The following is a 50272-nucleotide window of genomic DNA, read 5'->3' on the forward strand; positions in this document are numbered from 1 at the left end:
CGCCGATGATGTCCACGATCTTGCGCGACGAGGCATTGATCGAGCCCATGGTGTCGACCACCTGGCTCACCACGCTGCCACCCTTGACGGCGACTTCGGAAGCCGAGACGGCGAGTTGATTGGCCTGGCGTGCGTTGTCGGCGTTCTGCTTCACCGTCGAAGTCAGTTCCTCCATCGACGCGGCCGTTTCCTCCAGCGAGCTCGCCTGCTCTTCAGTGCGCGACGACAGGTCCTGGTTGCCCGTGGCGATCTGGCCCGAGGCCGTCGCGATCGTATCGGTTCCCTCGTGCACCTCGCCGACGATCTTCACCAGGCTGTCGTTCATCTCCTTGAGCGCCTGCAGCAACTGTCCGGTCTCGTCGCGCGTGCCCGCCTCGATACGGCTGGTCAGGTCGCCGCCGGCCACCGTTTGCGCCACCTGCACCGCGCGGCCCAGCGGTCGGGTGATGCCGACGGCGAGCCGCCATGCGCACAGTCCGCCCAGGCCGAGCACCGCCGCGCCGAGGGCGAGCAACAGGTTGCGGCTGGCCCGGTAGCTGTCGCCGATCCGGACCACCGTGCCGTCGATCGCGCGCCGCTGCATCTCGAGCAGGTGCTGGACGTTGTCGAGATAGACCTTGGCCGCCGGCATGAACTGGCGGTCGAGCGCCCGGTTGGCTTCCTCCATCGTGCCCTGGGCCTTGGCCTTGACCACGGCGTCGCGCCCTTCGAGGTAGCTGGTCCGGACTTGCTGGAATCCCGCCCAGAGCGATTTCTCTTCGTCGCTGACCAGCAGCGGTTCGATCTGCTTCTGCAGTTCCTGCGCCTCCTTGGTCGAGTTCGCGCTCTCCTCGGCGAAGAAGGGGCCGAGCGACGGGTCGGCGCTCTTGGCGATGGCGGTGGTGCGGCGTACGCCGACCGCCACCAGCCGATACCAGTCGCTGATCAGCCGCTCCTTGGCCAGCGGTTGGGCGGTGATGGCTTCGGCGGCCGCCGTCACTGCCTGAAGGCGCCAGATGCCAAGTGCCGTCATCAGCGCCATCAATGCCAGCACCAGGCCGAATCCAAGGCCCAGGCGGGTGCCGATCTTCCAGTGTTTCACGTGCGTTCCTCGTTGCCGGCCACGCTGGCCGTTCGAGGAATATCGGCAGACGGGCGCGAAACTGAAGGCCCGGCCCTCCGTTCAGCCCGTGAAGCCGCCTTCGTCCAGGAAGCGCTGCTCCTCGGCCGTGGTGATGCGCCCGAGCGCCGCGTTGCGGTGCGGGAAGCGACCGAAGCGCGCCACGATGTCGCGGTGCAGCACGGCGAAGCGCTGCGTGTTGGCGTCGAGCGAGCGGTTCAGCGCGACCGAGCGTTCCTGGTCGGCCAAGGCCTCGGAGTGCATGAAGGGCAGGTAGAAAAACGGGCGCAGCGCCGGCTCGACCTGCTGGTCGAAGCCTGCCCGGACCGCCGCCCGCGCGATCGCCAGCGCCTTGCCGTCGGTCGCAAACATGTGTCCGCTGCCGCGCCAGGCGTTGCGCGGCAGCTGGTCCAGCAGCACCAGCAGCGCCAGCGCGCCTTCGGCGTCGGCCGCCCAGTGATCGAGGCCACCGGTGGCGGCGAGGTGGTGCGCGGCCTCGAAGCGGGTCTTGAAATCGGCATCGAAGGCGTCGTCCTTGGCGAACCAGCGGCGCGGGCCGGCCGCGCGCCAGAAGGCCGTGACGGCACCGGGGGAGGGAAGCTCGGTCATGGGGCGGATGATGCCATCGAGGCGGGCCAAAGTCGGGGTGGTGGCCGACAGCGCGCAGCCCCGTTGCTGCCTAAGCTGCGTGGATCACAACCAGATGGAGATCAGCATGACCCGATACCGACAACTCTTGCGCCTGGCACTCGTCGCGGGCGTCACGACCGCGGCCTTGGCCGGCTGCGGCATGATGTCGAAGTCCAGCACCGCGAGCTTCAGCGGTGCCATGAACGCGGCCAGCGAAGTGCCGCCCAACATGACGCGCGGCAGCGGCATGGCCGAAGCCTGGCTCAACAAGGACACCAACGTCCTCAAGTACAAGATCACCTACGAAGGCTTGAGCGGCCCGGCGACGGCGGCCCATTTCCATGGGCCGGCCACCGCGGGCGCGAATGCCGCCGTGGTCCTGCCCTTCGCGTCGCCGGCCAGCCCGATCGAAGGCCAGGCCACGTTGACGCCGGCCCAGGCGGCCGACCTGATGGCCGGCAAGTGGTATGCCAATGTCCACACGGCGGCCAATCCGGGTGGCGAGATCCGCGGCCAGATGCTGCCGAAGATGTGAGCCTGCACGCCTCATGGAAACCGACGACGACACCAAGCCTCCGGCCGCGCCGGAACTGCGCAGTTCGTACCTGGAGGAAAAGGCCTTCAAGTCGCGCACGCTGCTGATCTTCGGATCGATCACCGATGCCGTGGCGGCCGACGTGACGCGACGGCTGATCGCGCTCGACGCCGACAGCCAGGCGCCGATCGACATCCTCGTGAGCTCGCCGGGCGGCCACCTCGAATCGGGCGACGCGATCCATGACATCGTGCGCTTCATCAGTGCGCCGGTCCACATGATCGGCACCGGATGGGTCGGCAGCGCCGCCACGCACCTGTTCCTGGCGGCGCCGCGAGAGCGCCGCGTCTGCCTGCCCAACACCCGTTTCCTAATCCACCAGCCGAGCGGCGGCGCCGGCGGGCAGGCCACCGACATCGCGATCCAGGCGCAGGAGATCGTCAAAGCGCGCGAGCGAATCGCCCACGAGATCGCGCGCGAAACCGGCAAGCCGCTGGAGGAGGTGCTGGTGGACATCGAGCGCGACCGCTGGCTGTCGGCCCAGGAAGCGGTGGCCTACGGGCTGGTGTCGCGGATCATCGAGCGGAAGACCGAGTTGCGCACTTAGTCGTCCGCGGGCGGGACGCTGCGAGGGCTGGCGCTTGGTGTCAAATGGCGCCATGACCGCCACCAAGAAGCCTCGCACCGCCGCTCCTCCCGCTCGTCCCCGCGTCGACATCACGACCGCTCAAAAGGCCCTTGTGCTGCAGGGCGGGGGCGCCCTGGGCGCCTACCAGGCCGGCGTCTATGCGGGCGTGTTCGAGAAGCACAAGAGGCTCGACTGGGTGGCCGGTGTCTCGATCGGTGCGGTCAACGCAGCCTTGATCGCCGGCAACCCGCCCGAGCGGCGGGTCGATCGGCTGCGCGAGTTCTGGGACCTGGTGTCGTCGGGGCCGACACAGCGCCTGCCGGCTTGGTGGGGCGGCGACCGCGCGGCACTGAACCAGTGGAGCGCCGCCGCGGTCGCGATGTTCGGCGTGCCGGGCTTCTTCGAGCCGCGCCGCACGCCGGCGCTGCTGCTGGGCGGCTCGGCGCCGCTCCTGAGCTACTACGACACCTCGCCATTGAAGTCGACGCTCGAACGGCTGGTCGACTTCGACCGCATCAACCACTGCGAGACCCGCTTCAGCGTCGGTGCAGTCAACGTGCGCACCGGCAACTCGCTGTACTTCGACAACACGCTGCAGCGCATCGGCCCCGAGCACATCATGGCGAGCGGCGCGCTGCCGCCCGGCTTCGCGCCGGTGCACATCGACGGCGAGGACTACTGGGACGGCGGCATCGTGTCGAACACCCCGCTGCAGTACGTGCTGGACATGCACCCGCGCAGCGAGTCGCTGATGGTGCTGCAGGTCGACTTGTTCAGCGCCCGCGGCGCGATGCCTCGCACCCTGGCCGAGACCATGGAGCGCCAGAAGGACATCACCTATTCGAGCCGCACGCGCATGAACACCGATGCCCTGGCCTCCAACATGAACCTGCAGCAGGCCATCGCCGACCTGATCGGCAAGCTGCCCGCGGCGCTCCAGAAGGACCCCAGCGTGCAGGCCGTCTGCGGCCAGCTGAACCACGAGCCGATCGAGATCGTGCACCTGATCTATCGCGACAAGCCCTACGAGCTCGACTCGAAGGACTACGAATTCTCGCGCGCCTCGGTGGACGAGCACTGGGACGCTGGCCTGCGCGACATCCGCAACACGCTGGACCACCCCGAATGGCTGCAGAGCGCCTCGCTGCCGAATGGCGTCACCACTTTCGACCTGACCGAGCCGAATGCGCGCCGGGTGCGCCATCCGATGGCGCTGCCGCAGGTGCCCGCTGCGCGATGAACGCGATCAGGCTGCCTTAAGCCTGGCCGCGCAGGCTTGGCGCACGGGCACGCAGATTGCACGCAGATCCATCAACCTCTTCACTCCAAGGAAATCCCATGCAGCTCAAGGACAAAGTCGCTTTCATCACCGGCTCGGCCAGCGGTATCGGCAAGGAGATCGCCATCGTCTTCGCCCAGGAGGGCGCGAAGATCGTGATCGCCGACCTCAACAAGCAGGCGGCGGACGCCACCGCCGCGGAACTCAAGGCCAGCGGCGCCGAGGCCATCGGGGTCGGCGTCGACGTCACCAGCGAGGAGCAAGTCGATGCGGCGGTCGAAGAAGCGGCCAAGGCTTTCGGCGGGATCGACATCCTGATCAGCAACGCGGGCATCCAGATCGTCCATCCGGTCGAGGAGTTCAGCTTCGCCGACTGGAAGAAGATGCTGGCGATCCACCTCGACGGCGCCTTCCTGACCACCAAGGCCTGCCTCAAGCACATGTACGCCCAGGGCCGCGGCGGCAGCGTGATCTACATGGGCTCGGTGCATTCGAAGGAAGCCTCGCTGCTGAAGGCGCCCTATGTCACGGCCAAGCACGGCCTGATCGGGCTGGCCAAGACCGTGGCCAAGGAAGGCGCCAAGCACAACGTGCGCGCCAACGTGATCTGCCCGGGTTTCGTGCGCACGCCGCTGGTCGAGAAGCAGATCCCCGAGCAGGCGAAGACCCTCGGCATCACCGAGGAGCAGGTGATCAAGAACGTGATGCTCAAGGAGACGGTGGACGGCGAGTTCACCACCACCGACGACGTCGCGCGCGTGGCGCTGATGTTCGCCGCCTTCCCGACCAATGCGCTGACCGGCCAGTCGCTGGTGGTGAGCCACGGCTGGTTCATGCAGTGAGCGTGAGCCCTTCATGGAGCTGAGGCAGCTGCGCTACTTCGTGAAGATCTGCGAGCTGCGCAGCATGGGGCGCGCGGCGCTCGAACTCGATCTTGCGACCTCGGCCCTGAGTCAGCAGATCAGCCGCCTCGAGAGCGAGCTGTCGACCCGCCTGCTGCAGCGCAGCTCGACCGGCGTGACGCCGACCGACGCGGGGCTTGCCTTCTTGCAGCAGGCGCAGCTCACGCTGCGGCATGCCGATGAAGCGGTGCGGGCCGCGCAGCAGGCGCGGCTGTCGGGCCACGTCAGCATCGGGCTGCCGCCGACCACCGCCTCGGTGCTCGGCGTGCCCTTGATGCAAGCCATGCGGGAGCGCTATCCGGAGGTCAGGCTGCACCTGGTGGAGTCCTTGTCGGGGCACCTCGGGGCGATGCTCAATGCGCGCCAGCTCGATCTGGCCGTGCTGTTCCAGACCGACGTGGCGCGGCGCTGGAGCGTGCTGCCACTGCTCGACGAAAAGCTGTTCGTCATCGGCCGCGCCGACCTGCCCGGCCTGCCGACCGGGCGCCAGGTGCGCCTGGCGCGCCTGGGCGAACTGCCGCTGATCATGCCGAGCGCCTCGCACGGGCTGCGCGCCACGCTGGAGGCGGCCTTCGCGCGGGCGCGGGTCGCGCCGCGCGTGGTGGCCGAGATCGACGGCCTGGCGATGCTGATGGACGCGGTGCGGGCCGGGCAGGGCGCCACCATCCAGCCGGGCGCGGCGACCGCGCGGCTGGCCGACGAGCGCCTGGTGCAGGTGCGCATCGCCGATGCGCAGGTCGGCCGCCGCAACCTGCTGGCGAGCCTGTCGGACGACGAACTCTCGCCCGCGGCGCTGGCCGCCCGCGTGGTGCTGGCCGATGTCGCGCGCAGGCTGGTGCGCGAAGGGCGCTGGGCCGGCGCCACCCTTCACGAAAACTGAAGACCCCTTGCGCAGGGCGCGCTTTCGCGCGGCGCCATGGTTGCCTAGAGTCGAGCTCCTCACGAGGAGACTACTGAAATGATCGATGTCCTGGTCGTCGGCGGCGGCAATGCCGCGCTGTGCGCCGCGCTGATGGCGGTCGAGGCCGGCGCCAGCGTGCTGCTGGTCGAGGCCTCGCCGCGCGAATGGCGCGGCGGCAACTCCCAGCACACCCGCAACCTGCGCTGCATGCACGACGCGCCGCAGGACGTGCTGGTCGAGGCCTATCCCGAGGAAGAGTACTGGCAGGACCTGCTCAAGGTGACCGGCGGCCAGACCGACGAGCACCTGGCCCGCATCGCGATCCGCGCTTCGTCGTCGTGCCGCGACTGGATGCGGCGGCATGGCGTGCACTTCCAGCCGCCGCTGTCCGGCGCGCTGCACGTGGCGCGCACCAACGCCTTCTTCATGGGCGGCGGCAAGGCCCTCGTCAACGCCTACTTCCGCAGCGCCGAGCGGCTGGGCGTGCAGGTCCGCTACGAGACGCCGATCGTCGCGATCGAACTCGACGGCGATCGCTTCGTGGCCGCACGCACCGCAAGCGGCGAGCGCATCGAGGCCCGAAGCTGCGTCCTCGCGGCGGGCGGCTTCGAGTCCAACCGCGAGTGGCTCATCGAGGCCTGGGGCGTGAATGCGCGCGGCGAGCGGCCGGCCGAGAATTTCCTGATCCGCGGCACCCGCTTCAACGAGGGCGTGCTGCTCAAGGCCATGATCGACGCCGGTGCTGATTCGATCGGCGATCCGACGCAGGCCCACATGGTGGCGATCGATGCCAGGGCACCGCTCTATGACGGCGGCATCTGCACGCGCATCGATTGCGTGTCGCTCGGCGTCGTCGTCAACCGCGATGCGCAGCGCTTCTACGACGAGGGCGAGGACTTCTGGCCCAAGCGCTATGCGATCTGGGGCCGGCTGGTGGCGCAGCAGCCGGGCCAGATCGGCTGGTCGATCATCGACCGCAAGGCGATCGGCCGTTTCATGCCACCGGTTTTCCCGGGCACGGTGGCCGACAGCCTGCCCGAGCTCGCGCGCAAGCTGGGCCTGCCGGAGGCAGCCTTCGTCGACACCATCGCCGCCTACAACGCGGCCTGCCGGGTCGGCACCTTCGACCACACGGCGCTCGATGACTGCCACACCGAAGGCCTCGCGCCCGCCAAGACCCACTGGGCGCGTCCGATCGACGCGCCGCCGTTCTACGGCTATGCGCTGCGGCCCGGCGTCACCTTCACCTACCTGGGCCTGAGGGTGAACGACCAGGCCGCCGTGCACTTCGGCGGCCGGCCGAGCCCGAACCTGTTCGTGGCCGGCGAGATGATGGCCGGCAACGTGCTCGGCAAGGGCTACACGGCCGGCGTCGGGATGGCGATCGGCACCGCATTCGGCCGCATCGCCGGCACCCAGGCGGCCAAGGCCGCCATGAAGGAGACGACCCATGCAGCAGCTTGATGCGCTGACCCGGGAGGCCGTGGCGCTGGCGGGCGGCGGGGCGCGGGTGATCCCGATCCTGAGCGTGCCCGAGGCCGAGGTGGGCCGCCAGATGCAGATCTGCAATGCCTGCCGCTACTGCGAGGGCTTCTGCGCCGTGTTCCCGGCGATGACGCGACGGCTCGAATTCGGCCAGGCCGACATCCACTACCTCGCGAACCTGTGCCACAACTGCGGCGCCTGCCTGCATGCCTGCCAGTACGCGCCGCCGCACGAATTCGCGGTCAACGTGCCGCGCGCGATGGCCGAGGTGCGCCGGCAGACCTATGCGGACTATGCGTGGCCGCCGGCTTTGGGGCGGCTCTACCAGCGCAATGGCCTCACGCTGTCGGTGGCGCTCGCGGCGGGGCTGGCGCTGTTCCTGATGCTGGCGGTGGCGCTCAACGGCACGCTGTGGGGCGGCCGGCTGGAGGGCAACTTCTACCGCCTGTTCCCGCACAATTTGCTGGTCGGCCTGTTCGCGCCGGTGTTCCTGTTCGTGGTGTTCGCGCTGGGCAAGGGTGTCACGCGCTTCTGGCGCGAGCTGACGCCGGCCACCAGCGGCGCGCCGTTGAGCGCGCCTGCCGCGGCCGAAGCCACCCAGGCCGTGCTGCGCCTGAAGTACCTCGACGGCGGCCACGGCGAAGGCTGCCACGACGAGGACGATGCGTACACGCTGTCGCGCCGGCGCTTCCATCATTTCACCTTCTACGGCTTCCTGTTGTGCTTCGCCGCCACCAGCGTCGCGACGCTCTACCACTACCTGTTCGGCTGGCATGCGCCGTACGACCTGCCGAGCCTGCCGAAGCTGCTCGGCGTCGTCGGCGGCGTCAGCCTGATGATCGGCACGGCGGGGCTCTGGCGGCTCAATCGCCGGCGCCATCCGCTGCAGGGCGATGCGGCGCAGAAGCCGATGGACCTGGGCTTCATCGCCTTGCTGTTCCTCACCAGCGCGAGCGGACTGGGGCTGTGGCTCGGGCGCGGAACGCCGGCGCTGGCGCTGCTGCTGTGCCTGCATCTGGGCGCGGTGATGGCGCTTTTCGCCACGCTGCCCTACGGCAAGTTCGCGCACGGCATCTTCCGCACTGCGGCGCTGCTGCGCCATGCGGTCGAGAAGCGGCTGCCGAATCCGGTCGGCCTCGGTGCCGACTGAAAAACAACTCGAATCGACAACTGGCAAGGGAACCACGATGAACAAACGACACCTGCTGCGCGCCACCACTTCGGTCGCTGCTTCGCTGCTGCTGGCCGGCCTCGGCCAGGCGCAGGACTTTCCGCCGAACAAGCCGGTGACCCTGGTGGTGGGGTTCGCCCCGGGCGGCGCGGCCGATGCGGCGGCGCGCCTGATTGCCAGGAAGCTGGGCGAGAGCATCGGCCAGAACGTCGTGGTCGACAACAAGGCCGGTGCCGGCGGCAACATCGCCCATCAGTTGGTGGCGGCCGGGCCGGCCGATGGCTCGATGCTGCTGTTCGGATCGATCGGCCCGCTGACCATCGCGCCGCATGTGATGAAAGTCCGCTACGACCCGTTCAAGGACCTGGCCGCCGTGTCTGGCGGCGTCAACTTTCCTAACGTGCTGGTGGTGAACAAGGGTGTGGGCGTGAAGACGCTGGCCGAGTTCGTGGCGCTGGCGAGGAAGAAGCCCGGCAGCATCGATTTCGCATCCACGGGCGCCGGCTCGGCCTCGCACCTGGCGGGCGAGCTGTTCAACCAGCGCGCGGGCATCGACATGGTCCACGTGCCGTACAAGGGCGGCGCGCCGGCGCTGCAGGACCTGCTGGGCGAGCGCGTCGCCTCGTATTTCTCGGCGCCGCCGACGGCGCTGCCGCAGGTCGAGGCCGGCAACCTGATCCCGCTCGCCACCACCGGGTCGACCCGGCCGGCCTACATGCCGAACATCCCCACGGTGGCCGAGTCGGGCTACCCGGGTTTCGAGGCCTTGAACTGGTATGCCTTCGTGGCACCGGGCAAGACGCCGGCGGCCATGCTCGACCGCTGGAACCTGGAGATCGTGAAGGTGCTGAACGATCCGGGCGTCAAGGAATCGCTCGACAAGCATGGCCTGACGCCGCAGCCGACCACGCGGGCCGAGCTCACGGCCTTCATGCGCAAGGAGGACGCCAAGTGGGGCGGGATCGTGCGCGAACGCAAGATCACGGCCGATTGAGGATGACAACGAGCTTTTCGATTCGATGCGGCTTGTGGGCTTGGGTGAGCTGGGGCGGGCTCACGCCGACGGCGTGCTCTGCTCCGCGAATGTCCCCCGGCCTCCGGCCTCCTCCTTTATTTCGCTGCGCAGAACACACCATCGGCGTGAGCCGTCAAGTCGGTGGTTGATCCTCGGCACGCGCCCCGGCCGCCCGCCTCGAATTTCAACAACTTCAATTCGTTGGCGCGGCGAGCTTGAGCTCCCAGGTCTCGCCCACCAGCTGCTGCCCGAAGCCCTCATAGGGCTCCGACTTGACGAGCTTGAAGCCACGCGCCGCATAGATGCCGCGTGCCGCAGTGAGGCAGCTGTTGGTCCACAGCACCAACTTCCTGTAGCCCTTGTTGCGGGCGAAGGCGATGCACTCATCGGTCAGGCGGGCGCCCAGACCAAGCCCGCGGGCCTTCGGGCTCAGGATCAGCATGCGCAACTGCGCGGTCGTGGGCGACTTGCGCACCACGAAGACCGCGCCGACCCGCTCGCCGTTCAGTTCGGCGATCCAGCAACGCTCCCAGCCGGGCTGGAACTTGCGCAGGAACTGGCCGGCGATGTCGGCCACCAGCGCCTCGAACTCGCTGTTCCAGCCGTATTCGCGGGCGTAGATCTCGCCGTGCTGCTGCACGACCCAGCCGATGTCGCCCGGCGCCGGATCGCGCAGCACGGCGGCCTGGGTCCGGGCGGGCGGCTGAGCAGCCGGCTCGAGCAGCGCCTGCAGCGTGCCCATCGCGTCGATCAGCTGGCGCCGCTCGGCAGGGGGCAGCGGGGCAAGCAGGGCGCGGGCCTCGTCGCGCGACTTCTGCTGCAGCGGCGCGAAAACCGCGTGGCCGGCTTCGGTCAGGGCCAGCAGGCTTTGGCGCGCATCGCGCGGGTGGGGCCGGCGCTGCAGCCAGCCCTGCGATTCGAAGCGGCGCAGGATCCGGCTCAGGTAGCCGCCGTCGAGGTGCAGATCGCGGCCGATCTCGCTGGCGACCGGCTCCGCCCGGTGCGCCAATTCGTAGAGCACGCGGACGTCGGTCAGGGACATCTCGCTGCCGAGGTAAGGGTCGAGGATCCCGATCGTGCGGGTATAGAAGCGGTTGAAGCGGCGGATCGCCTTGACCTGGGCGACCTCCGGATCGGGGAGGGTGGCGGCTGACATGGTTGCCATTGTCATTTAATTGATTGACAAAAGCAATCACTTGAAAGGCCTCGGCCTGGGTTGCCTTTGCCCTTTAGGGCGACAGATCCAATGGAAAACCCTAAAATCGCGGGTTGCCCACCACGGGCCCACCCGGCCCGCAGGCCTGCGCGGCAAACCTTGTCGCATACCCTCGATGAACGCCCCCGTTGACGTCTCCTTTTTCGCGCGTGCCGCCAAGCCGCTGACCAGCTACCGCAAGTACTGGGCGGCCCGCTTCGGCACGGCGAAGTTCCTGCCGACCACACGCGCCGAGATGGACGCTCTCGGCTGGGACAGCTGCGACATCATCGTGGTCACGGGCGACGCCTATGTCGACCATCCGAGCTTCGGCATGGCCGTGATCGGCCGCATGCTCGAGGCGCAGGGCTTCCGGGTCGGCATCATCGCCCAGCCCGACTGGCAGAGCGCCGACCCGTTCAAGGTGCTCGGCCGCCCGAACCTGTTCTTCGGCGTCACCGCCGGCAACATGGATTCGATGATCAACCGCTACACGGCCGACCGCAAGGTGCGCAGCGATGACGCCTACACGCCCGGCGACGTCGGCGGCCGGCGGCCCGACCGCGCGGCCATCGTCTATTCGCAGCGCTGCAAGGAAGCCTGGAGCGATGTGCCGATCGTGCTCGGCGGCATCGAAGGCTCGCTGCGACGCATCGCGCACTACGACTACTGGCAGGACAAGGTGCGGCGCTCGATCGTGGTCGATTCGAAGTGCGACCTGCTGCTGTACGGCAACGCCGAGCGCGCGATCGTCGAGATCGCGCACCGCCTCGCCGCGCGCGAGCCGGTGCACCAGATCACCGACGTGCGGGGCACCGCCTTCGTGCGCCGGGAGACGCCCGAGAGCTGGTTCGAGATCAACTCGACCAGCGTCGACGAGCCCGGCCGCGTCGAGGCCCACGTCAACCCGTACCTGATGGTGTCGGAACAGGCCAAGGCCAACGGCGCGACCTGCGCCAAGGAAGACGAGGCGCAGGCCGTCGCCGCCGCCGCCGAATCCGCCGGATCGGTCAACCCGGCCATCAAGCCGCTCAAGTTCGTTCCCAATCCGGCCTTGCAAAGCCGCGAGCGAATCAAGGTGCCGCCGCGCGACCGTTCGGTGATCCGGCTGCCCTCCTACGAGCAGGTGCGTGCCGACCCGGTGCTCTATGCCCACGCCAACCGGGTGCTGCACCTCGAGACCAATCCCGGCAATGCGCGTGCATTGGTGCAGGCGCACGGCGAAGGCACGACCGCGCGCGATGTCTGGATCAACCCGCCGCCGATCCCGCTCACCACGGCCGAGATGGACCACGTGTTCGACCTGCCGTATGCGCGCAGCCCGCATCCGCGCTATGCCGACGAAAACGGCAGCCACGACGGCGCGACGAAGATCCCGGCCTGGGAGATGATCCGCTTCAGCGTCAACATCATGCGCGGCTGCTTCGGCGGCTGCACCTTCTGCTCGATCACCGAGCACGAGGGCCGCATCATCCAGAGCCGCTCCGAAGAATCGATCATCAAGGAGGTCGAGGCGATCCGCGACAGCGTGAAGGGCTTCACCGGCACCATCTCCGACCTCGGCGGGCCGACCGCCAACATGTACCGCATCGGCTGCAAGTCGCCCGAGATCGAATCGGCGTGCCGCAAGCCCAGTTGCGTGTATCCGGGCATCTGCCCGAACCTCAACACCAATCACGACCCGCTGATCAAGATCTACCGCCGGGCGCGCGCGCTCAAGGGCATCAAGAAGATCCTGATCGGTTCCGGCCTGCGCTACGACCTGGCCGTGCAGTCGCCCGAGTACGTCAAGGAACTGGTGCAGCACCACGTCGGCGGCTACCTCAAGATCGCGCCCGAGCACACCGAGCAGGGGCCGCTCACGAAGATGATGAAGCCCGGCATCGGCAGCTACGACAAGTTCAAGCAGATGTTCGAGAAGTACTCGGCCGAGGCGGGCAAGAAGCAGTACCTGATCCCGTACTTCATCGCCGCGCATCCCGGCACCAGCGACGAGGACATGATGAACCTCGCGATCTGGCTCAAGAAGAACGGCTTCCGCGCCGACCAGGTACAGACCTTCTATCCGTCGCCGATGGCCACCGCGACCACGATGTACCACACCAACAAGAACCCGCTGCGCAAGATCACGCGCGAGAGCGAGACGGTGGACATCGTGCGCGGCGACAAGCGCCGCCGCCTGCACAAGGCCTTCCTGCGCTACCACGACGCCAACAATTGGCCGCTGCTGCGCGAGGCATTGAAGTCGATGGGCCGCGCCGACCTGATCGGCAACGGCAAGCACCACCTGATCCCGACCTGGCAGCCACTGACCGACGGCAGCTACCAGAGCGCCCGGCGCAAGAATTCGACGGTGGTCGCGGCCAAGCCCGCGGCCCCGGTCAAGGGCCGCATCCTGACCCAGCACACCGGCCTGCCGCCGCGTGACACCGGCGCCGGCCGCGCCCGGCCCGCCGCGGCCAAGCCGATCCGCAAGGGCCGCTGAGCGGCCGCTGGCGCGGTCGCTGTATCGTGTCGGCATGAACACACCGCCGGCCGCTCCGTCCCCGTGGTTTCGCATCGGCATCGGCCTCGGGCTGGTGCTCTGGCTGCTGGCCTTCGCCGCCCAGGCCGCGCCGCTGGAGGCCGGTTCGGCGCAGGCCCTGCGCGAGCGGCACCAGAAGCTGGGCGAGGCCCTGGCCCACAGCCCCCTGAAGCGGCCCATCGTGCTGGACTCGCAAGAAACCGAGGGCGGCCTCCAGGGCGACGTCTACGCGGTGGTCAACCATTCGCTGGAAGACGTGCGGCGGTCGCTCGATCAATCGGCGCAGTGGTGCGAGATGCTGCTGCTGCATGTCAACAACCGCCGCTGCCGGGTCGCGCCGGGGGCCGCCGGCGAGACGCTCACCTTGAGCGTGGTGCCGCGCTACGACAAACCGATCGACCAGGCCTTCGAACTGTCCTTTGTGCGCCGCACCGCGCAGGCCGCGCGCGACTACCTGCTGATCGACCTGACGGCCGATTCGGGGCCGATGGGCACCAGCGGCTATCGCGTGATGGTCGAGGGCATACCGCTCGGCGAGCATCAGTCCTTTCTGCACTTCGCCTATTCCTATGACCACAACATGGTGGCCCGGCTCGCCACCATGGCCTACCTCGCGACCTTCGGCAGCGAGAAGGTCGGCTTCACCGTGGTCGGCAAGAAGCCGAATGGCGACCCCGACTACATTCGCGGCCTGCGCGGCCTGGTGGAGCGCAACGCGATGCGCTACTTCCTGGCGCTGGAGGCCTACCTCGACGGCCTGTCGATGCCGGCGGCGGAGCGCGCCGAGAAGCGCCAGATCCGGTGGTTCGAGGCGGTCGAGCGCTACCCTGTGCAGTTGCACGAGATCGACCTGGCCACCTACCTGGCCGCCAAGCGCGAAGACCGTCAGCGCGACGGTCCCCCGGGCCGCTGAGGCCGGCCCTTCGACCCTCAGCGCAGCACCAGCACCGGCGTGTGCGAATGCGTGAGCACGTGCAGCGTCTCGCTGCCCATCAGCAGGCGCTTGATGCCGCGCCGGCCGTGCGAGGCCATCACGATCAGGTCGCAGTGGTGGACCCGGGCCGCTTCGATGATCGCCTCCGACACCCCTTCGGCGCGCATGACGATGCCGGTGGTGCGCTTCACTCCCCGGGAGTCGGCCTTGCCCTTGACCGCATCGACCACCCGCTGGGACTCGGCGTCGGCCTCGTCGCGAAGGCGCGAGACCTCCATCTGGCTGAGCAGCAGCGAGCCCTCGAAGTAGCTGGCGGAATGGTGCTGGGAGACCTTGACGGCGAACAGTTCGGACTGCGTGAGCAAGGCGAGGTCGATGGCGGCGGTCACGGCCTGCTCCGACAACTCCGAGCCGTCGGTGGCGACGAGGATGCGTTCGTACATGGCTCGCTCCCGGGCGGGTGGGGCCCGCCCCGGTTTCAGATTAGTCCGGCCGGTGCATGGTTACAAGGCAAGGCTCATGTTCTAGGCGGGATCACCTAGGCCGGGGACCGCACACGCCAGGCAGGCCGCCCTGCGATTCATCGATGCGCTGGAACGTGCGTACGCGCACATCGGCCGGCATCCAGGCACCGGCTCCTCGCGCTACGCCCAAGAGTTGAATCTGCCGGGCGTTCGCTTCTGGCCTCTGACCCGACATCCCTATTTGGTGTTCCACGTCGAGCGCGACGACCACATCGACGTCTGGCGCGTGCTGCATGGTCGACGAGATGTCCCCGCCTGGATGGCGGACCCGGCCCAGGCCTGACGCCCCAAGGCCCGAGCCTCGCCGTCCGGCTCAGCGCTTCACCAGCGTGCACTTCGAATCGGCCAGCGGCGCGAAGGCCTTGTCGCCCGGGATGGTCTCGAGCACCTTGTAGAGGTCCCATTCACCCTTCGATTCGGCCGGCGTCTTGACCTGGACCAGCAGCATGTCGTGCACCATCTTGCCGTCGGCGCGCAACTGGCCGTTGCGGATCACGGCATCGTCGAGCCGGCTGGCGCGCAGCCTGGCGAGCACGGTATCGGCATCGTCGGTGCCGGTGGCCTCGATGGCCTTCAGGTAGCTCAGCACCGCCGAGTAGACCGCCGCCTGCATCATGGTCGGCATCTTGCGGTGGACGGCGTGGAAGCGCTGCGCGAAGGCGCGCGAGCGCTCGTCGTAGTCCCAGTAGAAGCCGTTGGTCAGGATCATTCCCTGGGCGTTGGCGAGTCCCATGCCGTGGATCTCGGTGATCAGCGACAGCAGAGGCGTGAAGGTCTGCTTGCCGCCGCGCACCATCGCGAACTGCGAGGCCTGCTTGACCGTGTTGAGCGTGTCGAGGCCCGAGTTGGCCAGCGCGATCACCTGGGCGCCCGAGTCCTGTGCCTTCAGCAGGTAGGACGACTGGTCGGACGAATTGAGCGGATGCCGCGACGAGCCCAGCACCTTGCCGCCCGACTTGTTGATGATCGCCGTGGCGTCTTTTTCGAGCGCGTTGCCGAAGGCGTAGTCGGCGGTGATGAAGTACCAGCTGTTCATGCCCTTTCTGATCATCGCGGGCACGGTGCTGTTGGCCAGCGAATAGGTGTCGTACATCCAGTGAACGCTGTGGGCGGTGCATTGGTCGTCGCTGATGGTGGAGGCGCCGGCGCCGGTGACCATCGCGAGCTTCTTCTTTTCGTCGGCGATGCGCGTGACGGCGAGGGCGACGTTGGAGTAGGTCAGGTCGGTGATCATGTCGACGCCGTTCTGGTCGTACCACTCGCGCGCCTTGGTGGCGCCGATGTCGGTCTTGCCCTGCGAGTCGGCCGAGATCAGTTCGATCGGCACGCCGAGCACCTTGCGGTCCTTCGAGAATTCGTCGATGGCGAGCTACGCCGCCACGATCGATCCCTTGCCCGCGTTGTCGCTCGACACGCCCGACAGGTCGGTCAGAACGCCGATCCTGACGACGTTGTCCGAGATGCGGGCCTGCGCCGCGGCGCCGGCAGCCAGTGCGACGAGGGCGGCGGCCACGGCGATACGCCGCAGCTTGGGGGTCATCCGATGCATGCATGTCTCCTTGTTGTTCGAGCGGGCAGTCTATGCGGGCCCGGGCTTTCACGCCGCCGTCACAAACATCCGCGCTAATGCCGGGGCTCGCGCGCGTTGCGCGGGCTTCACTCTGCAGGAACGACCAACAATGAACGAGCGATCGAGGATGACGTGGCTGGCGGCGGTGGGCGCCGGCCTCGTGGTGGCCGCATGCGGCGGCGGGAGCGGCGGCGGGTTCGCGCTGCCGGCGGGGGGCGCGAGCACTGGCGGCACAGGCGGCAGCACGGGCAGCGGCGGCAGCGTGGCGGCGGGCCAGGGCGTGAGCGGTGTCTTCCTCGATGCCGCGGTAGAGGGCCTGGACTACGTCGCGGGCACGGCCGCCAAGGCCGTCACCTCCGCCAAGGGGGAGTTCGCCTGCAAGGCGGGCGAGACCGTGAGCTTCAGCCTCGGCGCGCTCGCCATCGGCAGCGCCGCCTGCGGCACGTCGATCACGCCGCTGGCGCTCGCCGGCCAGCAGGCCACGGCCGACGGCCTGAAGGCCGACGCGGTGGTCAATCGCCTGGTGGCGCTGCAGAGCTTCGACGAGGACGGCGATCCGAGCAACGGCATCCGCATCACGGACGCACTGAAGAACGCATTGAAGGCCGGCGCGCTCGATTTCTCGGCAGCGGCCGCGAGCTTCGATACGGCGCTCAGCACGCTGCTGGCCACGCTGCCCGCGCCCTACGCCACCCGGGTGTCCGACGCCAGCCGACGCGCCCTGGCACGCGAGCATTTCGAGAACACGCTGGCTTCGCAGCTCGGCGCGCCGGTGACCGAGACCGCGACCCAGAGCAACGCGCTGGGCAGCATCGCGGTCAGCGTCACCCGCCTTCAAATGCAGGCCGACGCCAAGTTCAACGTGCCCTACGAAGGGGCCAACGACAAGATCCGGGCGGACTTCCCGCACGGCTTCCTGCCGGCCTACGGCTCCGGCCTGGCCTTCAAGGGCACGGCCGCCGACGGCGCGCTGGAGTTCTACGCGATCACCGATCGCGGCCCCAACGGCGACGGTCCGACCGCGCCGGTTCCCGGCGGCGCCGGCACCAACATCAGCAAGGTGTTCCCGGCCCCCTCGTTCGCGCCGAGCTTCGGACTGGTCACGATCGGCAAGACCGGTGCCCGGCTGCAGAACAGCGTCGCCCTCAAGGTGGACGCGACCCGCAAGGCCACCGGCCTTCCGCCGCAATCGGGCGTCGGCGCGACCGGGGAGACGCCGCTGACCGATGCCTACGTCTTCGACGCGGCCAAGGCCAACTTCGACGCCAACGGCCTCGATCCCGAGACCCTGGTGCTCGACAAGGCGCGCAAGGTGCTGTGGAGCAGCGACGAGTACGGCCCCTTCATCGTGCGCATCAACATCGACACCGGCGTGATCGAGAAGAAGTACGCGCCGGGTGCCGGTGCGACGGACCTGCCGGCGGTGCTGGCGCAGCGGCGCCCGAACCGCGGCATGGAAGGCCTGACGCTCGATGTCGCCAGCGGCCGGCTGCATGGCTTCCTGCAGAGTCCGATCGATCCGCGCGACGGCGCCGGCAAGTCGATCAAGGCCAAGCCGCCCGGCGGCAGCAACACCGACGTGCGGCACATCGCCAAGTTCACGCGCTGGCTCGAGTTCGATCCGGGCACCGAGCGCTCGAAGCTCTATGCCTATCCGATCGACGGCAGCCAGTACGACAAGGACCGCACCGGCAATGCCAAGCTCGGCGACGTCGTGAGCCTGGGCAACGGCCGCTTCATCGTGATCGAGCAAGGGGCGCGCAAGAGCGATGCGAAGGTGTTCAACAAGCTGATGCTGGTCGAGATCCCGGCCAATGCCACCGACATCGCGACGCTGGACCACAACCTCGAGATCAGCAGCATCACGCAGGCGGTGTCGAACGGCGCCGACTGGTCGGGCGTGGTCACGCTCAAGAAGACCGAACTGCTCGACCTCAACGCACTCGGCTGGGTGGCGGAGAAGGCCGAAGGCCTGACGCTGGTGGACGACCACACGCTGGCCCTGGTCAACGACAACGACTTCGGGCTGTCCACCATGCTGCTGGACGCCAATGGCCAGCGGGTGGCGGGCAGCATCGAGGACTGCACCGTCGACGCCGCCGGCGCGATCGTGAGCGGATGCCCGGCGGGCGTGGTGGGCGCGCGCCTCACGCGCGGCAGCGACATCGAACGGCCGACGCGCCTGTGGCTGCTGCGCTTCGACCGGCAACTGACCGCACTGACGCTGCCCGCCTCCTGAGGCGAGTGCCCGCGGTTGAAATTTAAGGTTCCGTGAGGGATTGCTTAAGCAATTCTTAGCGGCGGGCGCGGGCTTCGATTTCTAGACTTCTTTCCAGCAGGCGGGCGCATGGTGCGCCGGCCGCTGAACCCGGAAGGAAGGACCACCCCATGAACATCGATCAGCGCGAACTGCGCCTTGTCGCGGAGGCCGCAGCGCCCCGCGTCGACATGTATGCCGGCATCCACAAGGCGCTGCGTGCGCTGATGGCCGACACCCTGCTGGCCGTCGGCCGGATGGACAGCGAGGACGCGCTGGAGCGCGCGCAGGTGACGCAGCGCGTGCTCGAGCTGCTCGATTTCTGCCGCTCGCACCTGCAGCACGAGAACGACTTCATCCACCCGGCGCTGGAGGCCCGCGCACCCGGCGCCAGCGGCAAGATCGCGCACGAGCACGAGGAGCACGTGCATGCCATCGTCGCGCTGGCGGAGCAGACCACGGCGCTGCTGCAATGCGAACCGGCGGGTCGCCCGGCCGCCGCGTTGGCGCTGTACCGCGCGCTGTCGCTGTTCATCGCCCACAACTTCGAGCACATGCACGTCGAGGAGACGGCGCACAACGCGGTGCTGTGGGCGCGCTACACCGATGCCGAGCTGATCGCGATCCACGACGCGCTGGTGGCGTCGATCCCGCCCGACGAGATGATGTACGTGCTGCGCTGGATGGTGCCCTTCATGAACCCCATCGAGCGCGCCGCGATGCTGGGTGACATGCGCGCCCATGCACCCGCGCCGGCCTTCGCTGCCGCGCTGGAGGTGGTGCGCCCGCACCTGAGCGAGCGCGAATGGGCCAAGCTAGGCCAGAGCCTGGGGTTGGCGGCCTAGGGTGAACACGCCCTATGCAATCTCCTGCAGCGCGACCGGCCGCTCGACCCGCAGCAGGAAGCGCCCGCGGCCGGTCTTCTCGATCCGGATGTGCGGGCTGTTCTCCTGCAGCCGGCGCTGCAGCAGCACCAGCCGTGCCTCCAGGTTGTCCGACAGGTCGGGCAGGCGCAGCGCAGGGTCGAGCCGCAGCTCGCGGTTGCTGAATTCGCTGCGGCCCTGCTGCGTGTGTTCGCGCAGCAGCTTGCCGAGGATGGCGCCTGCGACGCCCTTGATGAGGTAGCTGTCGCCGATGAAGATGCTGCTGTTGGCGAGGTAGTGGCGCACCGCGATAGGCGCGCCGGAGGGCGGCGGCGCACGGGCAGGTGCTTCGGCCGCGGCCGCCGCGTCGTCGCCGGTGCGCAGCAGCTCCAGCGCGGCGCCGAGGTGGCCGGCAATGGCGACCAGCGCGTCCTCGTCCTCGAAGCCGAAGCGCATGTCGATCGGACTCTCGACGAACAGCGCGCCCAGCAGGCGGTCGCTGGAGACGATCGGCACCGCCAGCTGGCTGCGCGGCTCGGCCAGGCCCGGAAACGGGATCTCGGTGTCGAGCACCAGGCCGGGCTCGATCTCGCGCATGCTGCTGCGCACCGCGTGGCTGTAGTTCGCCGCGTTCGTCATGTGGCTGATGCGCACCGGTGTGCGCTCGCGCGCGGCGACCCCGATCACGCCATGGCCGATCTCGATCTCGGAGCCGACGCCCGAGGTGGCGTAGCCGCAGCTCGCCACGGTGTAGAGGCGCTCGGTCGCGCCGTCGCGCATGAGCACCATCGCATGGCGGATGTCGAGCTGGTCGTTGAGCACGGCCAGCACGCCCTGCAGCAGCTCGTCGGTGGCGCAGCAGGCGGCCAGCCGCTCGGCCGAGCGGCGCACGCCGGCCAGCAGGCCGTGGCGCGGCGGCGGCGGCGCGAGCCGTTCGCCTTCGACGGCCTCGACCGCCTCGACCTCGTAGATGTCGGCGCCGAGCAGCCGGAACACGGCCGCCATGCCGCTGTGGGAGGCGATGCCGGCCAGCTGCGCCTTCATGCCTTCGAAGCGCGGCCCTTCGGTCTCGGTGCGCAGGTAGCGCAGCTCGATGCGGTACATGGCGGCGACCGTCGGGTCCAGCACCAGCACGGTCGCGTACGGGTTGGCCAGGATGTTCTTGCGGGTCTTGTTGAAGAACTGGAAGGACAGCGCCACATGCCGCTCGTCGACGTAGTAGACCTGCGAGATGTAGGCGACGTTGGGCGTGCCGTCTTCCGAGCAGGTCGCCATCACCGCCGGGATGGCGCCCTCGAAGCAGGCCCGGATCGCGTGCAGCGACGGCGACGGCTGGCGTGTGTTCATGATGAAGGGTCAGGCCGCCGGCAGCGCGCTGCCGGCCTTGGGGCCGGGCGTCTGGTCGTAGGCTTCGCTCGGTCGGAAGCGGATCGCGACCACGTCGTCCAGCCGGCAGGCCAGCATCGCCTGCACGAAGTCAGCGCTCAAGCCGACGTTGCCGATCTCGTGCTCCATCGAGCGCAGGTAGCGCTTCAGCACGGGCGCGTCGCCGTCGACGGCGCTGCGCAGTTCGACTTCGCGCGCCTTGACCTGCACGGTGCGATGGCTCAGCGGTTCGCTGAAGACCACCGCGACCTGGCCGGTCGCCGCGACGTCCTGCAGCAACTGGCGCGACCGGCTGCGCGCGAGATAGACCGTGACCTCGCTGCCGTCGGGCGCGATGGCGGCGCCGACCGCCCGCATCAGGCTCGGCCGATGCGCGGCATTGCGCGAGGCGACGATGGTCGAGACGCCCTTGTCGATCATCGCGATGTGCTCGGGGTTCAGCAGCGGGTGGGGCAGGGCGGGCATGGGGACCGGGTGTGGGTCTGAACCCGGCATTTTGATTCAAAGTCCCGCCGCCGACCGTTTTCCGGACGGCCTACGCCAAGCGGCCGACGCGGCCTGCGACTCAGGCCGCGAGGCGGACTTCCGAAGGCGGCGCGCTGACGCGCAGGTGGCGGGTCGCGCTGGCCGTGCGCATCACGGCCGACAGCAGCGAGCGGAACCAGATGTGGCCCGGCGCATGCTGGTTGCGGCCATGCCAGAGCTGGTAGAAGCGCATCGGCGGGAAGTCGATCGGCGCCGGCACCACGGCCAGCGGCAGTATCGCGGCGAAGTGCAGCGCGAAATGCCGGCTGGTGGTGAAGATCAGGTCGGTGCCGGGCAGCAGGTGCGGCGCCATCGAGAAGAAGGGCACCGTGACGGTCGGCGTGCGCGTCAGCCGCTGGGCCGCCAGGTGGGTCTCGACCACGCCGCGCTGCAGCCCGCTGTAGAGCAGCGGCACCACGTGCGAGCCCTGGAGGTAGTCGGTGGCGCGCATGCCGCTGGCGCCGGGGTGGTCGCGGTCGACCAGGCAGACGATCTCGTCCTCCAGCAGCAAGGTGGTGCGCAGGTGCTCGGGCGGCTGCGGCCAGTTGCCGATCACGACGTCGATCTCGCCGTCGGCGAGGGCGCCGTCGTAGTCGTAGTCGGGCCCGAGCGGCTGCAGCAGCATCCGCGCCCCGGGCGCGGTGGTGCGCAGGTACTGCACGACGGCCGCCATCAGCGGCGGCGCCAGGTAGTCGGGCGTGCCGATGCGGAAGGTCTGGCGGGTGGTGGCCGGGTCGAAGACGTCGCCGGGCGAGAGCAGGGCGTCGATCTCTCCGAGCACCACGCGGACCGAGGCCTCGAGCTGCAGGGCGCGCTCGGTCGGCACCATGCGCTGCTTGTCCTTGATAAGGAGCGGGTCGTCGAAGATCTCGCGCAGCCGCTTCAGCGCGGTGCTGACCGCGGGCTGCGACTGGTTCAGGCGCGTCGCCGCGCGCGAGACGCTGCGTTCGTTCATCAGGATGCTGAAGACGCGCAGCAGGTAGGTGTCGAATGGGTCGTTGGCGCGTGACATGGCGTGTCTCCTGCACAGCTTTGGTGCCCCGGGGCACCAGCGCCAGTCGCCGGCGGGCTCCGGGGCGGCACTTTGCTATGCCGCTGATTGCTGCCTAGCGATTGGCGTGCCATGCCGGCGTTCCTACAGTCGGGCATCACTTTTGCTGCACCACCGCATGACTATCCCGACCTCCACCACACGCCGCGGCGCCCTCCAACTGCTGGCCGCCGGCGCCGCCTCCATGGCGCTGCCGGCCCTGGCGCAGTGGCCCGACAAGCCGATCAAGATCATCGTCACCTTCCCGCCCGGCGGGTCGAGCGACATCCTGGCGCGCGTGCTGGCCGAGCAGCTGGGCAAGAAGCTCGGCCAGGCGGTGGTGGTCGACAACAAGCCCGGCGCCGGCGGCACCATCGGCGGCGCCCAGGTGGCGGCCGCGGCGCCCGACGGCTACACCTTCATGCTGTCGAACTCGACCCCGCTCGCGCTCGGCCCGTTCACGCTCGAGAAGCAGCCCTACGACCCGGTGGCCGCATTCACCCACATCGTCTCCCTGGGCTCCGCCCCGCTGGTGGTCATGGCCAGCAAGCCCTCGGGCATCACCAGCTTCGCCGAGCTGGAGGCGCGGGCCCGCAAGGACGGCCGGCTGGACTTCGGCTCCGGCGGCCCGGGATCGATCGGCCACATCCACGGCGAGCTGATCCGCAAGACCACCGGCGCCAACCTCGTGCACGTGCCCTACCGCGGCGGCGCGCCGATGACCACCGACCTGCTCGCCAACGTGATCCCGGTCGGCATCGACGTCATCACCGCCTACGTGCCCTTCTTCAAGAACGGCCAGCTGGTGCCGCTGGCCGTGACCGGCAGCGCGCGATCGCCGCTGATGCCCGAGGTGCCGACCATCGTCGAGGTCGGCCAGCCGAAGCTGGTGCTGGAGAACTTCTTCGGCCTCAGCGGTCCGGCCAAGCTGCCGCCCGAGATGGTGGTGCGCCTGCACGACGCCTGCAACGAGGTGCTGGTGATGCCCGAGGTCCAGAAGAAGTTGATCGAGCTGGGGATCGTCGCCAAGCCCGAGAGCACGGCGCGCTTCGAAGCGATCGTGAAGGACCAGGTGGGGGTGCTCGGCCCGACGGTGAAGGCGGCCGGCATCAAGCTCTGACCCTGCCCGGGCGCGCCCGGGCGCCTTGCGCGGCCGTGCCGGGCGGCGGATGATGGCCCGGAACTGCAGGAGGTTTCGATGCCGCAACATCATCCCTTCGATCGCGCCCGGCGCGGCCTGCTCGCCGCGGGCGGCAGCTGGCTTGTGCTCGCGGCGCTCGGCCCGCAGGGCGCCCGGGCGCAGCCGGCGGCCGGCATGCGCATCGGCATCATCGGCGCCGGCCGCATCGGCGGCACCATCGGCGGACTGTGGGTCAAGGCCGGCCATCCGGTGATGCTGTCGTCGCGCCATCCGGAAGAGCTCAAGGACCTGGTGGCCAGCCTCGGGCCGCTCGCCAGTGCCGGCACCGTCGCCCAGGCGATCGCGTTCGGCGATGCGCTGTTCATCGCGGTGCCCTATGGCGCGCTGCCCCAGATCGGCCAGGACCACGGAGCCGCCCTCAAGGGCAAGGTCCTGCTCGATGCCTGCAACGCGGTGGCCTCGCGCGACGGCACCGTGGCAGACGAGGTCGAGCAGGAGGGCATCGGCGTCGTCTCGCAGAAATACCTTTCAGGCGCACGGCTGGTGCGGGCGTTCAACACGATGTCCTACACGATCTTCGCGCGGGAAGCCAACCGGCCCGCGCCCAGGCTGGCGATCCCGATCGCCGGCGACGATCCCGAGGCGGTCCGGGTCGCGGCCAGGCTGGTCGGCGATGCCGGCTTCGACCCCGTGGTGGTCGGCAAGCTGGCCGATGCCCGGCGCTTCCAGCGCGGCGGTCCCGGCTACGGGCAGGCGGTGAGCGCCGCCGAACTCAGGCAGAAGCTGTCGCTGGCGCCATGACGGCGCTGCGGCGCTGGCTGCGGCGGGCCGTTCCGGCGACGCCGCAGGAGTTGGCGGCGGCGTGGTGGTCCTTCGGCTATTTCTTCGCGCTCCTGGCGGGCTACTACGTGCTGCGGCCGCTGCGCGACCAGATGGGCATCGCCGGCGGGACGCGGGCGCTGCCGTGGCTGTTCACCGCGACCTTCGTCACGCTGCTGGCCGCGCAGCCGGTCTTCGGCGCGCTGGTGGCGAGGCTGCCGCGGGCCCGGTTCATCCCGGCGGTCTACCATTTCTTCGTCCTCAACCTGGCGCTGTTCTGGGTGCTGCTGGCGCTCGGCATCGCGCCGGTGATCGTGGCGCGGGTGTTCTTCGTCTGGGTCAGCGTCTTCAACCTGTTCGCGGTCGCGGTGTTCTGGTCGTTCATGGCCGATCTGTTCACCAGCGAGCAGGGCAAGCGGCTGTTCGGCTTCATCGGTGCCGGCGGCACGGCGGGCGCGCTGCTGGGGCCGGTGATCACCATTGCGTTGTCGGTCCCGCTCGGGCCGCACAACCTGCTGATCGCGGCCATCGTCTTCCTCGAAGCCGCTGTGTTCTGCGCCCATCGGCTCGAGCGCAGCGCGGGCGCGAACGGCGCCGGCCCTCGGCGCGGCATCGAGGGCCGGGTGGGGGGCGGCGCCTTCTCCGGACTGTCGGGGCTTCTGCGCTCGCCTTACCTGCTCGGCGTCGGCGCCTGGGTCAGCTTGCTGTCCTTCGGTGCGACGATGCTCTATTTCATGCAGGCGAACGTGGTGGCCGCGTCGGTTCAGGGCGCGGGCGCGCAGACGCGGATCTTCGCCAGCATCGACCTGGCGGTCGGGCTGCTGACGCTGGCGACGCAGGTCTTCGCCACCGGGCGCCTGCTCCAGCGTTTCGGTACCGGCATGGCGGCGGCGGCGCTGCCTGCGGTCTATGTCGTCGGCTTCCTCTGCCTGGCGATGGCGCCGACCCTCGCGGTGGTGCTGGTGTTCCAGGTGGTCCAGCGGTGGATGAACTTCGCGATCGCCAATCCGGCACGGCAGGTGTTCTTCACGGTCGTCGGGCGCGAGGAGAAATACAAGGCGAAAAACCTCATCGACGTCGTGATCTACCGGGGCTCCGATGCGCTCTACGGCTGGGTCTACGACATGCTGCACCTGATCGGACTCAAGATCGGCGCCATCGCGCTGTGCGCGCTGCCGGTGGCGCTTGCCTGGGTCGTCCTGTCGTCAACGCTGGGACGCACGCAGGAGCGCCGCGCGTCCTTGCCCGTCGACCGGGCGCTGGGGGATCCGCCATGACATCGATGACACGGCGAAGCTTTTCCGCGCTGGCGGCCGCGGTGGCGTGGCCGCCCGGCGTGTTCGCGCAAGACCGGGGAGGCGCCCTGATCCTGCGCGCCATTCCCGCCACGGGCGAGCGCCTGCCGGCGGTCGGCCTTGGCACCGCCAGCGTGTTCGACAGCGACGACGCCCGGACCCGCGAGGCCGCGGCGCAGGTCGTGCGGACCCTGCTCGAGGGCGGCGGCCGGCTGATCGACACCGCCTCGGTCTACGGCGACGCGGAACGCGTGCTGGGCCAGGCGATGCCGGCCGCCGGCGGCCGCGACCGGGTCTTCGTCGCGACCAAGCTCGAAGCGCCGGACGCCGCCGAACTCGAGCGCTCGCTGACCCGGCTCGGCACGCGCCGGGTCGACCTGCTCCAGCTTCACAACGTGCGCGACCCGCAGCAGTCGCTGGCCCGGTTCAAGGCCTGGAAGGCCGAGGGCCTGTGCCGCTACACCGGGATCACCTCGACCTCGCATCGCGACTACACGGCCATCGAGGCGGTGCTGGCGCGCGAGAAACCGGACTTCGTGCAGATCGGCTATTCGCTCGACGACCGCGAAGCCGAAGCGCGCATCCTGCCCCTTGCGGCCGACATGCGTGCCGGCGTGCTGACGGCCTTGCCCTTCGGCCGCGGCCGGCTGTTCCGGGCGGTGCGCGGCAAGCCGCTGCCCGAGTGGGCGACGGGCTTTGCCGACAGCTGGGCGCAGTTCTTCCTCAAGTACCTGCTGGGCGACGAGCGGGTCACGGCGGTGATTCCGGGCACCTCCGATCCGGGCCACATGGCGGACAACCTCGGCGCCATGCGCGGCCGGCTGCCGGATGCCGCGGAGCGCGGGCGGATGGTGGCGTTCGTGCAGACACTCTGACACGGGCGGCGCGCCTGAACTCCCGGCCTTCGGCCGAAGTCCAACACCGACTTCAGGCGGAGGTGCTCCATGAAGAGATTCGCACTGACCCTCGCGATGACGGCCGCCGTGGCTGGCGGCGCGACGACGAGCCTGGCCTTCAATGGCAACGGCATGCAAGGAGGCAGCCCCGGCGGCGTCCATCGCGCGTTCCGCACGGCGCCAGGGGTTGCGCGCGTCGCCGTCGTGCCGGGACGACCGGCGTTCCCGGTTCATCCCGTGTTTCCGGTCCGACCCGGCTTTCCGTTCCACCGTGTCGTGGTGGTCGGCGTTCCGGTGTTCTATGGGCCGCCGCCCGTGGTCGTGGTGAGCGGCGCTCCGGCGCTCTGGTACTGCCAGAACCCGATCGGCTATTTCCCGACCGTCCAGGCCTGCCCGGTGGGCTGGGTCCAGGTGGCTCAGTAGCCGCGGGGGCGCGGATCAGCCGGCCAGCGTGAGCAGAGGCAGGTCGCGCTCGCGGGCGATGGCGTCGAGTTCGGCCCGGCTGCGGCGGGCGAACCATTGCGCCAGCGCCTCGTGGATCGCCGGCGACAGCATGTCGCCCGCCGGCAGCCCTGCCGCTTCGCACAGCCTGATGGCGAAATGCGGTTCGAGCGCCGCGACCGCCGCCCGGCCATCGGCGCACGGATAGACCCGGTACCCCGCGTGGGCACCGCCGACCGCGCCCTGCGGTTGCGTCAGCCCCCAGGTGCGCGGCAGTGCGAGCCAGTCGGCGGCGGCGTTCAACGCCACTTCGCGGTAGATGCCGGCGGTGTGCGAAGCGCCGGTGCGCAGGGCCGCCTGCAGCACCGCTTCGCTGGCCAGCAAGGCGCCGCCCATGTCGGCGAAGAGCGTGGGCGGCAATGCGGTGCCGGTGACCAGCCCGCTTTCCGCCAGGTAGGTGAGGTCGTGGCCGGGCTCCTCGGCGCGCTCGCCGGGTGCGCCGACGATCGCGACCTGCGACAGCCTCGGGTGGCGGGCCTGCAGCGCCGCCCAGTCGAGCCCGAGCTTGGCCAGCGCCGAGGGCCGGAACGAGGTCAGCAGCACGTCGGTGGCGTCCAGCGCCTCGTGCAGCCTGTCACGGCCGGCGTCGGCCTTCAGGTCGACCACTTCCACCGTCACGCCCTCGTGCAGCGCGGCATAGGCCGGCCGGTTGTAGTGGCCCATCGGGTCGCCCGCCGGCGGTTCGAACTTGAGGCAGGCGGCGCCCATGGCGCGGCAGCGCATCAGCGCGGCGGGACCGGGCAGGTTGAGCGCCAGGCTCAGGATGCGCACGCCGGCCAGCGGCATGAAGGGGGCTTCGGCGGGGACAGAGGTCGGCATCGGCGGGCGTCCTTGAGAAAAGAAAAGTGGCGGCGAGATAGAGCTTACCGGCTCGGCGCAGGCGCTCTACGATGCGCCTTGCAACCGCCCGATTCACACAAGACAAGGAGACCTTCATGTTCCAGAACGATCTCATGGCCGGCCAGCGCATTCTCGTGACCGGCGGCGGCACCGGACTCGGCCGCGCGATGGCCGAGCGATTCCTCGCCCTCGGCGCCGACGTCGCGATCTGCGGCCGCCGGCAAAGCGTGTGCGAAGAGACGGCGGCCCAGTGGCGCAGCCGGTTTCCGGAGCGCCGCATCGACACCTTCGGCGTCGACATCCGCAATGCGCAGGCGGTGGACGAGATGGCCGACAGCCTGTGGCATTCGGGCGGGCTGACGGGGCTCGTCAACAACGCGGCCGGCAACTTCGTCTCGCCGACCGAGGCGCTGTCGCCGCGCGCTTTCGACGCGGTGGCCAACATCGTCTTCCACGGCAGCTTCTACGTCACGCAGTCCGTGGGCAAGCGGTGGGTGGCCGAGGCGAAGCAGGGCAAGTGGAAGGCCGGCGACCCGTACCGCAGCGTCATGAGCATCATCGTGACCTGGGTCGACAACGGCAGCCCCTACGTGGTGCCGTCGGCGATGAGCAAGGCCGGCATCGAGGTGATGACCAAGTCGCTGGCGATCGAGTGGGCGCGCTACGGCATCCGCCTCAATGCGGTCGGACCGGGCGAGATTCCGACCGAAGGCATGAGCAAGCGGCTCAACCCCGGCGAGGAGCCCGGCGCCCGCAGCAAGGCCAACAACCCGATGGCGCGCACCGGGATGATGAGCGAGCTGCAGAACCTCGCGGCCTTCCTGATGGCGCGGGGGCAGTGCGATTGGCTCACGGGGCAGAGCATCATGATGGACGGCGGCAATGCGCTGGCCACCGGCGGCAACTTCTACGAACTGCGGGAGTGGAGCGACGCCGACTGGCTGGCCGCGCGCGAACGCATCGAGGCCCAGAACCAGAAGGACAAGGCGCAACGCTAGACGCTGGCCGGCCGCCGCTTCCACCAGCCCCGCAGCCGCCCCGCCATGCCCTGGTTGATCACCAGCCCGGCCAGCACCGCGGCGGTACCGAGCCATTGCGCCGGGCTCGGGCGTTCGCCGAAGGCCAGCGCCGCGGCGGCGAGGCCGACCACCGGCACCAGCAGCGAGAACGGCACCACGCGGCCGGCCGGGTGGCGCTGCAGCAGGCGCGTCCAGAGCGTGTAGGCGAGCAGGGTCGCGAACCAGGCCAGGAACAGCACCGCCAGCAGCGCCCGCAAGTCGAGCCCGCCGAGCTGGCGAAGAACCTGCGCCGATCCGTCCATCGCCACCGCGAGCAGGAGAAATGGCAGCACCGGCACCACACTGCTCCAGACGATGAAGCCGAAGGGGTCGTAGCCCGGCGTCGTCCGTACCGCGAAGCGCACCACGACATTGGAGGCGGCCCACATGAACGCGGCCGACAGCGTGAGGATGAAGCCGATCAAGGTCATCTGGCCGGGACCGTTGCCGTGCGCGGTGGCAATCACCAGCAGGCCCGCGAGCGCCACGGCGAGGCCGAGCCACTGGTCGCGCCGCGCGCGTTCGCCGAGCAGCGGCCCGGCCAGCAGCAGCGTGAAGAAGGCCTGGGTCTGCATCACGACCGAGGCCATGCCCGCGGTCATCCCGAGCTGGAGGCCGAGGAACAGCAGGCCGAACTGGCCCACGCCCTGCGCCAGCCCATAGGCCGCGAAATAGCGCCAGGGCAGCGCTGGCCGGGCCACGAACAGCAGCAGCGGCAAAGATGCGGCGGCGAAGCGCAGCGCACCCAGCAGCATCGGACTCAGGTCCTGCAGCCCGAGCTTCATGGCGACGAAGTTCAGGCCCCAGATCAGCACCACGCACAGGGCGCGGGCGAGGTCGCCGCGGCTGAGGGCAGGCGTGCTGCTCATGGCGTGCTGGGGCCGCGCGCCGCACGCGCCGCCTTGAACGCCATGAAGGCCTCCAGGCTGGTCTTCTTCGGCACGTAGCCGAACTCGGTCTTGAGCCGCTTGTTGCACAGCACCGGGCGATAGCGCAGGAAATCGAGCTGCTCGGGGCCGTAGCGGCTGATGCCCAGCCGCGAGCCCACGGTCAGCGCGAGCTTGAGCAGCGAGGCCGGCAGCGACAGCAGCGGCTTGCGCAGCAGCGCGGCGATCTGCGGCAGGGTCAGCGCACCATCGCCCGCGACATTGAAGCAGCCGGTGCGCCCGGAGGTGATCGCGTGCACCACGCAGCCGGTCACGTCCTCGTCCCAGATGAAGACGAAGGGGCTGTCGCTGCCGCGGATCGCGAGGATGCGCGGCTTCTCGAACAGGGCCGTGATCTGGTTGTGCACCTGCGTGCCCAGGATGGTGCCGATGCGCAGCACCGTCTGCTGCAGCGCCGGATGGTCGACGCGCCAGGCGGCCAGCATTTCTTCGACCAGCCGCTTGTGGTCGGCGTAGGCGAAGGCGGCGTTGCCGCGCAGCGCGTCGTCCTCGTCGATCCAGGCCGGGTTGTCGGCGTGGTAGCCGTAGGCGGCGCCGCTCGACGAGACCACGATGTGGCGCACGCCCTGCGCGACGCAGGCCTCGAGCACGTTGCGGGTGCCGAGCACGTCGACCGAATACTCGAACTCGCGCGTGCTGCCCGGGCCGGGCGTGACGATCGACGCCAGGTGCACCACGGCGTCGATCGCGTGCTGCTTCAGCGTGGCGCCGAGCCGGGCATCGCGCACGTCCTGCACGGCATAGGTGACGCCGGGCACGCGGCGCATGGCCGGCACCTCGCGGACGTCGAGTGCGACCACGCAGTCGATGTCGGGCAGGGCGGCGAGGGCGGCCACCACCGTGCGGCCGAGAAAACCGTCGGCGCCGGTGACGAGCACGCGGCGTGCCGCGATGGGCAGAACTGCATCCATGGGAATCAGGCCGAACGCGCGGCCGGTGAAGACAGGGGGCGGCGCGCCCACCAGGCGGCGAGCCCGAGGCCCGCGACGATGTCCCAGAAGCCCCAGACGCCGGCGACCACCGCCATGCCGCCGAGGCCGCCGAAGAAACTGAAGATCAGCACCAGCCCGAGGCCGGCGTTGCGGATGCCCACTTCGAAGCTGACCGCGCGGCGGTCGTACTCCGCCAGCCCGGTGGCCGTGGCGCAGGCATAGCCGGTGGCGAAGGCCAGCGCGTCATGCAGCACCACCGCCAGCAGCACCAGGCTCACGTAGTCGAGGAAGTAGCGCCAGTTGCCGGCGATCGCCGCCAGGATGAAGCCGATCAGGCACACGAAGCTCAGGATGCGCGCCGGCTTCTTGATGCGCTCGGTGAGCCGCGGCAGGTAGTGCGAGCAGGCCAGCCCGATGACGAAGGGCGCGCCGATGATGGCGACGATGTGCAGCACCATCTCGGCCGGATCGAGCGCGATGGTCTTGAGCAGCGCGGACGCGGTCGGGTGCAGCCCGCCCCAGAAGGCGAAATTGAGCGGCATCACGACGATCGAGATCAGGTTCGAGATCGCGGTCATCGACACCGACAGCGCCACGTTGCCGCCGGCGCGGTGGGTCAGGATGTTCGACACGTTGCCCGGCGGGCAGCAGGCCACCAGGATCATGCCCAGCGCGATGCTCGGCGCCGGATTGAGCAGCAGCGTCAGGCAGAAAGTGACAGCGGGCAGCACGATGAACTGCGCCGCGATGCCGACCGCCATCGCCACCGGCATCCGTGCCACGCGCTTGAAGTCGGCGATGCGGGTGTCCAGCGCAATGCCGAACATCAGGAAGCCGAGCACCGCGTTGAGCGCGATCAGCGAGGCCGGGTTGAAGTTGAGGCGGACCTCGTCGACAGGCAGCATGTGCGGCTTTCTCAGGCCAGCGCCGCGGCGGCTTCACGCACGGCGCGGCGATAGGCGTCCTTGTTGACGTAGTAGGCCATGCGTTCGAGCTTCAGGTAGCTGTAGCCGCCCGACAGGTCGGGCGTCGGGCCGGCCTTGGCCTGCTTCATCGCGGCTGCCTGCGGCCGGCCTTCGGACTGCGCCTTGAAGTAGCGCGCCACCAGTTCGGCCTGCTCGTAGCGGCCCTGCCATCCGATGCCGCTGGCCTCGATCATGCCGAGCACCGCCAGGTTGTCGAAGCCTGGCGCGAAGATGTTGAGGTAGAGCTTGGGCGCCATGCCTTGCCAGTTGAGCCAGGTGCGGTCGATGAACGGATAGTGCAGCTTGTAGCCGGTGGCGCACAGGATGAGGTCGTAGTCGCGTGCGCTGCCGTCCTTGAAGTGCACCGTGCGGCCATCGAGCCGGGCGATGTCGGCGCGCACGCCGATGTCGCCATGGCCGATGTGGTGCAGCACCAGCGAGTTCACCACCGGATGCGACTCGTACATGCGGTAGTCCGGCTTCGGGAAGCCGAAGCGCACCGGGTCGCCGGTGAACCACTTGAGCACCTTGGCGTCGAGCCGCTGCTTGATCCAGGCCGGCAGCGGCCGCTTGCCGCCGAGCGTGTCGGCCGGCTTGCCGAAGATGTACTTGGGCACGAAGTAGTAGCCGCGCCGCACCGAGATGTCGACGCTCTTCGCGTAGTGCACCGCATCGACCGCGATGTCGCAGCCGCTGTTGCCGGCGCCGACCACCAGCACGCGCTTGTCCTCGAACAGCCGCGCATGCTTGTAGGCCGAGGTGTGCAGCAGCTGGCCGTCGAAGCGGCCTTCGAAGCGCGGCATGCTGGGCTCGGACAGGGTGCCGTTGGCGATGATCACGCCCTTGTACTCGGCGCTCTCGATGCGGCCGTCGCCGGCGTCCACGCTGACGCGCCAGAGCGTCGACGCGCTCTCGGTCACCGGCTCGACGCGGATCACCCGGGTGCCGAAGCGGAAGTGGCGGCGCAGGTCGAAATGGTCCGCGAAGTCGCTGAAGTAGCGGCTCAGTTCGGTATGGCTCGGATAGTCGGCCACGCTGTCGGCCATCGGGAACTCGGCGAACTCGGTGGTGCGCTTGGACGAGATCAGGTGGGCCGACTGGTAGACCGTGCTGCGCGGATTGCCGATGTTCCAGAGCCCGCCGACGTCGTCGTAGGCCTCGAAGCCCTGGAAGGGAATGCCCAGCTTCTGCAGGTTGCGCGCGCCCGCCAGTCCCGAGGGGCCGGCGCCGATCAGGGCGATTTGCTGGTGCGAGGGCACGGGTGCGGACACAGGTTGGCTCACGAAAGAAGACTCCGGCGAAATGGGAAACAGGCGCTCAGCGGGCGCTGGGTTCGGTGGGGGATGCGGGCGCGCGCGGCGCTGCGTTGGCGGACAAGCCCGGAATCGGCGTGGCACCCGGCTCGCCGGCGCGCGGCTTGCGCGGCTGGCGCAGCAGCAGCGCATCGTGCCATGCATCGGGCAGCAGGCCGAGCGCATTCGACAACCAGCCCAGGCGGCGCGGCAGCACGAGCTGGGCGCGCCCCTGGCCGAGCGCGCGCAGGATCGCGCGGGCCGCGGCCTCGGGCGCCATCAGCCCGGGCATCGCGAATCGGTTGCCTGCCGTCAGCGCGGTGCGCAGGTAGCCCGGGCTCACGGTGCAGACCCGCACGCCGCTCGCGCGCAGCTCGGCGCGCAAGCTCTCGAGGTAACGGATCAGGCCGCCCTTGCTGGCGCAGTAGGCGCCGTTGCCGGGCAGGCCGCGGCGGCCCGCCAGGCTGGCGATGCCGGCCAGCGTGCCGTGGCCGCGCTCGCGCATCGCGGCCAAGAAGGGCTGGAAGGTGGTGGCGACGCCGAGCAGGTTGATCTCGAGGATGCGGCGAAACACCGCCAGGTCCGAGGCCTGCGCGGTGTCGTAGCCGCCCGCCACGCCGGCGTTGGCGATCACGGCGTCGGGCGGGCCGAAGCGGCGGGTCCAGTCCGCGGCCATCGCCTGCATCGCGACGCTGTCGCTGACGTCCGGGGTGTAGACCGCGCACCTGCCTGGGGCCGTGGCGGCCAGCGCATCGAGCGTGGCGCGGTCGAGCCCGACCAGCGCGACCCGGGCGCCGCGGCCGAGGGCTTCGGCCGCCAACGCGCGGCCCAGGCCGCCGCAGGCGCCCGTGATGACCAGGTTGTCCAGGGGAATATTCATTGAGATCGGAATGTCACTGCTGGGTACTTTATCGAAATTGCTGCAAAATCTCGGAATTATTCTTTAATTAGTCTCGATTTTCGAGATTTCAGATGAGTTCTTCCGAATCCCCGGCCTTGCCCGACGAGGCCGAACAGGCTGCGACGCCCGGGCTCCGCCTGCTCCAGTTGCTGGAGCTGGTGTGCGCCGCGCCAGAGCCGCAGACCCTGGTCGATGTGGTGCGCCTGAGTGGTCAGCCCAAGCCCTCGGTGCACCGGATGCTGCAGCAGCTCGAGGCCGGCGGCCTGCTGGCGCGCGGCGGCGACGGCCGCCGCTATGCGATCACGCCGCGCCTGATGCGCTTCGCCGAGACCGTGCTTCGCGGCAGCACGTCGACCGGCGTGCGGCACGCGGTGCTGCGCCAGCTGGTGGCCGACGTGGGCGAGACCTGCAACCTGACGGCGCTGTCGGGCGCCGAGGTGATCTACCTCGACCGGGTCGAGACGGCCTTCCCGCTGCGGCTCGAGCTCGGGCCCGGCTCGCGTGTCCCGCTGCACTGCTCGGCCAGCGGCAAGCTGTTCCTGGCCCATCTGCCGAAGGCCCAGCGCGAGCGCCTGCTCGACGGGCTCCAGTACCAGCGCTACACCGCCCACACCCTGCGTTCGCGCGAAGCGCTGGAAGCCGAGCTCGACCAGATCCGGCGCGACGGCCATTCGGTCGACGCGGAGGAGTTCATCGACGGGCTGGTGTGCGTCGCGGTGCCGGTGCGTGACGAGCCGCAGGGCCCGGTGCGCTGCGCCGTGGCCCTGCAGGCGCCGGCGGTGCGGATGCCGCTTCAGGTTGCGCTGCAGCAACTGGACACGCTGCGCACGGCGGCCCGGGGGATCGCGCGGGCGATGCGCTGAGGCGGCTGCTGCGCTGGCGCCGGGTCAGTGGTCTGGCGCAAGATTGAGCACCACCTGAAGCCAACGTGGTTATGCGGAAGGCCTTCGGCAAAGGCCTAGGGTTTACCCCAAAATCGAGGCCTCTTGACCCCTGGAATGCCTGTATGTTGACTCTCCTGTTCGTTCTCGGCGCAGCCGGTGCCCTGGTTGTTCACGGCGTCCGGACGTCGAAGGTGGTCGACGAATCGAACTGACCGCCCCCGCATGTCTCCTCCGCTGTCGTCCTGGCAGCGGCCTCAGGCCTCGTACATCCTTGTACGGGGCCTTTTTGCTTTTGGGGACCTTGCAGTAGCCTCGGCAGTCATGACGAATTCTGGCGATCCCGGCGACTCCCTGCCTGGCCGGCTCGACGGCGGCGAAGTCGATGCCGGGCAGCCGGGCATCTTGCTGGTCGACGACCATCCCCTGATGCTCGCCACCCTGGCCCGGCTGCTGGCCGCCATGGGGTATCGGCGCGTCGGCACCGCGATCAGCGCCGAGGCCGCCCTGGACCTGATGCGTTCCGATCCTGGCGCCGTCGATGTGCTCATCTGCGACTTGAACATGCCCGGCATGGACGGCATCGAGTTGCTCCGGATCCTCGACCAGCAGGGCTTCGGCGGCGGCGTGATCCTGTTGAGCGGCGAGGGGACCCGCGTGCTGCAGACCGTGCAGCGCCTGCTGGGCCGGAGTCGGCTGGTCCTGCTCGGGGCGCTTGAGAAGCCGGCCAGCCGCGAGGGACTGCGAGGGCTGCTTGACGACTGGAAATCCCGAACCGCTTCGCGCCCGGCGGCGAGGGTGCAGCCCCCCGTCACCGAGGACGACCTGCGAACGGCACACAGGCTGGGCCAGTGGGTGCTGCACTACCAGCCCAAGGTGGACCTGGGCAATGGATCGCTGGCCAGCCTGGAGGCGTTGATTCGCTGGCAGCACCCCGCGCAGGGACTGGTGATGCCGGACCGCTTCATCGACCTGGCAGAGGCCAGCGGACTGATCGACCCCATGACCGAGTGGGCCCTGCGCGAGGCCCTGGCGCAGATCGCCCGCTGGCGCATCGCCGGCTTCGGCACGCGGGTGGCGGTGAACGTGTCGATGGCCAGCCTGGGCGCGCCCGACTTCGCCAACCGGGTGATCGCGATCGTCAACGAGATGGGCATGCAGCCCGGGGACCTTATCCTGGAGGTCACCGAGAGCCGGTTGGGCGCCTCGTCGACGACGCCGCTCGAGAATCTGGTGCGGCTGCGCGTGCAGCGCTTCGGGCTGTCGATCGATGACTTCGGCACCGGGCACTCGTCGCTGGCGCAGTTGCGCGACATCCCGTTCACCGAACTGAAGGTCGACCGCGGCTTCGTGCGCGGTGCGCGCACCAACGCGGTCATTCGCCCGATCCTGGAAGGAAGCATCGAGATGGCCAGGCGCCTCGGGATGCAGTCTGTGGCCGAGGGCGTCGAGACGGAGGACGACTGGCGGCTGCTCCAGGAGGTGGGCTGCCACCTGGCCCAGGGCTATTTCATCGCCCGCCCGATGCCGGCGGAGCAGGTCGTCGATTGGCTGGCGGCCTGGACGGCCCGGCGCCCGGCCCTGGTCACGAACCCCGGCTAGCGGCGTTCGCGCGTGCAGAACGCGGCCGCCGTGGTGGCGATCGGGTCGGCGCAGAAGGCCTCCACGTAGCGCTTGTCCGTGGCCTGGTTGTAGACCACGCCCTTCGAGATGTTGAGCAGGTCCTGGAACTCGAACTCGCCGTCATAGTCGAGGCCCATGAGGTCGCTGCGCCAGAACTCCACGGCGAGCACGCGTTCGCTGGACACGAACCGCTCGATGCCCGTCGCCGGCATCCTGGCGACGAATCGGATGGTCGTGCCCTTTCCTTCGGAAAAGTACATCTGCAAGCCGCGCGAAATCACGAGCGCGCTCTTTGCCAGGTCGGTCAGGGCGCTGGCATCGTAGGTCGGCGTCGGCTGGTCCAGCACGATCTCCAGCGTGCCGGCGTCCTCGGCCAGCCCTTCCACCCGCCCGATGTGCGTGCTCAGGTCGCGGATGGACTGGGGATTCGAGACGCGCATCCGGTCGTCGTCGGGCATCCGAAAAACGACGACGCACGCCAGGAAGATGGCGGCCAGGGCCGCGGTGATCACGAGGTCGGTGCGCCATGCCGGTGCCTTTGGGAGGGGCGTCTTCGCGACTTCTTTCGATTTCTTCACGCCTTCAATCCGCCACATCCGCCCCGCGTTCCAACAGCAGCGCCCGCAGGAAGGACCGATGGCAACGCGCCTCGTCCTCGCAGTAGCAGCCGATCGACAACGCCGTCTGGTGCGACAGCGCCGCCAGCAGGTCGAGGCTGCGGCTGGCGTCCGCCTCGGCCATCTCGCTCTTGTACTTGCGCCCGAAGGCGGCCCATTGGGCGGGCACGCCCGAAGCCTGGGCGGCCTGGGCCTGCTTCATCGTCTCGACCGACGGCGCCAGGTTGGGATACCAGACGTCATACCAGTTCTGCGACGCGAATTCGGTTTTGGGGACGCCGCGCGGCGGCCGGCGCACGGTGCCGATGCGCAGCCCCTCGCCCGGTGCGCGGTCGCTGCCAAGGCGAACAATGCGAATGGCCATGGTGTCGTTCCTCTCCTTTTGTCGTTGTCAGGTGCCGACGATACCGCCATCGCGCCGTCGCACGACGACGGTGGCCGAACGCGGCCGCGCGCTGCCGGGCAGCGTGCCATCGGGCCAGGCGCTGTTCGGCGAGCCGCTGCCGTCGGCGCGTGTTTCGCCCGGATGCTGGATGTTGACGAACAGGCTGCGGCAGTCCGGGGTCAGCACGCAGCCGGTGATCTCGCAGCCGCCCGGGCCGACCAGGAAACGCTTGATTCGGCCGCTGGTCGGATCGGCGCAGAGCATCTGGTTGTTGCCCAGGGCGGCCATCGGTCCCTTGCCGATGGCACTGCCGCTCATGTCGGTCTGGATCCAGAGCAGGCCGGCGCTGTCGAAATGCAGGCCGTCGGGGCAGCCGAAGGCATCGGCTTCGGCGTTCGGATAGCGCGCGCCGGACCCCGGCACCGCGGGGTCGCCGGCCAGCACGAAGTGGTCCCAGGCGAAGCCGTTGCTGGCTGCGTCGCCCGCGTCTTCACGCCAGCGCAGGATGCCGCCGAAGATGTTGCCGGCCCGCGGGTTGGCGGCGTCGACCGGCGGCATGCCCGGCTGTCCGCGCAGGCTGTTGTGGGTCAGCGCGACATGGACCGCGCCGCTCGCCGGATCGACCGCGATCCATTCGGGCCGGTCCATCCGGGTCGCGCCCACGATGTCGGCCGCCTGCCGCGCATGGATCAGCACCTCGGCCTGGCTGGCGAAACCGCTGGCGGCGTCGATCCCGCCGTGGCCGTGCCGCAGCGCGAGCCATTGCCCGCGGCCGTCGGCGTCGAAGCGCGCCACGTGCAGCGTACCCTCGTCGAGCAGGTCGCGGTTGGCTGCGCGCGCCGCCGCGTCATTGCCGGGCCGGACCTTGTCCCGGCTGACGAACTTGTAGACGTATTCGAAGTTCGAGTCGTCCCCCATGTAGATCGCGAGCCGGCCGTCCCGGGTCAGCGTGCAGGTCGCGCTTTCCTGGTGCTTGCGGCCGAGCGCCGTGCGCTTGACCGGCATGGACGCGGGATCGAAGGGGTCGATCTCGACCACCCAGCCGAAGCGGTTCGATTCGTTCGGGTGCTTTGCGATGTCGAAGCGCTCGTCGACGCGCCAGTAGTCGACCCAGGCGCCGGCGCCCAGCCCGTAGCGGCGCTGTGCGGGTGTCGGCGATATCTTCGGGGCGCCGAAATAGACATGGAAATTCTCTTCACAAGTGAGGTAGGTGCCCCAGGGCGTGACACCCATCGCGCAATTGGCGAAGGTCCCGGCGACCCGCTCGCCGGCCGGGTCGCCGGCGGTGCGCATCAGCGGGCTGCCGCTCGCCGGGCCCGCGATGCGGATCGGCGTCTGGCCATGGATGCGCCTGGCGAAGCGCGAGGGCAGCACCTGGCGCCAGCCGGCCGGCGTCAGCGCGATCTCGATCACCGACACGCCCATCGCATGCAATGATTTCTGCGCCTTGTCGGCGGTCATGGGCCTGGCGCCGTCGGGATGCAGCAGCTGCTCGTCGGTGTACTCGTGGTTCATCACCAGCAGGCCGCGATCGGCGCTGCCGTCGAGCGGCAGGAAATGCATGCCGTCGTGATGCATGCCAGCCTGCACCGCCTGGTCGGCGGCGCTGTTCGAGGCGTCCGGCGCAAAGGCCGGCATCGCGCCGGCGATGCCGGTTGGACTGCCCCAGGGATAGAGCACCTGCGCCTCGTAGCCGGGCGGCACCGTGACCGCGTCGCGCAAGGTGGCCGGCACCGCGCTGAAGCCGAGGCGGTCGGCACCGGCGGGCCGCGCGCGCGTCTCGCCCATCAGGGCGACGACCGCGACGGTGGCTGCGGATCGGAGGAACTGGCGGCGGGCAAGCGGCAAGGCGGGAGCTTTCTCTTTGTTGACTGGGCGACATCGCCATCATCGCCGAGCATCGATACTCGCTCCCACCGAACACCAGGAGACACCGTGAACGATCGCATCGAATCCATCCGCCACGCCGACGGCGTGGTCGAACTCCACATGACGCGCGCCGACAAGATGAATGCGCTCGATCCGGCGATGTTCGACGCCTTGATCGAGGCCGGCGAGCGCCTGCGCGACGCGCCGGACGTGCGTGCGGTGGTGTTGACCGGTCGCGGCAAGGCCTTCTGCGCCGGCCTCGACATGAAGTCCTTCGAGCGCATGGGGGAGGGCGCCGCTTCCTCCGTGATCGGCGAAGGCGCCGCCAGCGCCGACATCATGGTGCGCACCCACGGCATCGCCAATGCGGCGCAGCAGGTGGCGATGGTCTGGCGTCAGGTGCCCGTGCCGGTCATCGCCGCGGTGCATGGCGTGGCCTTCGGCGGCGGTTTCCAGGTGGCGCTCGGCGCCGACGTGCGGCTGGTCGCGCCGGACACGAAGATGTCGGTGATGGAGATCAAGTGGGGGCTGGTGCCCGACATGGGCGGCATCGTCCTGATGCGGGAACTGGCGCGCGACGACGTGGTGCGCGAGCTGACGTTCACCGGGCGCATCTTTTCCGGCGAGGAAGCGCTGGCCCTCGGATTCGCGACCCGCCTGGCGGCCGATCCACTGGCCGAGGCGCTGGCGATGGCGCACGGGATCGCGCAGAAAAGCCCCGACGCGATCCGCGCCGGCAAGCGGCTGCTCAATGCGGCGATGGCGGCCGGCGCGGCCGAACTTCTGCTGGCCGAGTCGCTCGAGCAGAAGGCGTTGATCGGCAGTCCCAACCAGACCGAGGCGGTGCGCGCCAATGTCGAGCGGCGGTCGCCGCTTTTCAGCGACGTTCAGCCGGCGGGCTGAACGCTCAGTCGCTCCTGAAGCGAAGCCATTCGTCCACCGGCGCGCGGTCGCTCACCAGGGCGTTGACGGCATGGGCCGGATCGCGGTGGCCGATCGCCATGCCGCAGAACAGCATGCGCTCGGGCGGCAGTTCGATCGCGGCGGCAACGGTCGCCGGGTAGATCGCCCAGCACTCCTGGGCGCAGCTGTCGAGGCCCTCGCCGCGCAGCAGCAGCATCACGGTCTGCAGGTACATGCCCAGGTCCGACCACTGCGGCGGGCCCATGCTGCGATCAACCGAGCAGAACAGCGCCATCGGGGCACCGAAGAAATCGAAGTTGCGCGAGAACCAGCGCCGTCGCGCCGCCTTGTCCTCGCGCGGAATGCCCAGGCGCGCGTACATCGCCTCGCCGACCTGGAAGCGCCGGTCGCGCCAGGGCGCACGCAGCGCAGCGGGGTAGATGTCGTAGTCGGTCGGCTCGGGTTCGCCGCCCTGGGCCAGCCGCTCGCGCATGGTGGCCCGCAGCGCCGCCAGTGCGCCGCCCGCCAGGACGTCGATGTGCCAGGGCTGGAGGTTGCCGCCCGATGCCGCGCGCGCGGCCAGGGTCAGCACCCGGCGGATGGTGTCGCTGTCGACCGGGGTCGGCAGGAAGGCCCGGATGGACTGGCGGCTGGTGACGGCTTCCTGGATCTGCATGGCGCTGTGCTTGAAGTGGGTCGGGCGAGTTTAAGCAGCCGGCCGGGGCGCACGCGGCATACTGTGGCCGTGGCCATGTACCTACTTCATCGTTTGGCAGCCGAAGAGCTGCCCGTCGCCGTCGCTGGCGGCGCTGACATCGACGCCTTGCGCGTGCTCAGCATGGCCGGGCATGTGAAGGCGGCGATTCCCAAGCCGATGCGCACGCTGGACGGCTATGCGCAGCCGCCGGCAATGGTCAACGAGATCACCTCGCTCGGCCGCACCATGCTGAGGCGCTTCCCGATGCGCTAGCGACGCGACACGGCCGCGTCTCGCAAAAAAAACGGCCCGCTGGAAGCGGGCCGTTTTTCGTGGTGCTTGCCGATGGGCAGGCTCTGCCGGTCAGGGCACGTTGGCCGTCTTGATCTGGAACGGCTTGCCCGGGTAGGCCATGGCGCCGGCGTACTCGATCGCCACGTTGCCGGTCGGCGTCACCGGGCAGCTGGTCGTGGTCGGGCAGGCCTTGCCGTCGGCGAAGACGACCGGGCCGTAGCGGTAGTTGCGCAGTGCCCTGCCGGCGTAGTCGGCCACGCTCACCACGTAGCCCATGGTGGCGAAGTTGTCCGCGTCCTCGACCGCGATCGGGTCGGCCAGGCGCGTGTCCTGCAAGGTGCGCACGATGCTGCCGCTGTTGTTGCCGTTGTTCGAGAAGCGCACCCACGAGACCTTGCGGTCAGTGCGCGAATTCACCAGCACCTGCGTCTGCGTGTTGCCGCTCGGCTCGCCCTTGGAGAGGGCGATCGAGGTCGGGTTGCGGCCGATGCCCGTGACCGAGCCGACCTCCGTCAGGGCGTTCGCCGCCGGTGCCGGAGGCGAAGCGCCGTTGGCGTAGCCGTCCAGGCTGTAGATGTGCAGCGTGCCGTCCTGCGTCGCGACCCAGGCCCGGCTCGCGCCACCGAACGCGCTGGTCTTCACCGCGGTGGGCCGCTGCGTCAGCGACACCGTCTTCACCACTGTCGGCACCTGCGAAGGCTGCTGCGTGAAGGTGTAGGGCCACTGGTTGTCGGCCTGCCCCAGGCTCGCCATGCGTGCGTTGAAGGTCGCCTGGTCGCCGCCGAAGTAGACGCTGTTGACGTAGGTGAACAGCGGTTTCAGGTCGATGAAAGCCACCTTCTGCTCCGACTTGGAGATCACCACTGCCACCCCGCCCTTGGCGTAGCGGCCGTAGTTGGCGCCGCCGCTCAGGAAGCTCTGCCGATTGCTCTGGCTGGTCAGCGGCGTCTGCCAGGCGATCCCGCGGCCGTTGATGTCCAGCGTGAGCCATTGGTCCAGGCCGGTCGTGACCGCGATCTCGGTCGGCGCCGCCATGCCGGGCAGGTCGACGTAGCCCAGGATCTTCATGAAGGCGATGTTGCCCACGTTGAACAGGCCCGGGTAGGCGGCGCCCCACTCGTACCAGTAGTTGACGGTGGTCGAGGGCGAGTACGGATCACAGCCAGGGCACAGGCCGGCCAGCGCGACCACCGCGACCTGGCCCTTGAGGGCGGTCGTGTCCCACACCGTCACCAGCGCGAATTCGCTGTCGTTGGTCATGGCGATGCCGGTCGGCACCTTGTTCGCAGGCAGTTTGACGGTCGTCGGGGTGCTCGCGGTGTTCGAGCCGGCGGTGCCGATCACGCCGTTCTGGTAAGCCACCAGGCTCTGGTTGCAGAAGCCGGTCTGGCCGCTGCAGCGGCCCATCGCCACGGGATCGCCGGTGACGACGCCGGCCTTCTTGTAGCTCGCGGCAGTGAAGCTGTCCATGAGGCCGGCGGCCGTCCCGCCCACGGTCCAGCTGAGCTGGGGCGTCTGGGCGAAGGTGTTGTACTGGTAGCCCGTTATCTGCAGATCGGTGACGCCCATGCGCTGCGACGGATCGTCGGCGACATAGGTGAGGTTGGCCGAGCTGGTGGAATAGAGGCCGGCATCGGCCGTCGGCGCACCACCGATCTGCCAGGTGCCGGCCAGGGTGCCGCGGCCCGGGATGTTGAGGGGATTGGCCGGATCATGGGCGTACAGCGTAGGAATGCCGGTGTTGTCGACGGCAGCGACCCCGGCGGCGGGGCCGTAGCGATAGGCGATGCCGGCATCCTTGCTCATCTGGGCCGCCATGGCCCGATAGGACGTGGCGATGACGTTCATCGACGAATCCACGACGTCGCCCGAGATGGGGGCGGGTGCTGGTGCCGGAGCAGGTGCCGGAGCCGGAGCCGGAGCGGGAGCCGGAGCGGGAGCCGGAGCCGGCGTTCCTGCCGTCAACGATTCGCAGACACGGGGCGCGGCAACGCCAGGCTCACCGAAGATTGTTGCACCGCAATAGACGGGCTGGTTCCCGGGCACGGGACTGATAGACCAGTTCGTTCCCTTGCCGAAGCGCACGATCGCGTTGGTCGGCAGCGTGAAAACCTGGCCCTCGTTCGCGACGAAAGTCGCGACTTGGCCTGCCGGAGCCGGAGCCGGGGCCGGGGCCGGGGCCGGGGCCGGAGCCGGAGCCGGAGCCGGAGCCGGAGCCGCCGGTGCCGGTGCCGGTGCCGGTGCGGGTGCCGGAGCCGGAGCCGGCGTTCCTGCCGTCAACGATTCGCAGACACGGGGCGAGGCAACGCCAGGCTCACCAAAGATTGTTGCACCGCAATAGACGGGCTGGTTCCCTGGCACGGGACTGATAGACCAGTTCGTTCCCTTGCCGAAGCGCACGATCGCGTTGGTCGGCAGCGTGAAAACTTGGCCCTCGTTCGCGACGAATGTCGCGACTTGGCCTGCTGGAGCCGGGGCTGGGGCCGGAGCCGGAGCCGGAGCCGGAGCCGGCGTTCCTGCCGTCAACGTTTCGCAGACACGGGGCGCGGCAACGCCAGGCTCACCGAAAATTGTTGCGCCGCAATAGACGGGCTGGTTCCCGGGCACGGGACTGATAGACCAGTTCGTTCCCTTGCCGAAGCGCACGATCGAGTCGGTCGGCACTGTGAAGACCTCGCCCTCGTTGGCGACGTGGGCCGACACCTGGCCGGCCGGAGCCGGGTAGGCGGCGACCGTGACCGCAGCAAGTACGGCACCCTGTTTGCCGGTCGGCGTGGCCACCGAAGCGCTCGCATCGGCGATCAACGTGCCGGTTCCATCCACAGTGGATGCGGACTCGACTTTGTCGATCCCGCCCGGCGCGGCGACACCCAGTCCACCGCTGCTACCCCCACCCCCACAACCTGCCAATGTCCCCGCTGCGATAAGAAGCAGTAGAGAACTTTTATCTAATGTTTTCAACAAAAAGACCTCGAAATTAAGACGAATGCCGGTTTGTACGTGGGAAGGGTCCTACGCGGCAAGTATTCTTTCAATTCTTTTCGTTATGTGTATTAACTGCTTGGGCGCTGTTACAACCGTATTGGCCAGTGACGATTTCGGCGACAACTGCCTGTTATCCGCCGGAAAATGCATGTAAGCGCAGGCAACATTCTGTCAACTGATTTCATCATGCGGGATTAATAGATTCGTATTCAGCCTACAGCGAATTGAGGCCCCGTCCGCCGCGCTATTACAGGCACTCCTAACACAATTCGCGGACGCGAGAAGCCGTCGGGTCGGCTCTCGCGCCAACTGTGAATAGGAGAGTCTTCGATGAGCAAGAGGTGGATCAGCGGCCTGGCAGCGGCGAGTTGCGTTCTTGGGCTGATCGCGTGCACGGAGCGGGCCGGAGATTCGACAGGCAAGCGCGCGGACACCGTCGGTCAAGCGGAGAAGGCGGCGGCCGCCGCGGGCAACAAGGCGGCCGAAATGGCAGAGTTGGCGCGCGACAAGACCCGCGCCTTCATCACCTCGCCGGAGGTCAGGCAGGACGCCGCGGCGGTCGGAAGCGCGATCAAGAACGCCGGCAACGCAGCCGTGGGCACCGTCGACGACGCCGCCATCACCGCATCGGTGACCCGGGCCCTGGCCAAGGATCCGGCGCTGAACGCGGGCCGGATCGAGGTCGAGACCCGCGCTGGCGTCGTGCATCTGGCGGGCCACGCCCCCAGTGCGGCCGCCAAGGCGCGGGCGGGCGAACTGGCCGGCGGCGTGCAGGGCGTGAGCGCGGTCGACAACGCGCTCGAAGTCCAGGCCCTGTGATTCAGTCCCAGGCCGGCGCGAGGCCCTCGGGACTGGTCAGCCGGCCGTTGCGGTCCAGCGCGGCGATCCGCGCCATCTCGGATTCGCTGAGGCGCAGTTCGCGCGCCAGCAAGTTGCTTTCCAGGTTGGCGCGCCGGGTCGACGACGGGATCACCGAGTACCCCAATTGCATGGCCCAGGCCAGCGTGACCTGGGCCGGAGTCGCCTGCCGCGCCGCCGCGATTTCGCCTATCACCGGGTCCTTCAGCACCGCGCCGTAGCCCAGCGTCATGTAGGACGTGATCGGGATGCCCTGCCCGAGGGCGAAAGCCACCGCCTTGCGGTTCTGCAGGTAGGGATGCAACTCGATCTGGTGGGTCGCGATCTCGCTGGCGCCGACCGCCGCGATGGCTTGCCGCATCAGTTCGATATTGAAGTTCGACACGCCGATCTGCTTCGCGAGGCCCTGCGCCTTGGCGTCAGCCAGTGCGCCCATGAACTCGGCCACCGGCACGGCACCTCCGGGCGACGGCCAATGGATCAGCACCAGGTCCGCGCGGTCGGTGCGCAGCTTGGCAAGGCTGTCCTTCAGGCTCGGGACCAGCTTGTCGGCCGCGTAGTTGTCGGTCCAGATCTTGGTGGTCAGGAACAGCGCGTCGCGCGCCACGCCGCTGGCGGCGATGGCTTGCCCGACCTCGGCCTCGTTGCCGTAGATCTGGGCCGTGTCGATGGCACGGTAGCCGAGTTCCAGGCCGGTCGCGACCGAATCGATGGCGGACTGGCCCTGCAGGCGGAAGGTGCCGAGGCCGAAGAGAGGGAGTGTGTGGATCATGAGGTGGTCCTTGGTTGACGGAAATCGAGGGAGGGCGTGGCCGGGCGGGCGCGGTCGAGCCGACCGCTCCAGGCCGTGAGCGTCAGCGCGACCAGCACCACCAGCGCGCCGATCCAGCCCGTATGGACCAGTCCCAGGTGCGTGACCACCAGGCCACCGGCCCAGGCAGCGCCGGCGATGCCGAGGTTGAAGGCCGCGATGTTGAGGCCCGAGGCGACGTCCACCGCCTCCGGCGCGTGGCGCTCGGCTTGCTGCACCACGTAGACCTGCAGGCCGGGCACGTTGCCGAAGGCCACGGCACCCCACATCAGCACGGTGGCGAGGGCGAGCCACTTGTGCGGCGCCGTGAAGCTCAGCGTCAGCAGCACCGCCGCCAGCAGGGCGAAGATGATCTTGAGCGCCGGCACCGGCCCCAGCCGGTCGGCCAGCTTGCCGCCCCACAGGTTCCCGGCGGCCACTGAGAGCCCATACACCAGCATCACGCCGCCGACGGCGCCGGGGCTGAAGCCCGACACCTCGGTGAGGATCGGTGCCAGGAAGGTGAAGGGAATGAACGAGCCCCCGTAGCCGATCGCGGTCTTGGCATAGACCAGCAGCAGGCGCGGCTCGGCCAGCACGCGGAGTTGCTGCCCCAGCGAGGCGGGCGGCCGGTGGCGGATGTCGTTCGGTACGAACAGCGCGCTGCCGATGAAGGCGATCACGCCGAGCGCAGAGACGGCGAGAAAGGTCTCGCGCCAGCCGAAGTGCTGGCCGATGAAAGTGCCCAGCGGCACGCCGGTGACCAGCGCCACCGTCAGGCCGGTGAACATGATGGCGATCGCGCTGGCGGCCTTTTCCTTCGGCACCAGGCCGGTGGCGATGGTCGAGCCGATCGAGAAGAACACGCCGTGGGCGAGCCCGGTCAGGATGCGCGCGGCGATCAGCGTCTCGTAGCCCGGCGCCTTCCAGGCCAGCAGGTTGCCGAGCGTGAAGAGCGCCATCAGGCCGAGCAGCAAGGCCTTGCGCGGCAGCTTGCCGGTCAGCGCGGTGAGCACCGGCGCGCCAATGGCGACACCCAGCGCGTAGAGGCTGACCAGCAGCCCGGCGGAGGGCAGGCCGATCTGAAGGTCGGCCGCGATGGTGGGGATCAGGCCGACGATCACGAATTCGGTCGTCCCGATGGCGAAGGCGCTGATCGTCAGCGCCAGCAAAGCAATGGGCATGAATGCACTCCTTGGAATCAGAGGTGCGAGTGTGGCGGCTTGACCTTTGCAGAATAAGAGGGTTGGAAGCACAATTTATTTGACTTGAAATCAACAATAGGAAAACTGTGAAAACCACTGTCGAGGAGTTGCAGGCCTTTGTCGCGGTGGTCGATGGCGGCTCCATCACCGCGGCTGCCGACCAGCTTGGCCAGACGGTCTCGGGCATCAGCCGCGCGCTCGGCCGGCTCGAGCGCAAGCTGGCCACCACGCTGCTGCGCCGGACCACGCGCCGGCTCGAACTCACCGAGGAGGGGCGGGCCTTCCTGGCGCGGGCGCGGGCGATCCTGATCGCGATCGACGAGGCCGAGGAGCAGATGGCGGCGCGGCGCCAGCAGCCCGCCGGGCGGCTGCGGGTCAATGCGGCGTCGCCGTTCATGCTGCATGCCATCGTGCCGCTGGTGCCGGCGTTCCGCATGGCCTATCCGCAGATCGAGCTCGAACTCGACAGCGACGAACTCAACATCGACCTGCTTGAGCGTCGCACCGACATCGCGATCCGCATCGGCGCGCTGCGTGATTCGACGCTGCATGCGCGCCCGCTCGCCACCAGCCGGCTGCGGGTGCTGGCGAGCCCGAACTACATCGCCGAGCACGGCCGACCGAAGAACGTGGGGGGGCTCGCCCGCCACACGCTGCTGGGCTTCACGCAGCCCGAGTCGCTCAACCGCTGGCCGCTGCGCGGGCCGCATGGCGACGAATGGCCGATCACGCCGGCGCTCACGGCATCGAGCGGCGAGACGCTGCGCCAACTCGCGCTCGCCGGGGCGGGCATCGTCTGCTTGGCCGACTTCATGACCGCGGCCGATTGCGCCCGGGGCGACCTGGTGCAACTGCTGGCGCGCGACACCGTCGAGGTGCGCCAGCCGATCAACGCGGTCTACTACCGCAACACGCAGCTGTCCGCGCGGATCACGTGCTTCCTCGACTTCGTCGGCGAGCGCCTGGGTTGAGGCGAAGGTTCTGGAAAACCCTGTATGAAAAAAAGTCAACCGTCTGAAAAAAGAACAATTCGAATGTTCTCTATTCAGTCGAAACGGTTGATTCTCCAGTGAAAATCCCTGAAAGGCGGGTGTCCCAGGCCTGGCATGAACTGTGCAAGTTCCAGTCATCGTTCTCAGGAGGCTTCGCCATGCATCCACGCCATCCCACCCACGCCGCCACGCCCGACCCGATTCTCGACGCCGACATCGCCGTCCTTCGGCTGTGCGACCGAACCACCAACCTGCTGCGCGTCAACGAACTCAACACGGTCCGCGACCTGGTCCGGCTGCCGGCCCGCAAGCTGTTCGCGCTCTCGCGGCTGGGCCGCAATTCGCTGCGCGAGATCGTCGACAGCGTCGACCGCCAGGGCCTGCGGCTGGCTGAATGAGCCGGCGACCCGGCGATCGCGGTCTCAGCGACCCTGGTTCAGGCGTTCGCGACCCTGTTCGGTCAGGAACTTGCCGCCTTGCCGGTCGCAGCCGACCAGCCCGTTCGACAGCAGGCGCTCCGACACGCTGATTGCCTCGGTCGGCGAGCGCCGCGTATGGGCCTCGTGCAGGGCTTGCAGCGTGCGCCATTGTTCGTCATTGAGCTGAATCTTCTTGACCAAGTAAAACCTCCGTCGACGCGCGGGAGTGTGGCGCAATCGGCGGCTTGCTTCCTCCCCACTACAGACGAGGCGCGAAGCTGGTAAAACCGCAGCCGACCTCGAATGAACCCAGCTTCTCACTCCCCCCCGTTGGCGCCCAGGCGCCCGATCCGTTTCGCGGCCACGCTGATCGTCCTGCGCGATGGCGCCGCCGGCCTCGAGGTGCTGATGCTGCGCCGCGCCGAGAAGGAGGGCGACCAGAACAGCGGCGCCAGCGTCTTCCCCGGTGGCGGTGTAGACCCCCAGGACCGCCTGCTCCATGGCTGTTGCGACGCGCTCGACGATGCCGCGGCGAGCCGCCGCCTGGCATTGCCGGCGGGAGGCCTCGATTTCTACGTGGCGGCGATCCGCGAGTGTTTCGAAGAGGCCGGCCTGCTGTTCGCCAGCGAGGCGGAGGGCCGCCCGGTCGCCCTCGACGTGCTCTCCGATGCCGAAGTCGCGGCGCTGCGGGCCACCACGGAGGAGGGCGCGGCCTCGCTGCGCGGGTTGTGCGCCGAGCGCGGCTGGCGACTGGCGGTCGATCGGCTGGCCTACTTCGCCCACTGGCTCACGCCGCCGGGCATGCCGCGGCGCTTCGACACCCGCTTCTTCGTCGCGCTGGCGCCGGACGGGCAGCAGGCCCGCCCTGACGGCCGCGAAACGGTCGAGCATTTCTGGTTGCGGCCGGTCGAGGCCCTCGATCCGGCCCGCGGGCTGCGGCTCATGAACGTGCAGCGCCGCGTGCTGCAGCAATTGGCGGCCTTCGGCAGTGCCGAGGCTTGCCTGGCGCACGCCCGCGGGTTGCCGCAGATCCCGCTGGTCATGCCGCGCCGTGCCTTGGCGGCGGACGGGCTGCGTGCCGTGAACCCGGACGAGCCCGCCTACGCCGAGATCGCCCGCATCGACCCGGAGGGCGAGGGCCACGGCCGCTGCGAACTGGAGGACGGCCTGGTCATGTCCCTGTCGCCGCGCGTGCTGCGGGTGACCGTGCGTCGTGCCGGCGTGCTGGTCAATGGCTATCTGGTCGGGGGCGCCCGCAACGAATGGGCGCTGATCGACGTCGACGGCGGCGACGAGCGGCATCGGGCCTTGCTGCTGTCGTCGGCGCCCGGGCCGGTGCGGTGGGTCCTGTCGGTGCAAGACATGCCGATCGCCCTGGGCGAGCGCATCGACCTCGGCGGCTGCGGGCTGCGGGTGCTGCGCCAGGGCTGGCTGCTGGAAGAAGAGCGGATGCTGTTCGCGGCCGAGGCGCCCTCGGCCCCGGCCCTGCCCGCCGGCGAGGTCGAGTGGCTGGCATTGCGCAGCGGCTTCCTGCTGCGCATCTGAGATGCTTGCGGGACAGATCAAGAAACTGCGCAGCGGTTTTTGCTCTGTCCTCAACTGACTGAAATGAAACGTCCTCACTTAAGTCGGAGTGACCTGCACGGCGTAGCCGATTTGCTGAAGTCGTCGGATGAGGCGGTTGGCAGTTTTGTGAGCGTCGGCGCGGTCGAAG

50 protein-coding genes (1 of these 50 running past the window's edge) are annotated in these 50272 nt (G+C 69.1%); 27 read left to right on the top strand and 23 right to left on the bottom strand.

The genetic code is table 11. The annotated features are described in order from the left end of the window. Both QTI17_RS10835 and QTI17_RS10840 read right to left on the bottom strand, forming a co-directional pair. Positions 1 to 1081, bottom strand: the 5' portion of a protein-coding gene (locus tag QTI17_RS10835) for a methyl-accepting chemotaxis protein (protein ID WP_286533039.1). The gene continues 599 nt to the left of window position 1, outside the view; the window shows 1081 of its 1680 coding nt (coding positions 1–1081); it begins with the start codon at positions 1079 to 1081; its stop codon lies beyond the left edge, outside the window. Between the two features lie 81 nt (positions 1082 to 1162). After that, positions 1163 to 1708 (bottom strand): DUF924 family protein, encoded by a 546-nt coding sequence (locus QTI17_RS10840; RefSeq protein ID WP_286533040.1) that lies wholly within the window; start codon positions 1706 to 1708, stop codon positions 1163 to 1165. 106 nt (positions 1709 to 1814) lie between these two features. Between QTI17_RS10840 and QTI17_RS10845 the strand changes: the two genes are divergently transcribed. From QTI17_RS10845 to QTI17_RS10880, 8 genes are all read left to right on the top strand, one after another. After that, positions 1815 to 2264 carry a CHRD domain-containing protein gene (locus QTI17_RS10845; RefSeq protein WP_286533041.1) on the top strand — a complete coding sequence of 150 codons (450 nt, stop codon included), beginning with the start codon at positions 1815 to 1817 and terminating at the stop codon, positions 2262 to 2264. Positions 2265 to 2277: 13 nt separating this feature from the next. Further along, positions 2278 to 2871: an ATP-dependent Clp protease proteolytic subunit gene (locus tag QTI17_RS10850; RefSeq protein WP_286533042.1), complete on the top strand. Its 594-nt coding sequence runs from the start codon at positions 2278 to 2280 to the stop codon at positions 2869 to 2871. 52 nt (positions 2872 to 2923) lie between these two features. Next, positions 2924 to 4132 (top strand): patatin-like phospholipase family protein, encoded by a 1209-nt coding sequence (locus tag QTI17_RS10855; RefSeq protein ID WP_286533043.1) that lies wholly within the window; start codon positions 2924 to 2926, stop codon positions 4130 to 4132. A 98-nt stretch (positions 4133 to 4230) separates the two neighbouring features. Continuing rightward, entirely contained in the window at positions 4231 to 5013 is a 783-nt protein-coding gene (locus tag QTI17_RS10860; protein ID WP_286533044.1) for a 3-hydroxybutyrate dehydrogenase, read from the top strand. Positions 5014 to 5026: 13 nt separating this feature from the next. Further along, positions 5027 to 5953, top strand: coding sequence for a LysR family transcriptional regulator (locus tag QTI17_RS10865; protein ID WP_286533045.1), 927 nt, complete (start codon positions 5027 to 5029; stop codon positions 5951 to 5953). Between the two features lie 78 nt (positions 5954 to 6031). Continuing rightward, positions 6032 to 7438 carry an FAD-dependent tricarballylate dehydrogenase TcuA gene (gene tcuA / locus QTI17_RS10870; RefSeq protein ID WP_286533046.1) on the top strand — a complete coding sequence of 469 codons (1407 nt, stop codon included), beginning with the start codon at positions 6032 to 6034 and terminating at the stop codon, positions 7436 to 7438. Then, the gene (tcuB, locus tag QTI17_RS10875) at positions 7425 to 8609 is read left to right on the top strand and encodes a tricarballylate utilization 4Fe-4S protein TcuB (RefSeq protein WP_286533047.1); all 1185 of its coding nucleotides are present in this window, start codon (positions 7425 to 7427) and stop codon (positions 8607 to 8609) included. The genes tcuA and tcuB overlap by 14 nt, the downstream gene beginning before the upstream one ends. 37 nt (positions 8610 to 8646) lie before the next feature. Continuing rightward, on the top strand, positions 8647 to 9624 hold the full coding sequence (locus QTI17_RS10880; protein ID WP_286533048.1) for a Bug family tripartite tricarboxylate transporter substrate binding protein: 978 nt from the start codon (positions 8647 to 8649) through the stop codon (positions 9622 to 9624). A gap of 214 nt (positions 9625 to 9838) precedes the next feature. Here QTI17_RS10880 and QTI17_RS10885 read toward each other — a convergent pair whose 3' ends face one another. Then, the gene (locus tag QTI17_RS10885) at positions 9839 to 10810 is read right to left on the bottom strand and encodes a bifunctional helix-turn-helix transcriptional regulator/GNAT family N-acetyltransferase (RefSeq protein WP_286533049.1); all 972 of its coding nucleotides are present in this window, start codon (positions 10808 to 10810) and stop codon (positions 9839 to 9841) included. Between the two features lie 166 nt (positions 10811 to 10976). On the opposite strand from QTI17_RS10885, the gene QTI17_RS10890 reads away from it, so the two are divergent. Together QTI17_RS10890 and QTI17_RS10895 are read left to right on the top strand one after the other, a co-directional pair. Next, positions 10977 to 13325, top strand: a complete 2349-nt coding sequence (locus tag QTI17_RS10890; protein ID WP_286533050.1) for a YgiQ family radical SAM protein — start codon at positions 10977 to 10979, stop codon at positions 13323 to 13325. A 34-nt stretch (positions 13326 to 13359) separates the two neighbouring features. Next, complete coding sequence (locus tag QTI17_RS10895; protein WP_286533052.1) at positions 13360 to 14277, top strand: hypothetical protein; 918 nt, start codon at positions 13360 to 13362, stop codon at positions 14275 to 14277. Positions 14278 to 14294: 17 nt separating this feature from the next. Here the strand turns inward: QTI17_RS10895 and QTI17_RS10900 are convergent, their stop codons facing one another. Then, positions 14295 to 14741: a universal stress protein gene (locus QTI17_RS10900; RefSeq protein ID WP_286533054.1), complete on the bottom strand. Its 447-nt coding sequence runs from the start codon at positions 14739 to 14741 to the stop codon at positions 14295 to 14297. 130 nt (positions 14742 to 14871) lie between these two features. On the opposite strand from QTI17_RS10900, the gene QTI17_RS10905 reads away from it, so the two are divergent. Beyond that, on the top strand, positions 14872 to 15105 hold the full coding sequence (locus QTI17_RS10905) for a type II toxin-antitoxin system RelE/ParE family toxin (RefSeq protein WP_353506701.1): 234 nt from the start codon (positions 14872 to 14874) through the stop codon (positions 15103 to 15105). Positions 15106 to 15135: 30 nt separating this feature from the next. Here QTI17_RS10905 and QTI17_RS10910 read toward each other — a convergent pair whose 3' ends face one another. Beyond that, entirely contained in the window at positions 15136 to 16185 is a 1050-nt protein-coding gene (locus QTI17_RS10910) for an ABC transporter substrate-binding protein (RefSeq protein ID WP_353506702.1), read from the bottom strand. A gap of 6 nt (positions 16186 to 16191) precedes the next feature. Further along, positions 16192 to 16371, bottom strand: coding sequence for a hypothetical protein (locus QTI17_RS35035; RefSeq protein WP_353506700.1), 180 nt, complete (start codon positions 16369 to 16371; stop codon positions 16192 to 16194). A gap of 130 nt (positions 16372 to 16501) precedes the next feature. Between QTI17_RS35035 and QTI17_RS10915 the strand changes: the two genes are divergently transcribed. Further along, positions 16502 to 18631 carry an esterase-like activity of phytase family protein gene (locus tag QTI17_RS10915; RefSeq protein WP_286533056.1) on the top strand — a complete coding sequence of 710 codons (2130 nt, stop codon included), beginning with the start codon at positions 16502 to 16504 and terminating at the stop codon, positions 18629 to 18631. 149 nt (positions 18632 to 18780) lie between these two features. Next, positions 18781 to 19494: a hemerythrin domain-containing protein gene (locus tag QTI17_RS10920; protein ID WP_286533058.1), complete on the top strand. Its 714-nt coding sequence runs from the start codon at positions 18781 to 18783 to the stop codon at positions 19492 to 19494. Between the two features lie 12 nt (positions 19495 to 19506). On the opposite strand, the gene QTI17_RS10925 is transcribed toward QTI17_RS10920, so the two are convergent. The 3 genes from QTI17_RS10925 to QTI17_RS10935 all read right to left on the bottom strand — a co-directional run bounded on the left by QTI17_RS10925 (position 19507) and on the right by QTI17_RS10935 (position 22435). After that, positions 19507 to 20859 carry a GAF domain-containing protein gene (locus QTI17_RS10925; protein ID WP_286533060.1) on the bottom strand — a complete coding sequence of 451 codons (1353 nt, stop codon included), beginning with the start codon at positions 20857 to 20859 and terminating at the stop codon, positions 19507 to 19509. A gap of 9 nt (positions 20860 to 20868) precedes the next feature. Continuing rightward, positions 20869 to 21363, bottom strand: a complete 495-nt coding sequence (locus QTI17_RS10930; RefSeq protein ID WP_286533062.1) for a hypothetical protein — start codon at positions 21361 to 21363, stop codon at positions 20869 to 20871. Positions 21364 to 21463: 100 nt separating this feature from the next. Continuing rightward, on the bottom strand, positions 21464 to 22435 hold the full coding sequence (locus QTI17_RS10935; protein WP_286533064.1) for a LysR family transcriptional regulator: 972 nt from the start codon (positions 22433 to 22435) through the stop codon (positions 21464 to 21466). Between the two features lie 157 nt (positions 22436 to 22592). Between QTI17_RS10935 and QTI17_RS10940 the strand changes: the two genes are divergently transcribed. The 5 genes from QTI17_RS10940 (at position 22593) to QTI17_RS10960 (ending at position 27027) form a co-directional block, all read left to right on the top strand. Continuing rightward, complete coding sequence (locus QTI17_RS10940; RefSeq protein WP_286533066.1) at positions 22593 to 23573, top strand: Bug family tripartite tricarboxylate transporter substrate binding protein; 981 nt, start codon at positions 22593 to 22595, stop codon at positions 23571 to 23573. Positions 23574 to 23651: 78 nt separating this feature from the next. Continuing rightward, positions 23652 to 24395 carry an NADPH-dependent F420 reductase gene (locus QTI17_RS10945; RefSeq protein WP_286533067.1) on the top strand — a complete coding sequence of 248 codons (744 nt, stop codon included), beginning with the start codon at positions 23652 to 23654 and terminating at the stop codon, positions 24393 to 24395. Then, positions 24392 to 25690 (top strand): NTP/NDP exchange transporter, encoded by a 1299-nt coding sequence (locus tag QTI17_RS10950; RefSeq protein ID WP_286533069.1) that lies wholly within the window; start codon positions 24392 to 24394, stop codon positions 25688 to 25690. Before QTI17_RS10945 ends, QTI17_RS10950 begins: the two co-directional genes overlap by 4 nt. Before the next feature lie 5 nt (positions 25691 to 25695). Then, entirely contained in the window at positions 25696 to 26583 is an 888-nt protein-coding gene (locus tag QTI17_RS10955) for an aldo/keto reductase (protein ID WP_286533071.1), read from the top strand. Positions 26584 to 26652: 69 nt separating this feature from the next. Then, on the top strand, positions 26653 to 27027 hold the full coding sequence (locus QTI17_RS10960; protein ID WP_286533073.1) for a hypothetical protein: 375 nt from the start codon (positions 26653 to 26655) through the stop codon (positions 27025 to 27027). Between the two features lie 15 nt (positions 27028 to 27042). On the opposite strand, the gene QTI17_RS10965 is transcribed toward QTI17_RS10960, so the two are convergent. Next, positions 27043 to 27924: a CoA transferase gene (locus QTI17_RS10965; RefSeq protein ID WP_286533074.1), complete on the bottom strand. Its 882-nt coding sequence runs from the start codon at positions 27922 to 27924 to the stop codon at positions 27043 to 27045. 116 nt (positions 27925 to 28040) lie between these two features. Between QTI17_RS10965 and QTI17_RS10970 the strand changes: the two genes are divergently transcribed. Next, positions 28041 to 28943: an SDR family oxidoreductase gene (locus QTI17_RS10970; protein ID WP_286533075.1), complete on the top strand. Its 903-nt coding sequence runs from the start codon at positions 28041 to 28043 to the stop codon at positions 28941 to 28943. Here the strand turns inward: QTI17_RS10970 and QTI17_RS10975 are convergent. Genes QTI17_RS10975 through QTI17_RS10995 form a run of 5 tightly spaced genes read right to left on the bottom strand, consistent with a single transcriptional unit; the run spans position 28940 to position 34019 of the window. Further along, on the bottom strand, positions 28940 to 29872 hold the full coding sequence (locus tag QTI17_RS10975; protein WP_286533076.1) for an EamA family transporter: 933 nt from the start codon (positions 29870 to 29872) through the stop codon (positions 28940 to 28942). The genes QTI17_RS10970 and QTI17_RS10975 overlap by 4 nt on opposite strands. Next, complete coding sequence (locus QTI17_RS10980; protein ID WP_286533077.1) at positions 29869 to 30861, bottom strand: SDR family oxidoreductase; 993 nt, start codon at positions 30859 to 30861, stop codon at positions 29869 to 29871. Before QTI17_RS10980 ends, QTI17_RS10975 begins: the two co-directional genes overlap by 4 nt. 5 nt (positions 30862 to 30866) lie before the next feature. Next, positions 30867 to 31787 carry a bile acid:sodium symporter family protein gene (locus QTI17_RS10985; protein WP_286524015.1) on the bottom strand — a complete coding sequence of 307 codons (921 nt, stop codon included), beginning with the start codon at positions 31785 to 31787 and terminating at the stop codon, positions 30867 to 30869. Positions 31788 to 31798: 11 nt separating this feature from the next. Next, complete coding sequence (locus QTI17_RS10990; protein ID WP_286533078.1) at positions 31799 to 33130, bottom strand: flavin-containing monooxygenase; 1332 nt, start codon at positions 33128 to 33130, stop codon at positions 31799 to 31801. A gap of 34 nt (positions 33131 to 33164) precedes the next feature. Further along, a complete protein-coding gene (locus tag QTI17_RS10995) occupies positions 33165 to 34019 on the bottom strand; it encodes an SDR family oxidoreductase (protein ID WP_286533079.1) in 855 nt (284 codons plus the stop codon). A gap of 92 nt (positions 34020 to 34111) precedes the next feature. Between QTI17_RS10995 and QTI17_RS11000 the strand changes: the two genes are divergently transcribed. Both QTI17_RS11000 and QTI17_RS11005 read left to right on the top strand, forming a co-directional pair. Beyond that, a complete protein-coding gene (locus QTI17_RS11000; protein ID WP_286533080.1) occupies positions 34112 to 34903 on the top strand; it encodes an IclR family transcriptional regulator in 792 nt (263 codons plus the stop codon). Between the two features lie 342 nt (positions 34904 to 35245). Next, entirely contained in the window at positions 35246 to 36523 is a 1278-nt protein-coding gene (locus tag QTI17_RS11005; RefSeq protein WP_286533081.1) for an EAL domain-containing response regulator, read from the top strand. Here QTI17_RS11005 and QTI17_RS11010 read toward each other — a convergent pair. From QTI17_RS11010 to QTI17_RS11020, 3 genes are read right to left on the bottom strand one after another with little or no spacing between them, the layout of a single operon-like run. Next, positions 36520 to 37122 (bottom strand): hypothetical protein, encoded by a 603-nt coding sequence (locus QTI17_RS11010; RefSeq protein ID WP_286533082.1) that lies wholly within the window; start codon positions 37120 to 37122, stop codon positions 36520 to 36522. The genes QTI17_RS11005 and QTI17_RS11010 overlap by 4 nt on opposite strands. A gap of 4 nt (positions 37123 to 37126) precedes the next feature. After that, positions 37127 to 37525 (bottom strand): DUF488 domain-containing protein, encoded by a 399-nt coding sequence (locus QTI17_RS11015; protein WP_286533083.1) that lies wholly within the window; start codon positions 37523 to 37525, stop codon positions 37127 to 37129. Positions 37526 to 37552: 27 nt separating this feature from the next. Continuing rightward, the gene (locus QTI17_RS11020; protein ID WP_286533085.1) at positions 37553 to 39394 is read right to left on the bottom strand and encodes a PhoX family protein; all 1842 of its coding nucleotides are present in this window, start codon (positions 39392 to 39394) and stop codon (positions 37553 to 37555) included. A gap of 87 nt (positions 39395 to 39481) precedes the next feature. Between QTI17_RS11020 and QTI17_RS11025 the strand changes: the two genes are divergently transcribed. Continuing rightward, positions 39482 to 40318, top strand: coding sequence for a crotonase/enoyl-CoA hydratase family protein (locus tag QTI17_RS11025; RefSeq protein WP_286533087.1), 837 nt, complete (start codon positions 39482 to 39484; stop codon positions 40316 to 40318). 4 nt (positions 40319 to 40322) lie between these two features. Here the strand turns inward: QTI17_RS11025 and QTI17_RS11030 are convergent, their stop codons facing one another. Next, complete coding sequence (locus QTI17_RS11030) at positions 40323 to 40994, bottom strand: nitroreductase (protein ID WP_286533088.1); 672 nt, start codon at positions 40992 to 40994, stop codon at positions 40323 to 40325. Positions 40995 to 41069: 75 nt separating this feature from the next. On the opposite strand from QTI17_RS11030, the gene QTI17_RS11035 reads away from it, so the two are divergent. Then, positions 41070 to 41288: a hypothetical protein gene (locus tag QTI17_RS11035; RefSeq protein ID WP_286533089.1), complete on the top strand. Its 219-nt coding sequence runs from the start codon at positions 41070 to 41072 to the stop codon at positions 41286 to 41288. 90 nt (positions 41289 to 41378) lie between these two features. Here QTI17_RS11035 and QTI17_RS11040 read toward each other — a convergent pair whose 3' ends face one another. Further along, the gene (locus QTI17_RS11040; protein WP_286533090.1) at positions 41379 to 43157 is read right to left on the bottom strand and encodes a hypothetical protein; all 1779 of its coding nucleotides are present in this window, start codon (positions 43155 to 43157) and stop codon (positions 41379 to 41381) included. Between the two features lie 1467 nt (positions 43158 to 44624). On the opposite strand from QTI17_RS11040, the gene QTI17_RS11045 reads away from it, so the two are divergent. Continuing rightward, complete coding sequence (locus QTI17_RS11045; RefSeq protein ID WP_286533092.1) at positions 44625 to 45113, top strand: BON domain-containing protein; 489 nt, start codon at positions 44625 to 44627, stop codon at positions 45111 to 45113. Between the two features lies 1 nt (position 45114). Here the strand turns inward: QTI17_RS11045 and dkgB are convergent, their stop codons facing one another. Both dkgB and QTI17_RS11055 read right to left on the bottom strand, forming a co-directional pair. Continuing rightward, entirely contained in the window at positions 45115 to 45924 is an 810-nt protein-coding gene (dkgB, locus tag QTI17_RS11050; protein WP_286533093.1) for a 2,5-didehydrogluconate reductase DkgB, read from the bottom strand. Further along, complete coding sequence (locus tag QTI17_RS11055; protein ID WP_286533094.1) at positions 45921 to 47126, bottom strand: MFS transporter; 1206 nt, start codon at positions 47124 to 47126, stop codon at positions 45921 to 45923. The genes dkgB and QTI17_RS11055 overlap by 4 nt, the downstream gene beginning before the upstream one ends. A gap of 107 nt (positions 47127 to 47233) precedes the next feature. On the opposite strand from QTI17_RS11055, the gene QTI17_RS11060 reads away from it, so the two are divergent. Together QTI17_RS11060 and QTI17_RS11065 are read left to right on the top strand one after the other, a co-directional pair. Then, entirely contained in the window at positions 47234 to 48118 is an 885-nt protein-coding gene (locus QTI17_RS11060; RefSeq protein WP_286533095.1) for a LysR substrate-binding domain-containing protein, read from the top strand. A 179-nt stretch (positions 48119 to 48297) separates the two neighbouring features. Beyond that, a complete protein-coding gene (locus QTI17_RS11065; protein ID WP_286533096.1) occupies positions 48298 to 48537 on the top strand; it encodes a DNA-directed RNA polymerase subunit alpha C-terminal domain-containing protein in 240 nt (79 codons plus the stop codon). Positions 48538 to 48561: 24 nt separating this feature from the next. Here QTI17_RS11065 and QTI17_RS11070 read toward each other — a convergent pair whose 3' ends face one another. Further along, the gene (locus QTI17_RS11070) at positions 48562 to 48759 is read right to left on the bottom strand and encodes a hypothetical protein (protein WP_286523989.1); all 198 of its coding nucleotides are present in this window, start codon (positions 48757 to 48759) and stop codon (positions 48562 to 48564) included. Positions 48760 to 48888: 129 nt separating this feature from the next. On the opposite strand from QTI17_RS11070, the gene QTI17_RS11075 reads away from it, so the two are divergent. Beyond that, positions 48889 to 50103: an NUDIX hydrolase gene (locus QTI17_RS11075; protein ID WP_286533097.1), complete on the top strand. Its 1215-nt coding sequence runs from the start codon at positions 48889 to 48891 to the stop codon at positions 50101 to 50103. Positions 50104 to 50272 lie beyond the last annotated feature (169 nt).

It is taken from the genome of Variovorax sp. J31P179 (assembly GCF_030316985.1).
Taxonomy (GTDB): domain Bacteria; phylum Pseudomonadota; class Gammaproteobacteria; order Burkholderiales; family Burkholderiaceae_C; genus Variovorax; species Variovorax ginsengisoli_B.

Excerpts from the sequence above, each read along its gene's own strand:
- QTI17_RS10970 (WP_286533075.1), top strand. The coding sequence starts at position 28,041 with ATGTTCCAGAACGATCTCATGGCCGGCCAGCGCATTCTCGTGACCGGC.
- QTI17_RS11055 (WP_286533094.1), bottom strand. The coding sequence starts at position 47,126 with ATGCCCATTGCTTTGCTGGCGCTGACGATCAGCGCCTTCGCCATCGGG.
- QTI17_RS10935 (WP_286533064.1), bottom strand. The coding sequence starts at position 22,435 with ATGTCACGCGCCAACGACCCATTCGACACCTACCTGCTGCGCGTCTTC.
- QTI17_RS10915 (WP_286533056.1), top strand. The coding sequence starts at position 16,502 with ATGAACGAGCGATCGAGGATGACGTGGCTGGCGGCGGTGGGCGCCGGC.
- QTI17_RS35035 (WP_353506700.1), bottom strand. The coding sequence starts at position 16,371 with ATGCATCGGATGACCCCCAAGCTGCGGCGTATCGCCGTGGCCGCCGCC.
- QTI17_RS11040 (WP_286533090.1), bottom strand. The coding sequence starts at position 43,157 with ATGAACGTCATCGCCACGTCCTATCGGGCCATGGCGGCCCAGATGAGC.
- QTI17_RS10855 (WP_286533043.1), top strand. The coding sequence starts at position 2,924 with ATGACCGCCACCAAGAAGCCTCGCACCGCCGCTCCTCCCGCTCGTCCC.
- QTI17_RS10850 (WP_286533042.1), top strand. The coding sequence starts at position 2,278 with ATGGAAACCGACGACGACACCAAGCCTCCGGCCGCGCCGGAACTGCGC.
- QTI17_RS10880 (WP_286533048.1), top strand. The coding sequence starts at position 8,647 with ATGAACAAACGACACCTGCTGCGCGCCACCACTTCGGTCGCTGCTTCG.
- QTI17_RS10930 (WP_286533062.1), bottom strand. The coding sequence starts at position 21,363 with ATGCCCGCCCTGCCCCACCCGCTGCTGAACCCCGAGCACATCGCGATG.
- QTI17_RS10945 (WP_286533067.1), top strand. The coding sequence starts at position 23,652 with ATGCCGCAACATCATCCCTTCGATCGCGCCCGGCGCGGCCTGCTCGCC.
- QTI17_RS10985 (WP_286524015.1), bottom strand. The coding sequence starts at position 31,787 with ATGCTGCCTGTCGACGAGGTCCGCCTCAACTTCAACCCGGCCTCGCTG.
- QTI17_RS11030 (WP_286533088.1), bottom strand. The coding sequence starts at position 40,994 with ATGCAGATCCAGGAAGCCGTCACCAGCCGCCAGTCCATCCGGGCCTTC.
- QTI17_RS10885 (WP_286533049.1), bottom strand. The coding sequence starts at position 10,810 with ATGGCAACCATGTCAGCCGCCACCCTCCCCGATCCGGAGGTCGCCCAG.
- QTI17_RS10920 (WP_286533058.1), top strand. The coding sequence starts at position 18,781 with ATGAACATCGATCAGCGCGAACTGCGCCTTGTCGCGGAGGCCGCAGCG.
- tcuB (WP_286533047.1), top strand. The coding sequence starts at position 7,425 with ATGCAGCAGCTTGATGCGCTGACCCGGGAGGCCGTGGCGCTGGCGGGC.
- QTI17_RS10960 (WP_286533073.1), top strand. The coding sequence starts at position 26,653 with ATGAAGAGATTCGCACTGACCCTCGCGATGACGGCCGCCGTGGCTGGC.
- QTI17_RS10965 (WP_286533074.1), bottom strand. The coding sequence starts at position 27,924 with ATGCCGACCTCTGTCCCCGCCGAAGCCCCCTTCATGCCGCTGGCCGGC.
- tcuA (WP_286533046.1), top strand. The coding sequence starts at position 6,032 with ATGATCGATGTCCTGGTCGTCGGCGGCGGCAATGCCGCGCTGTGCGCC.
- QTI17_RS11015 (WP_286533083.1), bottom strand. The coding sequence starts at position 37,525 with ATGGCCATTCGCATTGTTCGCCTTGGCAGCGACCGCGCACCGGGCGAG.
- QTI17_RS11045 (WP_286533092.1), top strand. The coding sequence starts at position 44,625 with ATGAGCAAGAGGTGGATCAGCGGCCTGGCAGCGGCGAGTTGCGTTCTT.
- QTI17_RS10940 (WP_286533066.1), top strand. The coding sequence starts at position 22,593 with ATGACTATCCCGACCTCCACCACACGCCGCGGCGCCCTCCAACTGCTG.
- QTI17_RS11065 (WP_286533096.1), top strand. The coding sequence starts at position 48,298 with ATGCATCCACGCCATCCCACCCACGCCGCCACGCCCGACCCGATTCTC.
- QTI17_RS10980 (WP_286533077.1), bottom strand. The coding sequence starts at position 30,861 with ATGGATGCAGTTCTGCCCATCGCGGCACGCCGCGTGCTCGTCACCGGC.
- QTI17_RS10975 (WP_286533076.1), bottom strand. The coding sequence starts at position 29,872 with ATGAGCAGCACGCCTGCCCTCAGCCGCGGCGACCTCGCCCGCGCCCTG.
- QTI17_RS10925 (WP_286533060.1), bottom strand. The coding sequence starts at position 20,859 with ATGAACACACGCCAGCCGTCGCCGTCGCTGCACGCGATCCGGGCCTGC.
- QTI17_RS10895 (WP_286533052.1), top strand. The coding sequence starts at position 13,360 with ATGAACACACCGCCGGCCGCTCCGTCCCCGTGGTTTCGCATCGGCATC.
- QTI17_RS10840 (WP_286533040.1), bottom strand. The coding sequence starts at position 1,708 with ATGACCGAGCTTCCCTCCCCCGGTGCCGTCACGGCCTTCTGGCGCGCG.
- QTI17_RS10955 (WP_286533071.1), top strand. The coding sequence starts at position 25,696 with ATGACACGGCGAAGCTTTTCCGCGCTGGCGGCCGCGGTGGCGTGGCCG.
- QTI17_RS11005 (WP_286533081.1), top strand. The coding sequence starts at position 35,246 with ATGACGAATTCTGGCGATCCCGGCGACTCCCTGCCTGGCCGGCTCGAC.
- QTI17_RS11035 (WP_286533089.1), top strand. The coding sequence starts at position 41,070 with ATGTACCTACTTCATCGTTTGGCAGCCGAAGAGCTGCCCGTCGCCGTC.
- QTI17_RS10865 (WP_286533045.1), top strand. The coding sequence starts at position 5,027 with ATGGAGCTGAGGCAGCTGCGCTACTTCGTGAAGATCTGCGAGCTGCGC.
- QTI17_RS10890 (WP_286533050.1), top strand. The coding sequence starts at position 10,977 with ATGAACGCCCCCGTTGACGTCTCCTTTTTCGCGCGTGCCGCCAAGCCG.
- dkgB (WP_286533093.1), bottom strand. The coding sequence starts at position 45,924 with ATGATCCACACACTCCCTCTCTTCGGCCTCGGCACCTTCCGCCTGCAG.
- QTI17_RS11000 (WP_286533080.1), top strand. The coding sequence starts at position 34,112 with ATGAGTTCTTCCGAATCCCCGGCCTTGCCCGACGAGGCCGAACAGGCT.
- QTI17_RS10860 (WP_286533044.1), top strand. The coding sequence starts at position 4,231 with ATGCAGCTCAAGGACAAAGTCGCTTTCATCACCGGCTCGGCCAGCGGT.
- QTI17_RS10950 (WP_286533069.1), top strand. The coding sequence starts at position 24,392 with ATGACGGCGCTGCGGCGCTGGCTGCGGCGGGCCGTTCCGGCGACGCCG.
- QTI17_RS10900 (WP_286533054.1), bottom strand. The coding sequence starts at position 14,741 with ATGTACGAACGCATCCTCGTCGCCACCGACGGCTCGGAGTTGTCGGAG.
- QTI17_RS10995 (WP_286533079.1), bottom strand. The coding sequence starts at position 34,019 with ATGAATATTCCCCTGGACAACCTGGTCATCACGGGCGCCTGCGGCGGC.
- QTI17_RS10845 (WP_286533041.1), top strand. The coding sequence starts at position 1,815 with ATGACCCGATACCGACAACTCTTGCGCCTGGCACTCGTCGCGGGCGTC.